Genomic DNA, 57671 nt, shown 5'->3' on the forward strand with positions numbered 1-57671 from the left:
AGGAGATGAAAACTGAGGGTGTCGAATAATAAACAGACAGTAAACAGTAGAAAGTATCAGCTTGTTTCGGATTGAAGGATAGCGAGAGCAACCGAAGAGAACAAAAGAGAAGAAGAGAAAAGACAACGAAGACGAATATCATAACGGAATATTCCGGCGGCGATAGTGCAGTGGGCCCACCTAATCCCATGCCGAACTTAGAAGTGAAACGCTGTAACGCCGATGGTAGTGTGGGGTTTCCCCATGTGAGAGTAGGACACCGCCGGGTTTTAATTAGAGAAGAGACCACTTGCCGAGGGCAGGTGGTTTTTTTGTTTTTGGGGAAAACCGGCAAAAAGCCACCGCACTTTTGCTGTTTCGGCCGGCGGTGAATCAAGTAAAAAAGTCAAAACATAAACTCAACCCAATCCAACTCAACACAACTACCAGACAACAATAAAAAAACAGGTAAAAAAGTCACCGCACTTTTAGGTTAATCAAAGATAACGGGGGTAAAGTGCGGTGGGTTTTGAGAGAATTTTTTTCTAAACAAATCAAAATATAAACCAAACTCAACACAACCAAACCACAAAAAACAGACAAAAAATTACCGCATTTTTGGGTTAACCGAAGATAAAGGGGATAAAGTGCGGTGGGTTTTTGATGAGTTTTTAATCCTGTGATGCAAGTAAACCGAGTATCCTAAATCTTATATTCTAAATCTTATTTTTATAAATTAAATTCAAAATAATTAACTTTTTTTTATATTTTATCTTTTTAAATCGATTTTTATTTAAATTTAATTTTATTAATGTTGACTTGCTTTGAATTTAGATTAAAATTAGCTGCATCGTTTTAGTGATAGGATTTTTAATATGTGTGGATTTGTTTTTTCGTCGGCGCCGTATTCTGAAGATGTTAAACGCGGGTTTGATACGCTGTTTCATCGCGGGCCGGATAATCAATATTTAGCGTCTGAAAGTAACGGCGTCTGGGGATTTCATCGTTTATCTATTATGGATTTGACGGATAATGGCAATCAACCTTTCAAACATGATGGTATTGAGCTGATTTGTAATGGCGAAATTTATAATTATCCGCAGCTGAAACAACTGTTGGAAAACGACTATGATTTCCGTTCCGGCAGCGATTGTGAGGTATTGATTCCGCTTTATCAGCAGGTTGGAATTGACGTGATGATGAAAATGCTGGATGCGGAATTCGCACTGGTTTTAGTCGATACGCAGCGCGGGAAGATTTACGCCGGACGTGATCCTATCGGCATTCGCCCGATGTTTTACGGCTACGATCGACAAACCGGCGGCATTGCGTTTTCTTCTGAAGCGAAAGCGTTGCTGCCGTTTTGTCGCGATATCGCGCCTTTCCCGCCCGGTCATTATTATGACGGCAGTCAATTTGTTTGTTACAACGATATTGCCGATCCGAAAACGATTGTTGAGCAGGATGTCGATAGCATCGCGCAGAATTTGCGTGAGAAACTGGAAGCCGCGGTAATTAAGCGCCTGAGTGCCGATGCACCGCTCGGTTTTTTACTCAGCGGCGGGTTGGATTCATCGTTGGTTTGTGCCATTGCGCAAAAACATTCGGATACGCCGATTAAAACATTTGCCGTCGGTATGGATACCGATCCTATCGATCTGAAGTATGCCAAAGAAGTGGCGGATTTTTTAGGCACCGAGCATACGGAAGTCATCATGACAAAAGATGAGGTGATCGCCTGTCTGGAAAAGGTTATCTGGCATCTGGAAACCTGGGATATTACGACGATTCGCGCCAGTATCGGCATGTATTTGGTATGCCAATATATTCGTGAAAATACCGATTTAAAAGTGTTGCTGACCGGTGAAGTCAGCGACGAGATTTTTGGTTATAAATATACCGATTTTGCCCCGAGTGCGGCCGCTTTTCAGCAGGAAGCGCAGAAACGTATCCGCGAACTTTATATGTATGACGTATTGCGTGCGGATCGCTGCTTGGCGGCGCATTCTCTGGAAGCCCGCGTGCCGTTCAGTGATATCGATTTTGTCAATTATGCAATGAGTATTAATCCGCAGCGTAAGATGAATGTCTATCACAAGGGAAAATATCTCTTGCGCAAAGCGTTTGCCGGTTTAGGCTATTTGCCGGACAGCATTTTATACCGGGAAAAAGCCGCGTTCAGTGATGCCGTGGGACATTCTATGGTCGATCATCTTAAAGCCTTTGCCGAAAATAAATACAGCGATGATGAATTAATGCAGGCGAAAGAAAAATATCCGTATGCCACGCCGTTTACCAAAGAATCATTGCTGTACCGCGATATTTTTGAACGGTTTTACCCGGGACAAGCGCACTGGATTAAAGACTTCTGGATGCCGAATAAAGACTGGGAGGGCTGTAATGTTAATGACCCGAGCGCAAGAGTATTGGGCAATTACGGTGACAGCGGGAAATAAATTATGCGTGCGGTTTATTAATAAAAAAGTGCGGTGTTATTTTAATCTGTTTTCTTTCTGCGCGGAATATCATCCGCTTTTTGAAAGCAGATCTGTTTTTGTGCTTATTTCTGACAATGAAAAGAAAAATCCCAAGTCAACTGACTTGGGATTGAATATGGTGCGACTAGCTGGACTCGAACCAGTGACCCCCACCATGTCAAGGTGGTGCTCTAACCAACTGAGCTATAGTCGCCTTACGAAAGTGCGGTAATAATATAGTCTTTTTTTCATTAAGACAAGGCGTTTTTCCGATTTAGAATTTGTTTGTCATAAAATTAACCAATTGTTCAATTTCTTTACGATTTTTTTATAATTTGTGATCTCGATCTGATTTTGTTTTCAGCGTATAATACCCGCAGTTTTTCGCCGTCGCGGGTATTGTGCGGTCGGTAAAAGAATGTTTTAAATTAATTGTAATAATTGACGGAGTAAATAATGTCTAGAAGACTGAGAAGAACGAAAATCGTATGTACTATGGGGCCTTCAACAGACCGTGGCAATAATCTGGAAAAAATTATTGCGGCCGGTGCAAACGTTGTTCGTATGAATTTCTCACACGGTACGCCGGATGATCACATCGGTCGTGCGCAGCGTGTGCGTGAAATTGCAAAAAAATTAGGCAAAACGGTGGCTATTCTGGGCGACTTGCAAGGGCCTAAAATCCGTGTTTCGACTTTTAAAGATGGTAAAATTTTCTTAAATATTGGTGATAAATTTATTTTAGATGCCGAATTGCCGAAAGGTGAAGGTTCGCAAGAGGCGGTCGGTCTGGATTATAAAACACTACCTCAGGATGTTGTTCCGGGTGATATTCTGTTATTGGATGACGGCCGCGTGCAGTTGAAAGTCTTGTCCACCGAGGGTGCGAAAGTCTTTACCGAAGTGACTGTCGGCGGTCCTTTATCCAATAATAAAGGGATCAACAAGCTAGGCGGCGGTTTATCGGCAGATGCCTTAACCGAAAAAGATAAAGCGGACATTATTACCGCCGCGCGTATCGGCGTGGACTATTTAGCGGTGTCGTTCCCGCGCTCCAGCGCCGATTTGAATTACGCCCGTCAATTGGCCAAAGAAGCCGGACTTAACGCGAAAATTGTCGCCAAAGTCGAACGCGCCGAAGCGGTGGCGACCAGTGAAGCAATGGATGATATTATTCTGGCTTCCGATGTGATTATGGTTGCCCGCGGGGATTTAGGGGTGGAAATCGGCGATCCTGAATTAGTCGGCGTGCAGAAAAAATTAATCCGTCGCTCACGTCAATTAAACCGCGTGGTGATTACGGCAACACAAATGATGGAATCCATGATCAGCAATCCGATGCCGACCCGTGCGGAAGTGATGGACGTTGCGAATGCGGTGCTGGACGGAACCGATGCCGTTATGCTTTCGGCAGAAACTGCGGCGGGTCAATATCCGTCGGAAACGGTCGCCGCCATGGCGAAAGTGTGTTTAGGGGCGGAAAAAATGCCAAGTATCAATGTTTCCCGTCATCGTATGGATGCACAATTTGATACTATTGAAGAGTCCGTTGCCATGTCGGCGATGTTTGCGGCAAACCATATGAAAGGGGTGGCGGCAATTATTACCATGACAAGCAGCGGCCGTACACCGCTATTAATGTCGCGTATCAGCTCCGGTTTACCGATCTTCGCGTTATCCCGTAATGAAGCGACATTAAATTTATGTGCGCTTTATCGTGGAGTTACGCCGATTTTCAGTGAAGAAGTCAGCCGTACCGTTGAAGGGGCGAAAGCAGCGATTCAGTTGTTAAAAAACAAAGGATTCTTAGTGACCGGCGATCTGGTTCTGTTGACGCAAGGTGATGAACTGGCGAGCGGCAGCACCAATACCTGCCGTACATTAGTGGTCGAATAAGCTTTTTGCTCTTAACTAAAAACGGTGAGAAATTTCTCACCGTTTTTTTGTGACGGTTTTATGATAAATAAAGCCGTTTATTATGGAATTGCCGCAAGGTACAGCGATGTCCGATACTCAGTATAATCATCTGAGGCAATCGGTGTCTGATCATGCCGTAGAGTAATTCTTCCGTCGGTTCATCCAGTGCCGAGGTGGTTTCGTCTAAAAACACCACATCCGGTTTGCTTAATAAAATCCGGATAAATGCCACCCGTTGCAGTTCTCCCGGAGACAAAATAACCTGCCAGTCATTTTCAATATCCAACGCGCCGAGATATTTTTCTAACCGGCATTCCCGCATCACCTGTTCCAATTCGGCATGGTGAATGTCAATTGTCGGATAACAAATCGCTTCGCGCAGCGTGCCTTGCGGCATATAAGGCCGTTGCGGCAGAAATAAGGCTTCCGCGCCGCAGGGGCGTTCGGCATGCCCCTCGGTGGCGAAAGGATAAATGCCGGCGATGGCTTTTAGCAAGGTGGTTTTACCGGCACCGGACGGACCTTGAATCAGCAGCGCATCGCCGTTGCTTAACTCAATATTGATGTTATCCAGAATAATGTTATTTTCCTGATCGCGAATGCCGAAATGGCGCAGAGAAACGCGGTTTGTGCATTCTATCGGCTGATGAACTTGGGTATTATCCAACTCATCCAGTTTTTGCATAAAACCGGCAAGACGGTTTAAGCGCGCCTGATACAGGGTAAATTCTTCATAAAACAGGCGAAAAAAGGACAACGCGCGCATCAGGCGATTGAATGACTGCACGGTCTGGTGCATATCGCCCAGTGTGACCTGCCCGGCGAAAAAACGCGGCGCCTGCAGCATTAACGGCAGGATCATGGCAATCTGCGTGACGCCGGTATTAAATCCGTCCAGCCCCAGCATTTTACGCACAATTGCCCAGCGGTTTTGAATGACGGTATTAAATTTCTCGCTTAAATTCGACCGCTCTTTTTGCTCGCCTTCGTAAAATGCGATACTTTCCGCATTATCGCGTACCCGAATCAGAGAATAACGGTAGTTACCGCTAAAATGTTCTTTATTAAAATTCAGTCTGACTAACGGGTAGCCGATCCAGACTGACAGGGCGGTCGCGGCGAGAATAAAACCATAGATAAAAAAGACCACGCCTTTGGGAATCGCCAGCCCGAATAACACCAGCAGACCGGATAATCCCCACAGAATAATGGTAAATTCGATGGTGGAGACCACGGAATTAATCACCCCGCGCACCAGTTCGGTGGTACTTGAAATAAATTCCCGCGCATCCTGTTCAATACGCTGATCAATATTATCGGGAATTTCCTTCACATATTTCAGGCGATAATAATTTTTATTGGCCAGCCAGCGCGCTAGCATGTCCGCGTTGAGTTTTTCCAGCCAACGAATTTCAAATACCTGCAGCATCAGATAATTTACGATGGAGTGAATAATTTTAACCAGCACCAGCATAACGTTGACGGTGGCAAAAAACCAAAACGCCTCGGCCTGTTTATTTTGCAGCGAACTATACAACCCGTTGTAGAAAAACGTATTCAGCACGCTGATACGCACTTCCAGCAAAATTAAGGTAAATAAAATCAGAATCAGCCCGCAGGTTTTCAGCCTATTGCTTTTGGTTAAACAAGGCTTCGTGATTAACCAGAATTTCCGACCGAAATCCGTTTGCCGCAACATCACCGCCGTCAGCGAAAAACACAGCGCCACCCAAAACAGTGCGCTGACAAGCCAGTAAAAACTATTATTCAGTTCCGTTTGCCAGTTCATGATTGATTCCGTAAAAAACGACAAAAGGGCAGTGACACTGCCCTTGGGGAGGATTGGGGTTAGAATGAATATTCAGCATTTAACCAGTATGTACGCGGCAGCCCGACCACAGCGAAACTGCGATCATAGCGACCGCGCTGTACTTGCCAGTAATTCTCATTAAATAGATTTTCGATTGCGCCGCGTAATGTGAGCATTTGTTTCTGGCTCAGATGAATCACATATTTAGCACCGACATCTACTGTAGTATAAGGTGAGAATTTATATTTTTTGCCGTAATCCTGATAAGAGGAACCGTAATATTGAATGGCCGCATTTAAGGTTAAATCTTTAATAAACGGCGTATCCCATTCGATTGCTCCTTTATAAATAATGCGCGGGCTGGCAACCTGCACGCCGCTAACAATCGTTCCCTTATCCGCATAAGCGGTGCCGAAAGTGGTGTAATCAATCAACTCACCTTTGTTATAGGTAATACCGAAGCTTGGGCGCAATGTGCCGTTTAACAGTCTGGCATAAGCGTTAAATTCGATACCGCGATTTCGTTCTTTGCCTTGTTCTTCACCGGTTAACACGTTAATACCCGGCCGGCGGATTTGGTATAAACTTAATGTCGTAGTGAATTGTTCACTCCAGTTTTTGCGCACACCGATTTCAATCTGGCGACTGACGATTGGCTTAGCCATTACGCCGGTATTTTCGTCAATGGCACCCGGTTCTAAATCTTCCAGATAGTTTCCGTAGAACACTAAATTCGAATTAGGCACATAAGCGAGAGTCGCCATCGGGCTGAAACGATTTTCATGGGCTTTGATCCCCGCACTATAGTCATGCTGTTTGATCCATTGATAACGGCCGCCTAAAGTTAGACGAATTCGGTTGTCGGAAAAGCCCAGCGTATCGGCAAATGCTAAGCTGTGTGCCTGTACTTTTTCATCGGTACTTTGTGCCAGATCCGAGTATGTCGGAGAAGCCGGGAACTGCGGATGATAAATATTTAATCCGGCATAGGCTTTTTTTAAGGTGCCGTAATTTACAACCGGCGTCTGATCGAAATCGCGATAACGTGTGACGCTGTCAAAGGCCATGCTCCAGTTGTTTAGTACGGAGGCAATTTCAAATTCCCCCTGTAATTTCAGGTTGCCACTGGTGGTGCGGGTGCGGTAATCCATACCGCGCATGGAACGAATGCTGTAATTGCCGGCAGAATCAACCATTCGTACCTGACCGAAGGAACCGTCATATTTGGATTCAAGATGACCGACACCGCCGGATAACATCATGTTGTATGGCAGATCATATTCAAAGGTGGTCATAACGGTTTGATCTTCTGTCGTTTGTCCGGACCAGCTCGGAATTAAATTGGTTTTACCGTTCGGTGCGGACGGTAAAGCGAAATCCAGCATCTGAATATCCTGTACACGGGCGCGTCCGCCGTCGGTTTTACGCTTACTGTACATATAATCTACGCCGACGCGTAATTTTTCACCCCGATAATCAGCACCGATAGCCAATTCTTTATCACGCTCGCTGTAACCGACGCGGGCGGTATCGCCGTCACGGTATTTTCCGTTAATACGCACGCCCCATTCTTGATGAGTGCCGAAGCGACGTCCGAAGTCAAAACTTTCCTGCAAACGGTTATTACTGAACCAACCGAAACCGATTTTGTTAATTTCTTCGTCGGTGGCTCGTTTGGTTTCGATATTCATTGCGGCGCCGGCCGAACCTTCCGGATCCATGCCGCTTGTCACCGTGGAAGCGCCCTTAATTAATTGCGCGGCGCTGACACCGGCAGTCGGAGAGTTATAGGTGGAGTATAAACCGGCTAAGCCGTTTAGGCTGATTTGGCGTGCGTCTAATTGTAAACCGCGTACATAAACGCCTTGCAGGGTATTGGTTTCGCCGCCGAAATTCATTACGGATGCGTCAGTTTTGGCAATCGCGTCCACCACATTGCGCGGTTGCTGATCTTCAAAGGCTTTTTCATCATAATTTACCACGCTGATCGGCGAGGTAAAGGCAAGCTGGTTACCGAGCAGGCCGAGATTAGCCACTTCTTTTTGTTTACTGCCGGCCGCTTTGGCTTTTTCCACCTCGGTGACAATAGTAATTTGTTCTAAACTTCCATTATTAGGCTGCTGATTTGTTTCAGCCAGTGCGCCGAAAGAAACACCGGCAAAAAGTGCGGTGTAAATTACGCTTAATTTAAACTTCATAAAAATCCCATTATGCTAAAAACGTATTGAAAATCCGCGCGATTATAGCGAAAAGACTTTCTTTTAACAATAGGAATTGTTCTCATTTTAAACCGACGTTCGGTTTAGCAAGAAAAAGGTTTACTTGAGTTTTTCCAGTTTAGCCAGTAATACCTGATCCGGCAGCGCCTGAATTTTGCGCATACGCCGCATAAGCAGTATTGCGGCAACGGTTAAGCTGACGACAAAGCCGATCCAAAATCCTGCCGCCCCGAGGCCGGGGACAATCAGATCGGTGCGCGCCAGCGTATAGCCGAGCGGCATGCCGAGAACCCAGTAACAGAACAGCGTAATATATAAAATCGCCTGCGTATCTTTATAACCACGCAGTGCGCCGCCGGACACCACTTGGATCGTATCGGAGAACTGATATAACGCGGCAAGCAGCAACAGGCTGCCGGCCATGGAAATCACCGTTTGATCATTAACGAAAATCGACGCGATGTCGGTGCGGAAAAATACCGTAATCAGCGCCGTGACCAGCGCGATGGATAATCCTACGCCGAGTGCGGCATAAGAGACCTGTTTGGCATTTTTGGCCGAGCCTTCGCCTAAACGTTGTCCCACCAGAATGGTGGTCGCCATTCCCAAAGACATCGGCAACATAAACACAAAGGAGCTGGTGTTTAAGGCGATTTGATGGCTCGCCACCACATTGGTACCGAGCGGAGAAAGTAATAACGACGCTAAGGCGAATAACGCCACTTCGCAGCATAAGGCCACGGCGATGGGAAAACCCAGACGCAGCAGCTTGGCGAGAGTTTTTAGATCCGGTTTTTCAATCGGCGGTGAAAATATCTGAAGATCGCGCTGATTGGCGGCTCGACGGCTGTAGGTGATCATCATAATACACATTGCCCAGTTGACGATTGCGGTTGCAATCCCGCAGCCTACCGCGCCGAATGCCGGTAGCCCCAGTTTGCCGTAAATAAAAATATAATTTAACGGAATATTCAGCATTAAGCCCAAAAACGTGATCACCATCGCCGGCTTGGTTTTAGCCAGCCCGTCGCTTAAACAGCGGAAGTTGATCATCAACAGATAGCCCGGCAAGCCCCATAACATCGCATGCAGATAACCCATCGTGATGTTCGCCAGTTTTTCCTCCATTTGCATATATTGGATGACAATGTCACTTTTATAGATTAAAAAACATAGCGGAATCGCGCTTGCCAGCAGAATCCATAACCCCTGACGCACCTGATGGGCAATTCTGTGACGTTGTCCCGAGCCGTTCAGATAGGCGATCGTCGGCGGCAGCGCCAGCAGTAAACCGTGCCCGAACAATACCAGCGGCAGCCAGATAGAGGCGCCGACGGAAATGGCGGCCATATCGGCGGCACTGACGCGCCCCGCCATAATGGTATCGACCAAGCCCATGGAATTTTGCGCGATTTGGGCAAATAAAATCGGGACGGCGATAGCGATAAGTTTGCGGGCTTCAAAATGGTATTCTTTAAGATGGCTAAATTTCATAAAAATCCGGGTTTTGTTATATAATAGCGACACTATTTTCAACACAGAGAGAACATCATGTTTACAGGAATCGTACAAGCAACGGCACAAATTCATGCGATTGACGAAAAAGCTAATTTTAGAACACAGACGTTAAAAATGCCACCGGAATTACTGCCGGGACTGGCGGTCGGCGCTTCGGTGGCGAATAACGGCGTTTGCCTGACGGTGACGGGCATCAACGGAGATTTGGTCAGTTTCGATTTGATGATGGAAACGCTGCGCATTACCAATCTGGGCGGGTTGCAGGTCGGCGATTGGGTAAATGTCGAGCGCGCCATGCGCATGGGCGATGAAATCGGCGGGCATGTGTTGTCCGGTCATGTCTATTCCACCGCGAAAGTGGCGCAGCGTATTCCGTCGCCCAATAATCTGCAAATTTGGTTTGAATTGCCGCAGCCGGAACTGATGAAATATATTCTGACCAAAGGATTTATCGCCATTGACGGCATCAGTCTGACCATCAGCGAAGTCAACGGGCAGCAATTCTGCGTGAATTTGATTCCGGAAACTATTCAGCGCACATTAATCGCACAGCGCGCCGTGGGAGAGGCGGTGAATATCGAAATCGACCCGCAGACACAAGCGATTGTGGACACCGTGGAGCGCTATTTGGCCCTAAGAGTTTAGCCGACGAAAGTGCGGTAAAAAACAGCAAATTTTCACCGCACTTTTCGCGTTCACCGAGATAATAATCTATGCAAAACAATGATTTCCTTTCTTCGCTGATATTTTCGGCAAGTGTGACCTGTCCGATTCTGTTTATGCTGATTCTCGGTATGTTGCTGCGTAAGCGCCGCGTGATCGACGACCGCTTCTGTGAACAGGCGAGTAAAATGATTTTTAATCTTACGCTGCCGGTGCTGCTGTTTTTTAATCTCTATAACAACCCGATTGAGCATCTCGAACAACAACTCCGGATTCTGACGGTGTGTATCGTCGGCACGCTGTCTTTGTTTATTCTGGCCGAACTGTTCGCGGCGAAATTTATCGCCGAAAAACGCGAACGCGGCACCTTTGTACAGGGCGTTTACCGCTGCAATGCCGGCATTCTGGGGCTGGCTTTTTGTATCAATGCGTACGGCAACGCCGCTTTAGCGTCGGCCTCCATTTATACCGCGGTTTCGGTGTTTTTATATAATATTCTGGCGGTGATCACGATTAGCCGCTCCCTGTCTGACGGCAAGGTCAGCCCGCGCAAGATGTTGTGGAACGTGCTGAAAAATCCGCTGATTATCGGCATTGCACTGGGTTTATTGGCAAGCGTGCTTAAACTGGAGATTCCCAAGCCTTTGATGACCGCCGGGAATTATCTGGTCAATATCACCTTACCGTTGGCGCTGATCTGCACCGGCGCCAGTATTGAGGTCAGAAATCTGTTCAAAACTTCCGGTATATCCTGGATGGCAACGATCGGACGGGTGATTGTGGCGCCGGTTTTTATGGTATTGCTGGGCAAAGCCCTCGGTTTAAGCGGCATGAATCTGGGCATTGTCTTTTTAATCACCGCCACGCCGCTGGCCGCTGCAACCTATGCCATGGTGCGCGGGATGGGCGGCAATGCGGTGACGGTTGCCAATATTATTGCCTTAACCACTTTCGGATCGATGTTCGGTTCCGCCATCGGCGTGTTGCTGTTAAGCCAGCTCGGTTGGATTTGAATTAATGCGCGAAATATCCCCGCCGCTTCGACGGGTATGGACATTCGATTAAGCCAATTTAATCCGCGTGCGAATCTGTTCGCCTTGCGATAGAGGGTGATTGATGCGCGCGCTTTCGACACAAACCATAGTCTTATAGCCCTGTTCGCTCATGCCGCTTGTGGCTTTGTGCCACGGATTCCACAGTACCACCTCGGTGGCATTATTATGTTCGATCACAATATTACGCTGATAAACCGGATCATGAACGGTTGTTGTAAGTGGGGAAGCGACGGCATAAATACCATCGACGTTGGCGCTAATCCGGCGCGGGGACGGAACCGGTTCGTTCTGTTGCTGCAAGGAGTTAAAACAGGTGGTCGGTAAGCCGGCAACGGATACGGATTCAATATCGCCGATATGGAAATAACTGTGCAATGCCGCCTGTGCCGGCTGTTGCCCGTAGTGAGTAAAAGTCAGTTCACAGTGGTCGCAAAATTGCATGCTGATTTTCGCCTCGATCAGATTTTCGGCGGAAAACAGGCTGAATTTCAACCGCACTTTGTCTTCCGCAATCGCATAATCGCTGAGCTGCCAGAGCGAAATGCGGGCATAGCCGTGAGGCGGCGATTGCACCGAGCCGAACCACGGATAACAGATCGGTACGCCGCCGCGAATGGCATTGCCGGCACTAAAGGGTTCGACTTCGCTTAACCAGAAAACATCCTGCGCTGCGCCTTGCGGTTTCCAGCTGAACAAATGCGCCCCCTGAAGCGCGATTAAGGCGCTGCCGACGCGATGTTGCAGGGCGATGACGGGAATCTCGTTATATTGTTGCAGGCTGAGTTCCGGTGTGATTTGCTTAAGTAGGGTAATTGTGGTCATTTTTCTTTTCCTTTAATCGGGTTTCTTCGGCGGCAAAGTCCGCGGCGTTGCCGATGAAATGCGCAGCAGTCGCTGCCGAAGTCTGATACAATACGCGCCAATAAAAACGGCATAGAAATGATAATGGCGAAGATTGAACAAATAATCAAGATATTTTCCGCAGACGGCGAGCTAAGCCGGAACATTCAAGGCTTCCGCCCGCGTGCGGAACAGCTTGAGATGGCGACGGCGGTGGAAGAGGCCATCGCACATAACACCACGCTGGTGGTGGAGGCGGGAACCGGAACGGGCAAAACCTTTGCTTATCTTGCGCCTGCGTTATTGTCAAACAAGAAAACCATTATTTCCACCGGCTCCAAGAATCTGCAGGATCAATTATTCAACCGCGATTTGCCGGCAATCAAACGGGCGCTCAACTACAGCGGTAAAATCGCGTTGTTAAAAGGGCGTGCGAATTATCTTTGTCTGGAACGTTTAGCGCAGGTGATTGCGCAGGGCGTATTGGGCGATCGCAGCGTGCTGGCGGATCTTGCCAAGGTCAGAGCATGGCATAACGCCACCAAAACCGGCGATCTGACTGAATGTGTGACGCTGGCGGAAGACAGCCCGATTGTGCCGCAACTGACCAGCACCGCGGAAAGCTGTCTGGGCAGCGATTGCCCCAATTATGCGGATTGTTATGTGGCGGCGGCGCGCAAAAAAGCCTTGAATGCGGATTTGGTGGTGGTTAATCATCATCTATTTTTTGCCGACATGGCGGTGAAAGAAAGCGGTTTCGGCGAGCTGATCCCGCAGGCGGAAGTGATTATTTTCGATGAGGCGCATCAGCTGGCGGACATCGCCAGTCAGTATTTCGGCCAGTCGGTGACCGGGCGCCAGCTGTTTGATTTGTGCAAAGATCTGCATATAGTGTATCGCACCGAAGTGAAAGATATGGCGCAGCTGGGAGTGGCGTCGGATAATCTGCTCAAAGTGGCGCAGGATTTCCGCTTATTACTGGGCGAGGGCAGCCGGCGCGGTAACTGGCGCGAGCTGCTGAATCAAAGTGCGGTCAAAAAAGGCTTTGTTTTATTGCAGGAAAAACTGGAGTTTACCTCGCAAGTGGTGAAGCGGGGATTGGGGCGATCGCAAACGCTGGACAGTATTTTCGAACGTCTTGCCACGCTGAAAAATATGCTGGCACGCCTACAGGATACTTCAATTGTCGGCTATTGCTACTGGTATGAAACCATGGGGCGGCAATTCGGTCTGCATATTACTCCGCTGACCGTGGCGGATAAATTCGGCGAACAGATGAAAGCCAAACAGGCCGCATGGATTTTTACTTCCGCCACGCTGGAAGTGGGCGGCAGTTTTACGCACTTTTGCGGACGATTGGGCATTGACGGCGGCGCACAAAAAATTCTGCCCAGCCCGTTTAATTATCCCGAACAGGCGCTGTTCTGCGTGCCGCGCTATTTGCCGGCAAGCAACCAAACCCGCACCGCCGCGAAACTGGGCGAGATGCTGCTGCCGGTGATCGAACACAATCACGGACGCTGTTTCGTGCTGTGCACTTCCTATGCCGTGATGCGTGAGCTGGCGGAGTATTTCCGCGCCAACAGTGAGCTTGCGGTATTGTTACAGGGTGACATGCCGAAAGCCAAATTACTGGAGCAGTTCGTTCAGCAACCGCAAACGGTATTGGTCGCCACCTCAAGCTTCTGGGAAGGGGTGGATGTGCGCGGCGATGCGCTTTCGCTGGTCATTATCGATAAACTGCCGTTTACCGCACCGGATGAACCGCTGCTCAAAGCGCGCATTGAAGACTGCCGTTTACAGGGCGGCGAACCGTTCCGGGATATTCAGATTCCGGAAGCGGTGATCGCGCTGAAACAAGGGGTAGGACGATTAATTCGTGATGTGACGGATCGCGGTGCGGTGATTATCTGCGACAGCCGTTTGGTGATGCGGCCTTACGGTGAAACCTTTTTAAAAAGTTTGCCCGACGCAAGGCGTACCCGGGATTTAAACAACGTGGTACAATTTCTGGCAACGATTCAACAGGAATCATAACAATGACAACATTATTAGCTTTAGACACCTCCACGGAAGCCTGTTCGGTGGCGTTATTTTATCGGGGAGAAACCATTGCCGCGGACGAATTGGCGCAGCGCGCGCATACCAAACGGATTTTACCGATGGTGGACGACATTCTGGCGCAGGCGGGCATTAGATTAAACCAAGTGGACGCATTAGCGTTCGGTCGCGGGCCGGGCAGTTTTACCGGCGTGCGGGTCGGCGCCGGCATTGCGCAAGGGCTGGCGCTGGGCGCGGATTTACCGGTAATTCCGGTGTCCAATCTGACGGCCATGGCGCAGCAGGCCTATGAACAATATGGCGCGACGCAGGTATTATGCGCCATTGACGCCAGAATGAACGAGGTGTATTTCAGCCGGCTGGCAGGTGAAAAAGTGCGGTCGGATTTCGGCGAGTTTATTCAATGGCGGTCGGTTATCGATGAGCAGGTGTGCCGCCCGGAACAGGCGATCGCACAATTATCGGATTTAAACGGACAATGGATGACGGTCGGCACCGGCTGGAACGCCTATGCACAGTTTGCCGCCGCCGGACTGGCAAGCCATTCGGCGGTGGAATTACCGTCGGCGCGTTATATGCTGTCGCTGGCATTGCCGTTATATCAGCGCCAGCAATGGATAAGTGCGGTGGATATTGAGCCGGTTTATTTGCGCAACACGGTCACCTGGAAAAAATTACCCGGACGGGAATAAGGATTTTATTGACAATACATCCTGATTAAGGAGAACAACATGAAAAAATTACTCTTGTTTCCTTTGTTTATCTTTACGCTGAGCGCCTGCGTTTCCGCGCCGAAAGGCTTAGAGCGTGACCGATACGCTATCCGCAGTCTGTCACAGATCCAGACGGAAGATTATGCCTGTCGCTGTAAATCGGTTCGTCTGGGCGGTAAAGTGCTGGCGGTAACGGCGTTAAAACAGCAGACTAAATTAGAAATTCTCAGCCTACCGATCGCCGAATATTCGGCCAAGCCGCTGCTGGACGGCGCGACGAACGGGCGGTTTATCGCTTATATTCAGGGCTTTGTCGATCCGGAAAGTCTGAAGGATCAATATGTGACCGTCGCAGGCCGGCTGACGATGCAGGAACAGGGCAAAATTGACGAAGCGCCGTATCATTATCCGGTGGTCGCGGTGGAAAATTATAAGCGCTGGACGCTGATGCGCGAATATTATTATGATCCTGATGATGATTACTGGGGCGGATTCTGGGGCTTTTCCCGTTCGCGCTGGGGACTGGGCGGCGCGTTTTGGCGGCCGGAACCGAGATTTCGTTACGGTTTGTACTAAGCCCGCCTAACGTGCTAAAATCCGACCGCACTTTTCCGATGACAATAATAAGGATAACAAATGGAAAAACCTTGGTTTAAAAATTATCCGGCGGATTCCGAATTTGAATTGAATACGTCCGAATATGAAAATATCTTGGATATGTTTGACCGGGCGATAAGAGCCCATCCTGATCGCGCGGCGTATATCAATATGGGACAGGTTTTAACTTTCCGTAAACTGGAAGAACGCAGCCGGGCGTTTGCCGCCTATCTGCAAAACGAATTAAAACTGAAAGGCGGCGAACGGGTCGCCTTAATGATGCCGAACCTGCTGCAATATCCTATCGCGTTATTCGGTATTTTGCGCGCCGGGCTGGTGGTGGTGAACGTCAATCCGCTTTATACCCCGCGCGAACTGGAACATCAGCTGCAAGACAGCGGCGCCAAAGCGATTGTGGTGGTGTCTAATTTCGCTTCCACACTGGAAGAAGTGGTATTTAACACCAATGTCAAACATGTGATTTTAACCCGCATGGGCGATCAGCTGTCTTTCGGCAAACGCACGCTGGTCAATTTTGTGGTGAAATATGTCAAAAAATTAGTGCCGAAATATAAACTGCCGCATGCGGTGACTTTTCGTGAAGTCTTGGCCATCGGTAAACACCGCCAGTATGTGCGCCCGCATCTGGAACGCGATACGCTGGCGTTTTTACAATATACCGGCGGCACCACCGGCGTGGCGAAAGGCGCGATGCTGTCGCACGGCAATATTATCACCAATGTTTTTCAGGCCAAATGGATAGCTTACCCCTTTGTCGGGGATCGCAGCCGCGAACGTAAAGCGGTGCTGGCGCTGCCGCTGTATCATGTGTTCGCCTTAACGGTGAATTGCCTGTTGTTTATCGAACTGGGCGTGACCGCACTGTTAATCACCAATCCGCGCGATATCGACGGTTTTGTCAAAGAGCTGAGAAAACACCGTTTCGCCGCCATTACCGGCGTGAATACCTTATTTAATGCCTTGCTGAATAACGAAAATTTCAAAGAAGTGGATTTTTCCGCGCTGAAACTGTCTGTCGGCGGCGGCATGGCGATTCAGCAATCGGTGGCGACCCGCTGGCATGAGACCACCGGTTGCAGCATTATTGAAGGCTACGGCATGACGGAATGTTCGCCGTTAATTGCGGCCTGTCCGATCAATGTGGTGAAACATAACGGCACCATCGGCGTGCCGGTGCCGAATACGGATATCAGAATTATTAAAGAAGACGGTTCGCCAGCCGCCTTGGGCGAGCCGGGCGAGCTTTGGGTGAAAGGCGAGCAGGTGATGCAGGGATACTGGCAGCGTCCGGAAGCCACCGCGGAGGTGCTGAAAGACGGTTGGATGGCCACCGGCGATATTGTGATTATGGATGAAAGCTATAGCCTGCGTATTGTTGATCGCAAAAAAGATATGATCATCGTCTCCGGCTTTAATGTTTATCCGAACGAAATTGAAGATGTGGTGATGCTGAATTATAAAGTCGCCGAAGTGGTGGCAATCGGTGTGCCGCACGAAGTGTCCGGCGAAACCATCAAGATTTTTGTGGTGAAAAAAGACGACAGCCTGACCCGCGATGAATTGCGCCAGCATTGTCGCCGTCATTTAACGCGCTATAAAGTGCCGAAAGAGATCGAATTCCGCGACGAGTTGCCGAAAACCAACGTGGGGAAAATTTTACGCCGAGTGCTGCGAGAAGAAGAAATCGCCAAACGCGCGGCACAGTAATTCAGTATAAGATGGGCTTAACCGCCCATCATTTTTGCCCGTAAAATTAAAAGATTAACGGGCGACTTTGGGTTTACATTATGTCCATATTAATAAAAGAAATCGAAAATGCACCGCACTTTAGGCTGATAACGACCAATCAGGCGCTGGACGAGGTTTGCCGGCAGGCACGGCAACAACGTGCGGTGGCGTTAGATACCGAATTTGTGCGAACCCGCACTTTTTATCCGCGCTTAGGCCTGATTCAGCTGTATGACGGTGAACAGGTCAGTTTAATCGATCCTAATCAGATTGATGATTTTTCGCCTTTCGTGGCATTACTGGCGGATCCGTCGCTGTGCAAAGTGCTGCACGCCAGCAGCGAGGATCTGGAGGTTTTCCAGCATTATTTTCAGCAGCTGCCGCGCCCGATGATGGATACGCAGGTGATGGCGAGTTTTCTGAATCTCGGTCATTCTCTTGGTTTCGCTGCGCTGATTAAACATTATTTTCAGCTGGAGCTTGATAAAGGCGCATCGCGTACCGATTGGCTGGCACGTCCGTTATCGGAAAATCAACTGCGCTATGCAGCGGCGGATGTGTGGTATTTGCTGCCATTGTATCGGCGGATGCAGACGGCTTTAGCGCAGACCCGCTGGCAAAGTGCGGTGCAAAATGACTGCGAATCGCTGCTGAATAAACGGGAAAAAAGCAAAGACAGCGACAAGGCGTATTTGGCTATTGCCAACGCCTGGCGTTTGGATCGGCTTGAGCTGATGCGGTTGAAACTGCTGGCAAAGTGGCGTTATCAGGAAGCGAAGAAACGGGATCTGGCGTTAAATTTTGTGGTCAAAAGCGAGCATTTATGGCTGGCGGCCAAACATCATCCCAAGCATACTTCCACCTTGCTGGAAATGGGATTTTCGTCTTCCGAAGTCCGTATTCACGGCAAAAAAATCCTGCAACTTATTGATCAGGTCAAACGGATCGATGAACAGGCGTATCCGCCGCTGATTGAGCGCCTTGCCGATGATCCGCGTTACCGCAGCACGTTGAAAATGCTACAACGCGAATTAAAAGCCCTGACCCCGCCGGATCTGCCTGCGGAAGTGATTGCCGGCAAAAAAGCGCTGGAAGAACTGATGCGCTGGTGCTGGCAGGCCGAGCGGGATGAGGCTCAACCGCCCGAGTTATTGTGCGGCTGGCGGCGGGAGTTCGGCTTGCCGTTGCTGGCATCTTTACAAAACTTTTAATTTATCGATTGGCAACTTTGCCTGCCACAGAGTAAAATTAAGCGCTCATATATCATCTATGTGAGATTTTCACTAACATATTAAGGACAGTACAATGAATAAAGTATTGAAAATCGGAGCGGCAATCGTGTTCGCTCTGTTCGTAGCGGCATGTAACAAAGCGGATCCAGCGGCGGATTTTAAAAAGCTGACCGATTGGGGGGCGGCGAATCAACAGGCGCAGGCGGCGTTCCAGGCGGAATTTCAGAAAAAAGTCGCCACACAGGATCCGCAGCAAATTGAACAGGCGGTTAATGAGTTAAATACCAAAATCAGCGAAATTGAAAAAAGCCTCAATGCGCTTGATATTCAAAGCCCTGAAATCAAACCGTTGAAAGAAAAAATGAAATCCACCCTGGCATTATCCAGTGATTTAATGAAAGACAGCCTTGCGCTGATGAAAAATCCGACCGACGAGGGCGTGAAAGCGTTACAGGATAAAACCCAGCATGCGGTGCAGGCGACTAATGAATTACAGCAATTACAGTCGCAGCTTGCCGAAAAATACGGTGAGAAAAAATAATTTCACCTCACGCTTTTCGCTTACAGCCATTCGATATCCCGAATGGCTTTTTTGTGGCCACCATAAACTTTTTGCCTTTTAGATTCACTTCCTATACACTCAACACCGTTAGTCGGGGTGCTTCCGTGCGGAGGCTGAGATAACACCCGTGAACCTGATCCAGTTAATACTGACGTAGGAAACTCATTATGCAAAATACTTTTTTCACTTATCCGTTCCGTTCGCTATTTTCCCTTATTCATCTTTTTCCTTTATTTACGCGATGACAGCAAAAATCCGAATGCTGTTTAAATTGAAAAATTGACGCCGATTTATGATCAGGAGTGATGATGTTTGATATAAAAACAATGCTGACGTTATATTTTGTTGCCGGCAGTCAGGATTGCCGGCATTTGGCAGGTGATCGCGCGCAACATTTGCTGCGTATTTTGCAGCAGGCGCTGGAAAGCGGCATTACCTGTTTTCAGTTCCGGGACAAAGGGTTCGGTTCACTGGAACAGGATCGCGCGGCGCAAAAACAGTTGGCGCTGCAATGCCGGGATTTGTGTCGTCATTATCGGGTGCCGTTTATTGTGAATGATGATGTCGAACTGGCGCTGGCGGTTGCGGCGGACGGCATTCATGTGGGGCAGTCGGACATGCAGGCGGCGCAAATCCGCGCCCAAACCGACCGCACGTTGATCGTCGGGTTGTCGGTCAATACGCTGGAGCAGGCACAGCGTGGTGCGGCGTCAGCGGATGTTGACTATTTGGGCGTCGGCCCGATTTTTCCGACCCAATCGAAAGCGGATCAAAAACCGGCGGTGGGAAGCGAATTTATCGCACGTTTAAGAGAGCAGGGCATAACTAAACCGTTAGTGGCTATCGGCGGTATCACCCAAGAAAGCGCCGCGCAGCTGGCCGCGTTCGGGGCGGACGGTATTGCGGTTATTTCGGCCATTACGCGCGCGCAGGATGTGCCGGCTGCGGTTAAAGCCTTACACCGGCAGCTGGGATAAACGCAATAGCCGGCGAGCGAATACGGATAAATCGCGGCGCTAATGCCGGCCGGCATATCCGTCAATGGGCGGCCAGCTTTTCGAGTAACGCCTGATTGATGTCGCGCAGGGAGGTTAATTTGGCATCCGCCAGCGACCAGCGGGGATCGGTTTTTGTGGCATTATCCGGAATGACGACACATTTCATGGAGGCGGCTTTCACTGCGGTCATGCCGATCACCGAATCTTCAATACCGAGGCAGTCACCGGGCGCGGTCTGTAATTGTTCCGCCGCGTGCAGATAAACCTGCGGATGCGGTTTGTTGTAATCCAGTTCGGTGGCGGAGGATAAATAGGCAAAATACTGAGCGATGTCGCAGCGGCGGGTGATTTCCTCCAGCAATTTGCGCGGCGAGGCGGAGGCGACCGCCAGCCGATAACCCAGTGCGGTCAGTTTTTCCAGCGTTTCCGTCACCCCGGGCATCAGAGGTTTTTGCTTTAAAATCATGTCGATGGCGTGCGTATTTAAACGGCTCGCCATTTCGTCGGCCGGCACCGGCGCGTTGTGATATTTTTGGTAGATTTTTTCCACGATAGCCCGCGAAGGCAAACCGGTCAGGGCGACCATGTCCGCCCAAGTCACGGGAAGATCAAAGGCGTTGAAAATCTCAACGCCGGCTTGTTTCCATAAGGGTTCGGAGTCGATCAGCACTCCGTCCATATCAAAAATGATTGCTTTAACAGTCATCTATTCTCCTAACAGTCGATGAATAAATTTGCGCGTCAATTCAATGTAATTGCCGTGAAAACGGTGGCTGAAATTGAGTAAATAATACAGCTGATACAATGCTTTACGTTCCTGATAAGCCGCTTGCAGCGGATAAGTGCGGTCATAATTCTGATAGAATTCCGCGCCAAAGGGCTGGAACAGTTCGCTAAACGCGATGTCGCATTCCCGATCGCCCCAGTAACAGGCGGGATCATACACCACCATATGTTCATTTGCTACGGCGCAGTTTTCAATCCATAGGTTACCGTGTAACAGCGACGGTTTGGGATTGTGTTTAGCCAGCCGGGCGGCGACGGTGCGGACGATAAGCGCGATATCGCCGAAATCCAGCGCTTTTTCTTTACAGATTTGCAACTGCCAGCCGATACGTTGTTCGCTGAAAAATTTCGCCCAATTATCTTTCCATTCGTTCGGCTGATAAACCGGCCCCAGCCAGCTATCGAAATCCAGTCCATAATGTTCGGCATTGCCGGCAAGATGAAGCTGCGCCAGCTGACTGCCGAATTCCGCCATTGTCCGAGCGGTCGGCGGCGTGAGGCGCAGCGCCTCCAGCAGCAGGAAACTGTGTCCCTGAGAACATCCCATACCGTAAACCTGCGGAACGCGGACGGTATTGGTTTTGGCCAACAGAGTCAGCTGATCGGCTTCTGCGCGGAACATGGAACGGTATGATTTGGCATTGACTTTAACAAAAACCGGTTGGATACCGTCATCAATCACCCAGGCTTCGTGCATTTCGCCACTGTGCACTTTCACCTTTTCTTTGATGGAATAGTATGCGCCGAATTGATCGGCCAACACCTGAGATACGGATTTCCACATCGTTTCCTCCTTTGCTCATCACATTGGTTCGTGTTGATAATAAAGGGAATTGTGTGAATATTCTGTGATTGAAGTCAAGTTTTGATAAATATTCCGCCCATTCCTTGCCACATCGCCGGCGATTGCGCTACAGTAAGCACCGAGTTGGACTAAGCGGAGGAAAAGATGCAACTGTACATTTATGATCATTGCCCGTTTTGCGTACGCGCACGCATGATTTTCGGTTTGAAAAATATACCGGTGGAAACGGTGGTGCTGCTAAATGACGATGAAGCCACGCCCACCGGGCTGGTCGGCAAAAAAATGGTGCCGATTCTGGTGAAAGATGACGGCGGCGCGATGCCGGAAAGTCTGGATATTGTGCGTTATATTGACGATAACTACGGCGCCAAACTGCTGTCGGATCAGGTTCGCCCGGCACTGGAGAACTGGATGAAAACGGTCGGTGCGTATTATAACCGGTTATTGTTGCCGCGTTTTGTGCAGCTTGGGCTGGCGGAATATGCCACGGAAAGCGCGCGGCGTTATTTTCTTGCCAAGAAGACCGAAAGTATCGGCGATTTTGCCGAAAATCTGGCCAATACGCCGCAATATATCGCACGCTTAAACGCCGATTTGGCGGAGCTCGCCCCTTTGATTGTGAATGAAAACGCGGTCAATGGCGAATTATCGCTGGAAGATATTCTGCTGTTTCCGATGCTGCGCAATCTCACCTGCGTGAAAGGGCTGGTGTTTCCGGAGCGCGTGCGCGCTTATATTGAGCGCATGTCGGCGTTGAGTCATGTGGCGCTTTATACCGATAATGCGGTGTAAATCAGCGCCTTTTTCGTTGCGCGAAACTGTGCTAAAATGCACCGCACTTTTATTGTACATTGTAGGTATGTATAAAAGTGCGGTGCAAAAACAGCACGATTAACCCGAGGGATTATTATCCCTTATTTTATTTTTAACTACTGCACATGTAACCTTTGGTATGGGTTACCACTGTATAAGGATTTAATATGCCTATTATTACTTTACCTGACGGTTCCCAACGTCAGTTTGATCACCCCGTTTCCGTGTATGACGTCGCGCAGAATATCGGCGCAGGACTTGCCAAAGCCACCATTGCAGGGCGAGTGAACGGCGAGCGGCGCGATGCCTGCGATCTCATTGAGCAAGATGCCACCCTTGAAATCATTACCGCAAAAGATGAAGACGGTCTGGAAATTATCCGTCACTCCTGCGCGCACTTGCTCGGTCATGCGATTAAACAGCTTTTCCCGGATGTCAAAATGGCTATCGGCCCGACGATTGACAACGGCTTTTATTATGATGTGGATTTAGACCGCGCCTTGACCCAAGAGGATTTGGCGGCACTGGAAAAACGCATGCTGGAGCTGGCGAAAACCAATTATGATGTGATCAAAAAACGCGTCAGCTGGCAGGAAGCCTATGACACTTTTAAAGCGCGCAATGAGCCGTATAAAATGGCAATTCTTGACGAAAATATTGCGCAAACCGATCACCCGGCGTTATATCATCACCAGGAATATATCGATATGTGCCGCGGCCCGCATGTGCCGAATATGCGTTTCTGCCACCATTTCAAATTACAAAAAGTGGCGGGCGCATACTGGCGCGGCGACAGCAAAAATAAAATGTTACAGCGTATCTACGGCACCGCTTGGGCGGATAAAAAACAACTGGCCGAGTATTTGCATCGTCTGGAAGAAGCGGCGAAACGCGATCACCGTAAAATCGGCAAAGCGCTCGATCTCTATCATATGCAGGAAGAAGCGCCGGGCATGGTGTTCTGGCATAATGACGGCTGGACGATTTTCCGCGAGCTGGAAACCTTCGTGCGTACCAAACTGAAAGAGTACGATTATCAGGAAGTGAAAGGGCCGTTTATGATGGATCGCGTGTTGTGGGAAAAAACCGGTCACTGGCAGAATTACGGTGATCTGATGTTTACCACACAGTCGGAAAACCGCGAATACGCCATTAAACCGATGAATTGCCCGGGCCATGTGCAGATTTTCAATCAGGGATTAAAATCTTATCGCGATCTGCCGATCCGCATGGCGGAATTCGGTTCCTGCCACCGTAATGAGCCGTCCGGTTCATTGCACGGCTTAATGCGGGTGCGCGGGTTTACTCAGGATGATGCGCATATTTTCTGTACCGAAGCGCAAATCGAAAGCGAAGTAACCAGCTGTATCCGTATGGTGTACGACATTTATAGCACCTTCGGGTTTACCGCCATCGAAGTGAAATTATCCACCCGGCCGGAAAAACGCATTGGCGCCGACGACATGTGGGATCGCGCCGAAGCCGGCCTTGCCAACGCCTTGCGGCATAACGGGCTGGAGTATGAAATTCAGGCCGGCGAAGGCGCATTTTATGGGCCGAAAATCGAATTTGCGCTGCGTGACTGCTTAGACCGTCAATGGCAGTGCGGCACCATTCAGCTGGATTTCGCCTTACCGGGTCGCTTGAACGCCTCTTATGTAGCGGAAGACAACGAGCGCAGAACGCCGGTGATGATTCACCGCGCCATTTTGGGATCTATCGAACGTTTCATCGGCATCATCACCGAAGAATACGCCGGTTTCTTCCCGCCGTGGCTGGCGCCGGTTCAGGCTGTGGTGATGAACATCACCGACAGTCAGGCGGATTATGTGCAACAGGTGGTTAAAACCCTGTCCGATGCCGGTTTGCGCGTGAAATCCGATTTACGCAACGAAAAAATCGGTTTCAAAATCCGCGAACACACCTTGCGTCGTGTGCCTTATATGCTGGTCTGCGGCGATAAAGAAATCGAAGCCGGCAAAGTCGCCGTACGCACCCGTAAAGGTCAGGATTTAGGCACTTTCACTGTGGAAGCATTCTTAGACATGCTGAAAAAACAGGTGCGCGGACGAGACTTGAAATTACTTGGTGAAGCATAGTTTCTGCTGACATTTAGTCGGTTAATAGCATTAAATGAAAGTGCGGTCGAAAATTTAAGTATTTTTGACCGCACTTTTTTGTTTCCGGCTGATTTTTGACGCCGGCTTTTTGTCTGAGATTGTGAACAATGTCACAGATGTGTATTGGCTAAGTTGTTATAATGTAATGCAAATGTTGCTGAATCAGGAGGTAAATTTACTCATAAACCGGTCGTTTCATTTTTCGATAAAGGATTTATACGTCAAAATAATAATTTCCAAAGGAGGAAATCATGATTATCGGTTGTCCAAAAGAAGTCAAAGTACAAGAATATCGGGTGGGCTTAACCCCGGCAAATGTGCAATCTTATACGGAAGCGGGGCATAAGGTGTATGTGGAGCATAGCGCCGGTGCGGAAATCGGGTTCTCCGATGAGGCTTATCAGGCCGCCGGCGCGATACTCACCGATAAAACCACCCTGTTTGCCGAAAGTGAGATGATTATCAAAGTCAAAGAACCCATCGAAAGCGAATATCATTTTTTCCGTGAAAACCAGATCCTTTACACCTATCTTCATTTAGCCGCAGACAAACCGCTCACCGACATGTTACTGGCGCGCAAGATTCAATCCATCGCTTATGAAACTATTAAAACCCCTGCCGGTTTGCCTTGTCTGGCGCCGATGAGCGCCATCGCCGGACGGCTGGCAGCGTTGGAAGCGGCGAAATACAGCCAGAAAACCTTTGGCGGTGCGGGCATATTATTAAGCGGAACGGCAGGCACGCCGAAGGCGAAAGTGGTGATTTTAGGCGCCGGCGTCGTCGGGCTGAATGCGGCACAGATTGCCATGGGCATTGGTGCGGATGTGACGATTCTGGACATTAATGCCGCCCGTCTCAGTTATATTGATCAAATTTTTGCCATGCGGATTAAAACCTTAATCAGCTCGCGCGGCAATGTTCTGGCGTTATTGCCGGAAGCGGATGTGGTTATCGGTGCAGTGTTGATTCCGGGCGCAAAAACACCGCACTTGTTGCGTCGTGAGGATCTCAAATTAATGAAAAAAGGCGCGGTATTGGTGGATGTGGCCATTGATCAGGGCGGGTGCTTCGAAACCTCGAAACCGACCACCCATAATGATCCGATTTATGAGATTGACGGCGTGATCCACTATTGTGTCGCTAACATGCCGGGCTGTGTCGCGCAAACCTCCACATTGGGATTGACCGATTCCACTCTGGAATACGGCTTGAAAATCGCGGCGTTGGGCGTGAAAGAGGCCTGTTTGTCTGATCTCGCGCTATTGCAAGGGCTGAATACCTACAATGGCAAATGTACCTTTAAAGGCGTCACGGAAGCCTTCGGGCTTGTCTATACCGAGCCGAAAGCCGCGTTAAGCGCATAAAACGTCTTACTATCCGTTCAACATTGTTTGCAAAATATCCTCTGGTTTTTATCACGAGGGGATATTTTTGATCCCTGAAAGAGGTGAAATCATGCATCGGAACACAACAAAACATGCGCGTCACGCCTGGTCCAGTCAATTAACCTATATATTAACCGTGGCGGGGGCCACCGTAGGCTTCGGCGCAACTTGGCGTTTTCCTTATTTAGTCGGTGAAAACGGGGGCGGCGCCTATGTATTATTATTCTGTATCGCCATGATCATCATCGGTATTCCGATGATTCTGGTGGAAAATGTTATCGGGCGTCGCATGCAGGTGAATGCTATTGATGCGTTTGGCGGTCAAGCCAACGGGAAAAAAATTCATCCCGGCTGGAAAATACTGGGTTATATGGGCTTGCTGGGGGCATTCGGTATTCTGGCCTATTATATGGTGCTGGGCGGCTGGGTCTTGACCTATATCGGAAGCCTGATTTCCGGTGATTTGGATCTGTCGCAGCATGTAACCATTGAAACCACATCGGCATTTTTTAATGATCATATTCGCGATGCCCCGAAAACAGTGTTAATTTATACCGCACTTTTTGTGGCGATCAATTACGTTATTCTGATCAAAGGCATTAAAGAGGGCATTGAGCGCTCGGTGAAGATGTTAATGCCGTTATTGTTTATTTTTCTCATGATCATGATTGTCCGCAATATCACGTTACCGGGCGCGATGGAAGGGATTAAATTTTATCTGGTGCCGGATTTTTCCAAAATCAGCAACACGCTCTTCGTATTTGTGTTAGGGCAGGTGTTCTTTGCCTTAAGTTTGGGATTCGGCGTATTGATTACCTTATCCAGCTACCTTTCCAAACAGGAAAATCTGGTTAAAACCGCCATGGTAACGGGCGTTATCAACACATTAATTGCGCTGGCGGCGGGATTTATGATTTTCCCCTCCTTATTTACCTTTAACGTTGCGCCGAACTCGGGGCCGACTCTGGTCTTTCAAAGCCTGCCGATTGTATTTTCGCATATGTGGGCAGGCACGCTGTTTGCCGTGATCTTTTTTGCTTTATTGATTACCGCGGCATTAACCACCTCCATTACGATTTATGAGGTGCTGGTGACCGCCCTGCAGGAGAAAACGGCCTTGACCCGCGGACAATCCATCAGTGTGATTCTGTTCGGCGTTTTTGTTTGCGGTAATGTGCCGTCCGTGCTGGGCGATAACCTCTGGCGCCATGTGCATATTATGGGGCTGAGTATTTTTGATGCGTTTGATTATGCCAGCGGCAATATTCTATTTATCCTTACGGCATTGGGCAGTGCAATGTTTGTCGGTTATGTATTAAAAGACGAGGCGAAACGGGAGCTGGGCGCAGGTAAAAAACTGACCGCACTTTGGTTCAATTATGTCCGTTATGTGATCCCGGTTATTATTCTGGTGATTTTTATTCATTCGCTTTAGCACTTGCAGGCAATATGTCGTTATTTTGCCTTTTAAGACGCCTATACAAAGCGCAATCCGCACGTTTTACCTGCGGATTGTTCTATCTGACGGGATTAAATCGCTTACTTTATCCCATAGGCGATGAGCATATATGCCGCAATGCCTAATAAAATAAGGCCGAGTAATTTTCGGGCAATCGCGGGGGATAAAATGCCGCGGATTTTCATGGACAAAAAACTGGTGGCAAAGGAGCTGAGCACAACGATGATTGCGATGGAAAAATTGACATAACCGATTTGCCAGCCGTATTGAATGTGAAACGGGGCAGTTTTGGATAAATAACCGTACAGGCTGCCCAGTCCGCCGATGACCATCATATAATTGGTGTAAGGGGCGATTTGATAGGCCGAAATACTGCGTAATTGCCCGATAAGCGGTGCCATAATGGAACCGCCGCCGATGCCCGTCATACCGGCAATGCTGCCACCGAAGAAACACAAGGCGATGCCTTTGAGATTTTCGCTTGGCGCGGCCGTGTCATGTGAGGCGACCGGTTTACAGAAAAGCGTTCTGAGGGCCAGTGTCGTCAAGGTCATAATAAAAACGCTGATGATAATGGTCTCATGGACATAAAAACTGGCTTCAAAACCGAGTTGCACGCCCGCGATCATCCCCAAAGACCATAACAGCATTGCTTTGTAATTAATCCGAATATTTTGTTTATAGAAATAAAAAAGATTGATGAGCGATGAACCTATCACAATGGTGAGCGAGGTTGCCGCCACCATCTGAAACGGGAACTCCGGAAAAAGCGTGTACAGCATGGGAACCATCAAGACGCCGCCGCCGATACCAAAAATTGCCGACATTAAATTCGTCAACATGCCGCAACAGACTAAAATAACAATAAGTTGTAAAGCCATAATAACAGCCCTCTTAATTTTTTGCGTATTATGGTGCGACATCATGTCGTCGGATTATGATCATGCTCATAATGTTGAAATTTCTTTGCCGAACTGTGATCCGCTTCACACTATCCCTATGACAACTATCATAGTTTTTTAATTTTGCGTGTATTACCCTAACAACGTATCTAAGTATAAAGGGGATAATAATATGTTAGTTACGATCATATCTTTCTTACTTGTCACAGGTCTTGTGGCGTATATTTCCTGGTTGAAAACCAAGAATGATGACCTCAGCACGTCCAACGGTTATTTTTTGGCCGGACGCGGTTTGAGTGGTTTGGTTATCGGTTGTTCTATGGTGTTGACGTCACTTTCTACGGAGCAATTAATCGGCGTCAACGCGGTGTCTTATCAAGGCAACTTTTCCATTATTGCCTGGACGGTGCCGACAGTGATTCCACTTTGTTTTCTGGCCATTTATATGTTGCCGAAGTATTTGCGTAACGGTTACACCACCGTGCCGGAATTCTTTGAAAGCCGTTTTGACCGTCAAACCCGTTTAATTATGTCTGCGCTGTTCTTAGCGTTTTATCTTTTAATCGTTATTCCGACCGCACTTTACACCGGTGCCATCGCGTTCAATAAAATTTTCAATTTGGAAACGGCATTTGGTTTAAGCTACGGCGCGGCGATTACTTATACGGTGATTGCCATCGGCGTGGTGGGCGCGATTTACGCCATCTTCGGCGGTTTAAAAGCAGTGGCGGTTTCTGATACCATCAACGCGATAATTCTTGTTATCGGTGCATTGCTTGTGCCGTTTTTTGCCTTGATGTATTTGGGTGACGGCAGCGTTTCCGCCGGCCTGCATACCATTACAACCACCCACATTGAAAAGTGGAACGCGGTGGGCGGGCCGGACGATGCCACACCATGGCCGACTATTTTCACCGGGATTATGGTGGTGCATTTCTTCTACTGGACGACTAATCAGGCTATCGTACAACGTTGTCTGGGCGCGAAAGATTTAAAATCCGGTCAAAAAGGCATTCTGACTTCCGCGTTATTTTTATTAACGCTGCCCATCATTTTAAATGTGCCGGGGTTATTGAGTTTTCACATTCTGGGTGACGGTGTAAATCCGATTGACGCCTCTTACCCGCTGTTAGTGAATAAAGTGTTGCCGACGTGGTTGCAAGGCTTCTTTATTGCGGCATTGTTCGGGGCGATTTTGAGTACCTTCAACTCGTTTTTAAACTCCGCCGCCACCATTTACTGCAAAGATTTATTGCCTTTCATCAGCAAAAAAGTGCGGTCGGAACAAGAGTTAATCGTGTATGCGAAAAAAGTGTCCACCATTATGGCGATCGTCACCATGATCTTCGCGCCGTTATTGATGTTCGGTACGGACGGGATTTTCCTGATCACCAAACGATTTGCCGGTTTCGTGAATATTCCGATTGTGGCATTATTCGCGGTCGGGATGTTTAATAAAACCGTCTCCGGCAAAGCGGCGCGCATTGCATTGCTCTCCCATGTCATTCTGTATTTCTGCATCGTTTGGGTGTTTGACGTGAAAATTAATTTCGTGTACGTCATGGGCGGGTTATTCGTGTTCGATGTGGCGTTAATGCTCCTCTTAGGTCAATTCTTAAGACGTGAGCCTTATATCGAAAATAAAGAAAACTTAGGCAATGTGGATTTAACCGACTGGAAATATTTAAAAGTCACCAGCGTATCATTAATTTTAGGCTTGTTCGCACTGTATGCTTTCCTTTCTCCGATTGGGATGGCTTCCGAAAACGGCACGCCGTTAATGGTGTTAGGCGTATGGGCGGTATTGCAGCTTATCGTGTTGCTGGTGGTGCGCAATAAAGAGGCAAAACAATGAATATTATCTATATCTTACTGGATCAGGTTCGCAAAGATATGATCGGCGCCTACGGGCATCAGATCGTAAAAACACCGAATTTGGATCGTTTGGCCAAGGAAGGCATTCGTTTTAACAACGCGTTCACCCCGGCGTCGGTGTGCGGCCCAGCGCGTACGTCTTTATTCACCGGTTTAATGCCGTCTTCCCATGGCATTATTCGTAACGGCGAAAAAGGCGGCAGCGGTGAAGTAAGCCGGGATGCACCGCATATCGGGAAACTGGACGCGTATAATACTTATTTATTGGGCAAATGGCACGTCGGCACCAAATCCGTACCGGAAGATTACGGCATTCAAGGACATAACTTCGACGGTTACGGCTATCCGGGCAGCGGGGTGTATAAAAATCTGGTATTTAACCAACCGCCGACTCATTCCAACCGTTACAAAGCATGGCTGGAAGAAAAAGGTTATGCAATTCCCGAGGTGAGCAACGCCTATTTCGGCGATAATCCGCATTTGCGCGTGCAGGAGTTGTGCGGTTTGCTTTCCGGTAGCAAGGCGCAAACCATTCCGTATTTCATCATTGACGAGGCGAAAAAATATATTCGGCAATCCCTCGACGAGGGTAAGCCGTTTTTCGCCTGGATTAACTTCTGGGGCCCGCACACGCCTTGCATTGTGCCGGAACCTTATTATTCTATGTATCGCAAAGAAGATGTGGTGCTGGATGAAAGTTTCTTCAAACCGCTGGAAGGCAAACCGGGACATTATCGCACCATTTCCAAAATGTGGGGCATGTGGGAAGCCAGCGAAGATCACTGGAAAGAAGTGATTACCAAATTTTGGGGCTATATCACCTTAATTGACGATGCTATCGGCGATCTGCTAGCCTTTTTAGAAAAGCAGCAAATTTATGACCGCACTTTTATGGTCGTAACGGCCGATCACGGTGATGCCATGGGCGCCCACCGCATGATTGAAAAAGGCGAGTTCATGTTTGATACCACCTACAATATTCCGCTGATCGTCAAAGACCCGCGTTCCGACCGGGCGAATCAGCAAGATGACAATTTGGTTTATCTGCATGATTTAACCTCGACGGTATATGATTTGGCCAATCAACCGATTCCGCAGGAATTTGAGGGCGAAACCATTTTACCGATCGTGCGGGAAAATAAAGATAACGGACGTCAGGGCGTGTTGGCGCAGCTTGCCGGTCATTTCGTGTATTTCGAACAGCGCATGTGGCGCCGCAAAGACTATAAATTGGTGTTTAATGCCTCCGATTTATGCGAGCTGTATGATGTGCGTAAAGACCCGGGAGAGATGCACAATTTGTTCTATGATCCGGAGTATCGGGCAATTAAAAAGACAATGCTGGAAGAAATGCGGGCGGAAATGCAACGGCTCGGCGATCCGCTGGAAAACTGGGTTTATCGCATTATTGATGAAATTTAGCGATCAATTTTATTAAGAAAGCGACCTGGCTCGCTTTCTTCTCTTATCGCCGGTGACAATAAAAATACCTGAAAAACGCACCGCACTTTTAAGGAAAAAATGAACATGACGGAACACCGACTTATTTTACCTACGGATTTAAAAGACTGCCAATTAACCTATTTACATCAACTTGCCAAAGGCATGACCGTTTACAATCAAGGGGAAAAAGCACAAGAATTTTATTATGTGCAACAAGGCCTGATCGGGCTGTATCATATGCTGGATAACGGCAAGGAAAGTCTGGCGCGCTTGTATAAACAAGGGGATTATTTTGGTTTTCGCACGTTATTCGGTTTGGGCGACAGCCGCTATCACTGCAATGCCAAAGTGTTGATTGAGGCGGAAATTATCCGAATCAAGCCGGAAAATATCGATCGTTTTTTCACCGATAATCTGCAAATGAGTAAAATCTTATTGCAAACCATTGCCAATGAATTAGGCGATGCGGAGCAGCGTTTAGCCAAAAGCGCCTATTTGCACACCCTTGATCGCGTGATTGACAGCCTGTATTTTTTGAACACCAATTTTCCTTATTACAACTGGACATATCGCGAAATCGCCGAATATGCCGGTTGTGAAACGGAAACCGCCATTCGCATTGCAAAAGCGTTAAAGCAAAAAGGGTTGTTGACCGATTTATTGTCTGCTCATAAAGGAAAATAACGCGTAATGGCATTTTTCGCACCACAAGCCCATTTTCATTTAATGGCAAAACCGAGCAGTTTTCATTGTAATATTCAATGCGAATATTGCTTTTATTTGTCAAAGGAAAAAGACTTCGGGGCGCAAGCGCCCTTTATGTCACTGGATACCTTGCGCAATTATGTGAAAAATTACATTGAATCCCATGCCGGCAATCGGGTGGAATTTGCCTGGCAGGGAGGGGAGCCGACATTACTCGGGCTGGATTTCTTCAAAAGTGCGGTCGATTTTCAGCGCGAATTTGCCAACGGCAAAACCATTACCAACGCTTTTCAAACCAACGGTTTGGCGCTCAATCGGCAATGGGCGGAATTTTTTAAACGACATCAATTTCTTATCGGGTTATCCATTGACGGGCTGAGTGCGGTGCATAATCGTTATCGTATTTCAAGCAACGGCAACCCGACCTTTGAGAAAGTGGTCAGCGCGCTGGAATTGCTGAAAGCCTATCAGGTGGATTTTAATACCCTGACCGTGGTAAACGATCAAAATTGGCACAAGGGAAAAGACACTTATTTAGCCCTTAAAGCACTGGGTGCCACTTTTATGCAATTTATCCCCGTCGTGGAACGCAAAGCGCGGCAATCTGCCGAAACCACGGATTTTTCCGTGCCGCCGGAGGGCTTCGGGCGTTTTTTGCTGGATGTGTTTAACATCTGGAAAAAAGACGATGTGGGGCGCATTTTTGTATTGGAGTTTGACAATTTATTGGGGCAATGGCTGGGCTATCCGTCCGGCAGTTGCGTTCATCAGCCCACCTGCGGTAAATCGCTGGTGGTGGAAGCCAATGGCGATGTCTATTCTTGCGATCATTATGTGTATCCGGAATATAAAATCGGCAATTTAAATGAACAATCCCTTGAGCGCTTGGTATTATCGGCCCGGCAGCAACAATTCGGTAGGGAAAAACTCACGCGGCTTACCAGTATTTGTCAACAATGCGAGGTGCGCCGTTTATGCCAGGGCGGTTGTCCGAAACATCGCTTCGTTGCTGTGCCGAACGAGAGCGCTAAACACAATTATTTGTGCGCCTCATACCGCTATTTTTTCCACCAGACCGCCGCCGAGATGCAACGCATGTGCCGACAAATTCGTGGCACCGATTGCGCATAACCGCGAAGAAAGGTCGTTTATCAAAACAGGTTGGATTTTATACGATACAAAAATCCGCTTCAGCGTTTCCGGTTTGACTATGTTCTTATAATAAAAGCGCTTAAAAGCCCTGTTATGCCGTGTTCGGCTATTGCTTAACACGATAAAATTCTGTAAAATGCACCTCGTTTTTTGCGCATTATCAGCGCGCTGAAATGAATTTAACTTCTGTTCTTAATAGATAAAACAGCAGTGTTGTGACTTAATTAATAGAGGAATAATACTATTAAAACCGTAAAAAAAGCACCCGTAGTCAATCGTCCGAATCGTATTAATGATGAAATTCGTGTGAAAGAAGTCCGTTTAATTGATCAAGACGGCGAGCAGGCGGGAATCGTCAGTATTCAGGAGGCTTTGGAAAAAGCCGAAGCATTAGAGCTGGATCTTGTGGAAATCAGTCCTAACGCGGAACCGCCGGTGTGCCGTATTATGAATTACGGTAAATTCCTTTACGAGAAAGGCAAAGCTGCAAAAGAGCAGAAGAAAAAGCAGAAAGTCGTGCAGGTGAAGGAAATTAAATTCCGTCCCGGCACAGACGAAGGCGACTATCAGGTAAAACTACGCAGCCTGATTCGCTTTCTGGAAGACGGGGATAAAGCGAAAATTACCGTTCGTTTCCGCGGACGCGAAATGGCGCATCAAGATATCGGTTTAGACGTGCTGGAACGTGTTAAAAACGATTTGGCCGAGATTGCCGTGGTGGAATCCGCCCCGGGTAAGCTCGAAGGTCGTCAGGCCATTATGGTACTTGCCCCGAAAAAGAAATAGTCAGCGCATTACAAGTAACAAAAGTGCGGTCGAATTTCATGTTGTTTTTTGACCGCACTTTTATTCGCCTGACTATCTGATGTTAAACTTAAACAATGCGGAGTTTATAAAACAATGCCTAAAATTAAAACAGTACGTGGTGCTGCCAAGCGTTTCAAAAAGACGGCTTCCGGCGGTTTCAAACGTAAACAGTCTCACTTACGTCATATTCTGACTAAGAAAACCACTAAACGTAAACGTCATTTACGCCATAAATCCATGGTTGCGCAAGCGGATCAGGTTTTAGTCGTAGCGTGCCTGCCATACGCATAAGCACGGGCGTACGTTCAGTTAAATTTTAGTTCATTAATAGACATAGGAGATTAAATAATGGCTCGTGTAAAACGTGGTGTTATTGCAAGAGCGCGTCATAAGAAAGTTCTTAAGGCGGCTAAAGGTTATTATGGTGCGCGTTCCCGCGTTTATCGCGTTGCGTTCCAAGCGGTGATTAAAGCCGGTCAGTATGCTTATCGTGACCGTCGTCAACGTAAACGTCAGTTCCGTCAGTTATGGATCGCGCGTATTAATGCAGCAGCACGTCAGAATGGTTTATCTTACAGCAAATTCATCAATGGCCTGAAAAAAGCCTCTGTTGAAATCGACCGTAAGATTCTGGCCGACATTGCGGTATTCGACAAAGTGGCTTTCGCTGCGTTAGTTGAAAAAGCAAAATCTGCGCTTTAATTTTATAAAGTACAGAAAATCAGGACGCTTTAGGGCGTCCTTTTTTGTGCCTGACGAAAAAAGCGCCGTAGATAGTTGTTCGGCGGCAGCTATTTGGGAAATAAAAAACCGCTACCCAAAGATTGAGTAGCGGGGAGGTCTTAATATAAGAAAGATTTCTAAAAAGACAACTGCATTTGCAGTGCACTAGCATTAACTAAGACTGGCAAAGTGAGAAAGAGTTCACAAAATTTTTAAAAATATTCGTTTTATGCGAGAAATTCCTTGATTTGCGCAGTGATGCCCGCCGCATCCAGTTTCAGTTCCGCCAGTATTTCCTGTTGCGTGCCCTGCGGGATAAAAAAGTCCGGCAAGCCTAATTGCAGCAAGCGGCAATGATGGCGACCGGTGTTCAGCACTTCCGCCACCGCGCTGCCGGCGCCGCCCTGCACGGCATTTTCTTCCAGCGTGACGATAAGATCATAATCGTCGGCGGTTTGGTGAATGCGCTGTGCGTCGATCGGCTTGACAAAACACATATCGACTACGGTGGCGTTCAGTTCGTCGGCGGCGCGCAACGCGTGCGGCAATAAGGTACCGAAATTTAAAATGGCGATTTTCTCCCCTTGACGTACCAATTTGGATTGACCGAGCGGCAGTGCCTGCAACGGTTCCAGTTTTACGCCGCCGGCGTTGCCGCGCGGATAGCGCACCGCGGCCGGTTTGCCGCAATGATAGCCGGTATAAAGCATTTGGCGGCATTCGTTTTCATCGCTTGGCGTCATAATCACCAGATTCGGAATACAACGCATAAAGCTGATATCGAAGGCGCCCTGATGGGTTTGACCGTCCGCTCCCACCACGCCGGCGCGATCAATGGCAAATAACACCGGCAGATTTTGGATCGCCACATCGTGAATCAGTTGATCATAAGCGCGTTGCAGAAACGTGGAATAAATCGCCACCACCGGTTTATAGCCGCCGATGGCCAATCCCGCCGCAAAGGTGACGGCATGCTGTTCGGCAATCGCCACATCAAAATATTGCTGCGGAAAACGATTGGAAAACTCCACCATGCCGGAACCCTCGCGCATGGCAGGGGTGATGCCGATTAATTTCGGATCCTGCTGCGCCATTTCGCACAGCCAGTTGCCGAAAATCTGCGAATAGGTCGGAGTGGCGGAGGATTTCGGCAATTCGCCGCTGAGGCGGTCGAATTTAGGCACACCGTGAAACCCGATAGGATCGTTTTCCGCCGGCGCATAGCCTTTGCCTTTTTTGGTTTTAACATGTAAAAACTGCGGGCCGCTGAGCGAGCTCATGTTTTTCAGCGTGCTGATCAACTCATCAATATTATGGCCGTCGATCGGGCCGATATAATTGAAACCGAGGGTTTCGAACAGCGTTCCCACCGGCGATACGAAACCTTTCATATGTTCTTCGGTTTTTTTCACGAACTCTTTAATCGGCGGCAGGCCGGACAGAATTTTTTTGCCGCTTTCGCGAATGGTCGAATAGAAGGCGCCGGAAAACAGGCGGGCGAGGTGATTGTTCAGGGCGCCGACATTTTCTGAAATCGACATTTCGTTATCGTTTAAAATCACCAGCATATCGGTATGCAGCGAACCGGCATGATTCAGCGCTTCGAACGCCATGCCGGCGGTAATGGCGCCGTCGCCGATCACACAAACGGTTTTGCGTCCGGCATTTTCTTTTTGGGCGGCAATGGCGATCCCCAAACCGGCGCCGATAGAGGTTGAGGAGTGGCCGACGCTGAGTACGTCAAACTCGCTTTCTTCCCGCCACGGAAACGGATGCAGCCCGTCTTTTTGCCGGATGGTGGACATGCGATCGCGCCGTCCGGTAAGAATTTTGTGCGGATAGGCCTGATGACCCACATCCCAGATAAGCTGGTCAAAGGGCGTTTTAAATACATAATGCAACGCCACCGTCAGCTCCACCGTCCCCAGTCCGGAAGCCAGATGACCGCTGCTTTGACTGACACTTTCCAACAAATAATCGCGCAGTTCGCTGCACAGTTGCGGCAGCTGTTCTTTGCTTAAAAGACGCAAATCATCAGGCGAATTAATTAATGATAAAAGAGGATAATTTTGCATTGTTCATCAATCCCAAAATAGTCTAAATTCGAACCGCACTTTAAATGATCGGGCGTTCCGTTTGTTATGTTTCATTGCGCCGTGTAACGTCAGCTTTGCCGGTTCACGACGAATGCCGCCAGCGCGCGCAAGGCACCGGTGTCGAACGGCACATCATCCAGCGCCTGCAGCGCCTGTCGGTAAAGTTCCTGCGCTTTTTGTTTCGCGCCGTCCAGCCCGAGCAATTTCGGATAGGTGCTTTTGTCGGCGGCTAAATCGGCACCGACGGTTTTGCCGGTGAGGCTGCTTTCGCCTTCAATATCCAGAATATCGTCCTGCACCTGAAAAGCCAGCCCGATGGCCGTGGCATAGCGCGTCAATTGTTGTTCAAGCTGCGAATCGGCGAAATGCGGCGAACAGAGAAAGCCTGCCTTCAGCGCGGCGCACAGCAGCGCACCGGTTTTATTGCGATGGATTTTTTCCAGTTCTGCAAGGTTTACCTGCCGGTGTTCGGCGATTAAATCCAGACTTTGCCCTAAACACATGCCGTTAACGCCGGAGGCCTGCGCCAGATTTGTCACCAGCGCCAGTTTTTGTTGCGCGGCCAAATCCGGGGTTTGGGTGAGGATTTCAAAGGCAAAGGTTTGCAGCGCATCGCCGGCCAGAATTGCCGTCGCTTCGTCAAAGGCGATATGGCAGGTCGGTTGACCTCGGCGTAAATGATCGTTATCCATCGCCGGCAGATCGTCGTGAATCAGTGAATAGGCATGAATGGCTTCAATGCCGGCGGCGGCGTAATCCAGCTGCGCCATTTGTGCGCCCAGCATGCGTCCGGTGGCGTAAGTCAGAAAGGGTCTGACCCGTTTGCCGCCGAGCAGCAGGCCGTATTTCATCGCCTCGGCAAGCGGCGACGGGCGGCTGTCGATGCGGGCGAAACGGTCGGTTAAGAATTGATTGATACGTTGCTGGAGCTGTTGTAAATCCCGGGTAAATTGATACATACGATTCGCTTATTATTCGTCGTTCGGTTGATAATCACTTAATTCCGCACTGTCGTTTTTTTGCAGTAAAATCTGAATGCGTTGCTCGGCCTGCTGCAAACGTTCCTGTCCTTGTCGGGCGAGCGTAATGCCGGTTTCAAAATCTTTTAACGCCTCTTCCAGCGATAAATCGCCGCTTTCCAGACGGGAAACGACCGCTTCCAGCTGGTTGAGCGTCGTTTCAAAATCCGCCGCCGGTTTTTCCACGGGTTTACGAGCCATGTGCAATCCTTGAGTTCAAACTGATTTAAAGTGGATTATTGTACTGTATTTTTGGCGCGTTGTTAAAAAATACTGCGGTTTTTGTGATAGATCTGACAGATTTCGAGAGCTCTTCCTCCGCGTTCAGGCAGGGCGAGGAAAAACGGCTGAAACGCACCGCACTTTACATTGCGCAGGCTAACGTAGCGCGAAAGAGAAGACGGGCGAAAAGGAAATTGGGGATTAAGCCAAGATGTTGTACAATAGCGCCGATTTTTTACAAAACAGAAATAAGCCATTCAACGATGAAATTTATTATTAAACTTTTTCCCGAAATTATGATTAAAAGCGAGAGCGTGCGTAAGCGCTTCGTGAAGATTCTGACCGGCAATATCCGCAATATTTTACATAACTATGACGAAACTATCGCGGTGGTGCGCCATTGGGATTATATTGAAGTGCGGTCGAAAAATGCCGAAAACCGACCGCACTTAATCGAATTATTACAGCGCATTCCCGGCATCCATCATTTTCTCGAAGTCGAGGAAAAACCGTTTACCGATTTGCACGATATTTTTCAGCACACCTTGCAGCAGGTGGCGTCGCAGCTGGAAAACAAAACGTTCTGCGTGCGAGTGAAACGCAAGGGCAAACATACTTTCAGCTCGCTGGAAGCGGAACGCTATGTGGGCGGCGGGCTGAATCAGCACATCGCCAGTGCGAAAGTGAAATTAAGCAAACCCGATGTGACGGTGCGCATTGATATTGAAGATGATCGCATGATGCTGATTAACGCGCGCCATGCCGGCATCGGCGGTTATCCTATCGGCACGCAGGAAGATGTGCTGTCGCTGATTTCCGGCGGTTTTGATTCCGGCGTCTCCAGTTATATGCTGATCCGGCGCGGTTCGCGGGTGCATTATTGCTTTTTTAATCTGGGCGGCGCGGCGCATGAAATCGGGGTAAAACAGATGGCGTATCATCTCTGGCAGCGCTTCGGCAGTTCCCATAAAGTGCGTTTTGTGGCGATTAATTTCGAGCCGGTGGTGGCGGAAATTCTGGAAAAGGTGGACAGCGGGCAAATGGGCGTAGTGCTGAAACGCATGATGGTACGCGCGGCCGGCCGTGTGGCGGAACGTTTCGGCATTCAGGCGATTGTCACCGGCGAGGCGCTCGGGCAGGTTTCCAGCCAAACGCTGACCAATTTACGTTTAATTGACGAGGCGGCGCCGACACTGGTACTGCGCCCGCTGATCAGCCATGATAAAGAACAGATTATCGCAATGGCAAAGCATATCGGTACCGACGATATTGCCAAATCCATGCCGGAATTTTGCGGGGTGATCTCAAAAAATCCGACGGTAAAAGCGGTGAAGGCGAAAATCGAAGCGGAAGAAGCGCATTTTAACTTTGAAGTGCTGGAAAGTGCGGTGCAAAATGCGCAATATTTGGATATTCGCCAGATTGCCGCCCAAACGGAAAAAGACGTGGTGGAAGTGGACACAGTTTCTGTGTTGGCGGACGACGATGTGATTGTGGATATCCGCAGTCCGGAAGAACGCGATGAAAATCCGCTGCAAGCGGCAGGGCGGCAGGTGATTGTGATGCCGTTTTATAAATTATCCGCCCAGTTCGGGAGTTTGGATCAAACGAAACATTATGCGCTGTATTGCGAGCGCGGTGTAATGAGCAAATTGCAGGCGTTGTATCTGAAAGAAAACGGCTTTGACAATGTCAAAGTGTTCAATCGAAAAGCGTAACCTTTTATCAACTAGTGGGATCAGGCGGAGGAAAGTGCGGTGAAAAATCAACCGAAACAATCGGCCCTGCGTGAGGATATTCTGGCCTTTGCGCGGCAACAATACGGCAGCGAAGCGGAATATTTATGGCGCACTTCACCGGATTCGGCCATTTTGCGTCATAGTGATAACCGCAAATGGTATGCGGTGTTTATGACGGTGGAGCGGGAAAAACTCGGCCTCGGCACGGGCGGCAACACGCAGATTATGAATGTAAAATGTGACCCTGTCATTCACGCCGCTTTTCTCACCCAGAAAGGTTTCCTGCCGGGCTATCACATGCATCACGGGCATTGGCTGAGCGTGCTGCTGGACGGTTCGGTAGATAAAGACACGATTGTTTTTCTGCTCAATTCCAGTTTTGATCTGACCGCCAGCCGCCAAACCCATAAGCGGTTCGGCATTGCCCGCTATACGGAATGGCTGGTGCCGGCGAATCCGAAATATTACGATATTGAAAGCCAATTGCATGAAAATGACGTGATTTTCTGGAAACAGAGCAACAATATCGCGGTGGACGATACGGTTTATATTTATGTCACCGCGCCGACCGCCGCGCTGCGTTATAAATGTCAGGTGCTGGAAGTCAATATTCCGCGTAAGTATGAAAAGGGCGATCTGCGTATCAAACGGGTAATGCGGATTAAATGCCTGCAAAAATATGCGCCGCACTTATTCGGACGGGAAAAACTGCGCGAATTCGGCATCTCCGCCGTGTGCGGGCCGCGCCATATGCCGCGTGCGTTGAGCGATGAAATCGCACGTTTAAGTGCAGATAATTAAAAGCCCGGCCGCAACTTACCGCTCAATAGCGCTAAAGTGCGCTGATTTTCAGCTCAGTTTCGGCCATATTCCGGTTAATCAGCGATAATTCAGTTCGCCCAGCAGCTCGTCAATCGCTTGGCATAACAGCGTGCGATCGTGCCGGTAGCTGACATCGTCCGCTCTTAGCCGCCGCGCCATGATTTTGATCGGCGCCGGCTCGTCACAACGGTTCGGATCAAACTGCACCACCACGCCGTCAATAATGTCTTTGCCTACGGTGTGATTGATCCAGTTTATCCGATCCTGTAGGGATAATCCGGCGGCAGGGCTGCGCTCGACACCCAGATTGTCAATAAAGATTTTTTTCGCCGTACTGTGTTTTAACGCATCGGCGATTTCGCTCAGTAACAGCGGCGGAACGATGCTGGTTAAAAAACTGCCCGGGCCGAATAAAATCACTTCCGCCTGATTGAGTGCACGCACCGCTTCCGGTGTCGCCTGAACCAACGGCACCAGAAAAACGGCTTTCGGCAGTTCGGTCAGCTGATCAATACCGACTTCGCCGACGATGCTTGAACCGGAATGCAGCGTTGCCGCCAAATGCACCGGGCTTTCCGACATCGGCACGATAAAGGATTTCACCCGCAGCAAATCACGAATCAGATTCACCCCTTCCGTCGGCCGGATATGCATATTTTCCAGCGCTTTCAGCATCAGATTGCCCAGATTATGCCCGGCAAGTGCGCCGCTGCCGGAAAAACGGTATTCAAACAACGAAGAGGCGGTGCTGGGTTCGGTAATGATCTGGTTCAGGCAGTTACGCAAATCGCCCCAGGCAATACCGCCCTGTTCGGTGCGGATGCGTCCGGTGGAGCCGCCGTTGTCGGTGGTGGTGACAATGCCTGTCAGCCGTTCCTGCATAAAACTCAGCGCCGACATGACGCGACCGAGACCGTGTCCGCCGCCGATCGCGGCAATATGTTTGATCTCATCTAAATTTTCATGGCGGCTGTGGCGTATTAAGTCAGTCATGCTTTTTCCTTTAACGGCATGGCTTGCGGGGTCATGCCGTTTATGCGCAGGTTTTCGTTAAATTATGTCGGTTTTCGGCGGCTAGTATTCCAAACATCGCAGAATAAGTAAAGCCGAGCGCGGCGAACGGTGCGGATTTGTGAAAAATATTCGTTATATAATAAAATATATAATTGATTTTTAACGGATTTTTATTTTGCCGACTGGATCAGGCGTTCACTCTGTATTAGAATAGCCGGACAGTTTACAATTTGAAACAAATTTATCGCATAACTCCGAGCTTGTCAGCCTAAGTTTTCAGTAGCTGGAAATAAGGCGGCAATGCCAGCAGCCGGCAGGTTGCTCAGGGATAATGCTGGAAACGGCTTGTCCTCTCGTATTTTAGAAAGGTGTCCAATGCAACAAACCATTCCGATTAAGCAGGTCGGCGGCGGTCGTTTGGTCGATCCGTTCCGACGTGAATATTATTATTTGCGGCTATCCGTTACGGATGTCTGCAATTTCCGTTGCAATTATTGCCTGCCCGACGGTTATCAGCCCGAACCGACTAAACCCCGTTTCCTCAGTGTGCCGGAAATCCGGCGTATCGTCCGCGCATTCGGCGAATTAGGCATGCGCAAAGTGCGCATTACCGGCGGTGAGCCGACGTTGCGCAAAGATTTTCCGGAAATTGTCGAGGCGATTCGGCAACATCCGGCGATTCAGCATATCGCGCTGACGACCAACGGCTACCGTATGGCAAAAGACGTCGCGCACTGGAAAGCGGCAGGGATTACCTCCATCAACGTCAGCGTGGACAGTCTTGACCCGAAAATGTTTCATGCCATTACCGGCGTCAATAAATTCGCAGCGGTAATGCGCGGTATTGAACAGGCGTTTGAGGCGGGCTATCAGAAAATCAAGGTCAATTCCGTGTTGATGAAAGGCATGAACGCACCGGAATTCAACGCGTTTCTGGCCTGGATTAAAGATAAGCCGATCCAAATGCGTTTTATCGAATTAATGCAGACCGGCGATATGGATAATTTCTTTCATCAGCATCACCTCTCCGGGCAGGTGTTGGCCGAACAATTACGCCGCGACGGCTGGCAATTGCAGCAGAAATCCCTGTTGGACGGCCCCGCCAAGGTGTTTCGTCATCCTGACTATAAGGGCGAAATCGGTCTGATTATGCCTTATGAAAAAAATTTCTGCGCCAGCTGCAACCGGCTGCGCATTTCCGCCAAAGGCAAGCTGCATTTATGCCTGTTCGGCGAGGAAGGCATTGATTTGCGCGATTTACTGCAAGCGGATGAACAACAGACCTTATTGCAGGCAAGAGTTTTTGCCGCTTTACAGGGAAAACGCGAGCATCATTTTTTACATCAGGGCGACAGCGGGGTGAGAAATCATCTGGCCAGTATCGGTGGCTGACAAAAGGAAACACAATGACGCAATTGACACATATTAACCGCAACGGCGAAGCCAATATGGTGGACGTATCGGGCAAACAGGACACGGTGCGGGAAGCGCGCGCAGAAGCGCTGGTGACAATGTCACGGGAAACGCTGCAAATGATTATGGCCGGGCAGCATCATAAAGGTGATGTGTTCGCCACAGCGCGTATCGCCGGGATTCAGGCGGCAAAACGCACTTGGGAGCTTATACCGCTGTGCCATCCGTTGTTGCTGTCCAAAGTGGAAGTGACACTCTGCGCACTACCGGGCAGCAATCAGGTTCGGATTGAAAGTGTCTGCAAGTTAAGCGGAAAAACCGGTGTGGAAATGGAGGCGCTGACCGCCGCCTCCGTCGCGGCGCTGACCATTTACGATATGTGCAAGGCCGTACAGAAAGATATGGTGATCGAGCATATCCGCCTGTTGGAAAAGTGCGGTGGCAAATCGGGACATTTTATTGCAAAGTAAAAAACGGAAACACAAATGTTAAAAGTATTATTTTTTGCCCAGACCAGAGAGCTTGTCGGCGTAGACGAATTGACGCTCGATGCGGAATTTGCCAGCGCAGAGGCATTGCGTTGCGCGCTGGCGGCACGGGGCGAGCGCTGGGCGCTGGCGTTACGGAAAGACAAATTATTGGTGGCGATTAATCAAACCCTGTCGCCGCTGGAAAGTGCGGTGAAATCCGGCGATGAAATCGCTTTTTTCCCGCCGGTTACCGGAGGTTAATATGCACGATGTTCAAATTGCCGTGCAGCCACAGCCGTTTGATCAGAATGCCGTCTATCAATGGCTTGCGGCACCGGATTCGGTGGGTGCGGCGGTGGTGTTTGTGGGCAAAGTGCGTGATCTGAATTTAGGCGATCCGGTATCAACCTTATACCTCGAACATTATCCGGCAATGACGGAAAAGGCGCTGAGGGATATTGTCGCCCGGGCAAAGCGGCGCTGGGCGATTCAACGCGTCTCGGTAATTCACCGCGTAGGCTTGTTGCACACCGGGGATGAAATCGTTCTGGTCGGGGTCAGCGCCGCACATCGCGGTGACGCGTATCACGCCAATGAATTTATTATGGATTATCTGAAAAGCAACGCGCCGTTCTGGAAAAAAGAACGCACGGATAAAGGCGAACGCTGGATTGAACAGCGGAAAAGCGATAATGACGCATTAAAAAAATGGCAGCAAAACTGACCGCACTTTTAGGCGCATTTTACTCATCGTTGCAGGGGAAAAACCGGCGTATTGTCTGCGCCGGTTTGTTTTTGGGGGTTATTCGGCAAGCTGCTCGAATGCCTGCTGTAAATCCGCCAGAATATCTTTTTTATTTTCGATCCCGCAGGACAGGCGAATTAATCCCGGTGAAATATGCGCCGCCGCAAGGGCGTCATCACTGAGCTGGCGATGGGTCGAACTCGCCGGGTGCAGAGCGCAGGTGCGGATATCCGCCACATGCACTTCGCGCGAAATCATCTTCAGCGCGTCCAGCCAGCGGGTCGCCGCTTGTTTCCCGCCTTTGATCTCAAACGAAATGACCCCGCACAAGCCGTTCGGTACATATTTCTGTTGCAGGGCGTAATCCGGCGAACTTTTCAGGGCGGGATAATTCACCGCCTGAACCAGCGGATGAGATTCCAGATAGCCGGCAACGGCCAGCGCATTGTGGTAATGCGCCTGCATACGCAGCGGTAATGTCTCCAGACCGAGATTCAGCAGAAAACTGTTTTGCGGTGCCGGTGCGGCGCCTAAATCCCGCATAAGCTGCACCCGCGCTTTCACGATATAGGCGGCGGCACCGAACGTTTCGGTATAAATCAGGCCGTGATAGGTTTCATCCGGCTGAGTGAATTGCGGATAGCGGCCGTTATGCCAGTCAAAATTACCGCCGTCGATCACCACACCGCCGAGCGCAACGGCATGACCGTCCAGATATTTTGTGGTGCTGTGAACCACAATATTGGCGCCGAATTCAAAAGGGCGGCAGAAATATGGCGTGGCAAAGGTGTTATCAATAATTAACGGTGATTGCGCTTTGTGCGCCAGCCGGGCGAATTTTTCAATATCCAGCACCCGCAGTTCGGGATTGGCGATCGTTTCGCCGAACACCGCTTTGGTATTCGGTCGAATCGCTTTTTCCAGCTCCTCCAGCGACAGATTTTGATCGACAAAGGTGACGGCAATGCCCATTTTCTTCAAACTGTGAGCGAACAGATTATAAGTACCGCCGTAAATTGAGGAAGCGGAAATAAAATGATCGCCGGCTTCCAGCACGTTCAGCAGCGCATAGCAACTTGCCGCCTGTCCCGATGCCGTACACAGCGCCCCGACGCCGCCTTCCAGTGCGGCCAGTTTTTCTTCCGCCGCATTGGTGGTGGGATTGGCAAGGCGGGTATAAAAATAGCCCGCTTTTTTCAAATCGAATAACTCGCCGATATCTTGCGCGCTGTCGTAAGTATAAGTGGTGCTTTGCACAATCGGCGTTACGCGGGGTTCGCCGCTTTTCGGCGTATAACCGGCATGTAAACAACGTGTTTCGAATTCCATAAACGCTCCTTTTCAGACCAGATTAAAGAGAAAAACAGGATGAATTTTAACCGCACTTTTCCGACCTCGGTGCGGTTATGGGGACGGCTATCGGTGATCGTTAAGGTAACATCAGGCTCTCGGATCAGGATTGTCCAATACCGCCGCGGTTTGCTCGGCGCGGAATGCGTTAAGCCGCCGTGCAATATCGTGATCAAACGCGGCAAGTATCTGCGCGGCCAGTAAACCGGCATTGGCGGCGCCTGCCGGGCCGATGGCCAAGGTGCCGACCGGAATGCCTTTCGGCATCTGCACGATCGAATATAAGCTGTCCACACCGCTTAACATAGCACTTTTCACCGGCACGCCCAGCACCGGCACAATGGTTTTCGCCGCGATCATGCCAGGCAAATGCGCCGCTCCGCCCGCGCCGGCGATAATCACTTTATAGCCGTTTTGCGCCGCCGTTTCGGCAAACTGAAATAACTTATCCGGTGTGCGATGCGCCGAGACGATTTCGACATGATAAGGCAGCATTAGTTTATCCAGCATCGCGGCCGCTTCCTGCATGGTCGCCCAATCGCTTTTTGAACCCATTACAATGGCAATTTGTGGTGTTGTCATAGATTTTCCCTGTCACTAAAAAACCGCGCTAGCATAGCATAAAGCGGGATTTAAGCAAACGGTTGCGCCCGCCCTTTGCGCCGGGCGATGAGTTTATTTGGATTAATTATCCGCTTTCGGTTTGAATTTCTATGAAAGGGATCACAAAAATGACATTTCTTATTTTTGTTTCGGCTCGGCTTGAGGGGATAATACGCAGGTTTGATAACAACAATATGAATAAAACGACAGTAGGAGTCTTATATGAAACTGAAAAAATTAGCGTTATTAGCGCTGTGCGGACTGGGGATGTCAAGTGCTTATGCGGCATCTTTGCCGAATATTACCATTCTGGCCACCGGCGGTACCATTGCCGGCAGCGGCAAAAGTGCGGTTGGTTCCGAATATCAGGCCGGGCAGTTGACCGTCGATACCTTAATCGAGGCGGTACCGGAAATTAAAGATATTGCAGAGATCAAAGGGGAGCAGGTGGTGAAAATCGGCTCTCAGGATATGAGCGATGCGGTGTGGTTGAAACTGGTGAAAACCATTAATCGGCAATGTAAAGACACCGACGGTTTTGTAATCACGCACGGCACCGATACCATGGAAGAAACCGCGTATTTTCTGGATATGACGGTTAAATGCGAAAAACCGGTGGTGTTGGTGGGGGCAATGCGCCCGGCCACGGAAAAAAGCGCCGACGGGCCGTTGAATTTATATAATGCCGTTGTGGTGGCGGGAGATAAAAAATCGGCCGGCCGCGGCGTGCTGGTAGCGATGAACGGTGCGGTACTGGGTGCAAGGGATGTCACCAAAACCAGCACCACGGCGGTACAGACCTTTTCCTCACCGAATTTCGGTGCGCTAGGTTATATCCATAACAGCAAAGTGGATTACGAACGTTCGCCGGAAAGCAAACATACCGTCAATACTCCGTTTAATGTGGACAATCTCGACGCGTTACCGAAAGTCGGCATTATTTACGCTTATTCCAATATGCCTACAGAACCGTTGCAATCCTTACTGCAGGCGGGTTATCAAGGCATTGTCGCCGCCGGTGTGGGTAATGGCAATGTCAATGCGGCGAATCTGGAGTTGCTGGCGCAGGCGGCCAAAGACGGCGTTGCCGTCGTGCGTTCTTCCCGCGTACCGACAGGCTACACCACCCGTGATGCGGAAGTGGACGACAGCCGCTACGGCTTCAGCGCCTCCGGCACGCTCAACCCGCAAAAAGCGCGCGTATTACTGCAACTGGCGCTTACGAAAACCAAAGACCCAACGGTAATTCAGCAATATTTCGATGAGTTTTAACGCTTGATCTGCATGGGGAAAGTGCGGTGAAATTTGAGCGGTTTTTTGCCATTACAGGCCAACGCTCGCCGCACTTTCCTTTTTAGATTTAACATGACATAACCGCATTGCCATAAACCCAAAGGGGATTTCCGGTGTTAAGCGGTGTGACAAAACAGTCGAATTTTCCACCGCACTTTTGTTTTTTAAGCAAAAAACGCCAGGAAATACAGGGGCGGACAAACGAAATCTCACTTGCAACTTAGGGCTAAAAATCATATCCTAACGGCAATTTTTCCATTCTATTTCAGGTCGTATTAGGTCGTGATTATGCTCGCTAAAGCTAAATACAGAAAAGATTATAAAACCCCCGATTTTACCGTTACCGATATTTTTCTTGATTTCCAACTTGACCCGCAAAAAACCGTCGTCACCGCGACCAGCCGATACCAACGTTTAAGCCCGAATGCCGAGACATTGCGTTTGGACGGGCATGGTTTTCAGTTTGCGTCGGTTCGCTTAAACGGCAAAACCTTTAAAGATTACCAACAAAACAGCGAAAGTCTGGTGTTGAATTTAAGCGCGATTGACGCGGAAAAATTCGAACTGGAAGTCATCACCAATCTGGTGCCGGCGGAAAACACCTCGCTGCAAGGGCTGTACCAGTCGGGCGAGGCGCTGTGTACCCAATGCGAAGCGGAGGGATTCCGTCAAATCACCTATATGCTGGATCGACCGGATGTATTGGCGCGTTATACCACCAGAATCACCGCCGACAAAAAGCAATATCCTTATCTGCTGTCCAACGGCAACCGGGTGGACGGCGGCGAAACCGAAGACGGGCGGCATTGGGTGGAATGGCATGATCCTTTCCCTAAACCCAGTTACCTGTTCGCACTGGTGGCGGGCGATTTCGATTTATTGCAAGACCGTTTTATCACGAAAAGCGGCCGGGAAGTGGCGCTGGAGCTTTATGTGGATCGCGGTAATCTGAACCGTGCCGGCTGGGCGATGCAGAGCCTGAAAAAGGCGATGAAATGGGACGAGCAGCGCTTTGATCTGGAATATGATTTGGATATTTATATGATCGTGGCGGTGGATTTCTTCAACATGGGCGCAATGGAAAATAAAGGATTGAATATTTTCAATGCCAAATATGTGCTGGCGAATCCGCAAACCGCGACGGATGATGATTATCTGGCGATCGAAAGCGTTATCGCACACGAATATTTCCATAACTGGACGGGAAACCGGGTCACTTGCCGTGACTGGTTTCAGTTAAGCCTGAAAGAAGGGCTGACCGTGTTCCGCGATCAGGAATTTTCTTCCGATACCGGTTCAAGAGCGGTTAACCGGATTAATAACGTGAAATTTTTACGCACTGCACAGTTCGCCGAAGACGCCGGCCCGATGTCCCATCCGATCCGGCCGGAAAAAGTGATCGAAATGAATAATTTCTATACCATGACGGTCTATGAAAAAGGGGCGGAAGTGATTCGGATGATGCATACCTTGCTGGGGGAAAAAGGCTTTCAGGCGGGGATGAAACGGTATATTGCGGAAAATGACGGCAAGGCCGCCACCTGCGAAGATTTCGTCTCAGCCATGGAACGGGCTTCCGGCGTGGATTTAACCCAATTCCGGCGCTGGTACAGCCAGTCCGGCACGCCGGAGCTGACGGTGAGTGACAGTTATGATGAAAAACAGCACATTTATCGTTTGCACGTTTCGCAAATGACACCGCCGACCGCGGATCAAATGGATAAAGTGAATCTGCATATTCCGCTGAAAATCGCATTATATGATGAAACCGGCATTGCCCAGACGCTACAGCACGACGGACAGGTGGTCAGCGATGTGCTGGATGTGGTGCATAAAGATCAGACCTTTGAATTCCACAATATTTATACCCGTCCGGTGCCGGCGTTATTATGCGATTTTTCCGCGCCGGTAAAACTGGATTATGATTATAGTACCAAGCAGCTGATTACCTTGCTGAAATTTGCGAAAAATGATTTTGTGCGCTGGGATGCGGTACAAATGCTGTTCAATGCGGAGTTACGTCGTAACTTATCCTGCTATCAGCAAGGTGAGGCACTGGATTTTTCAGCGGAAATTTTAACCGCACTTTATCAGGTTCTGGCGCAGTATCAGACTAATCCGGCGTTGACCTGTCTGATTTTAACCCTGCCGAAAGAAACGGAATTCGCCGAATTGTTTAAAGTGATCGATCCGGACGGTATCAGCGCGGTACGCGATTTTATGCAGCGTACCATCGCGGATAATCTGAAAGAATTGTTGCTGAGAACCTACAATCAGATTCGGCTGGAAGATTATCGCGTCGAGCAGCAGGATATTGCCTTGCGCGGGCTGCGGAATCTGTGCCTGAATTATCTGGCTTACACTTCGGTGGGCAATAATCTGGTGCATAAACATTATTCGTATGCCGATAATATGACCGATTGCCTCGCAGCGCTGAACGCCGCCACTCAGGCACAGCTGGGCTGTCGGGATAATTTGCTGGCCGATTTTGAGCAAAAATGGCAGCAGGACGGGTTGGTTATGGATAAATGGTTCGCATTACAGGCGACCCGCCCCGACGAACATAACTTATCCCATGTCGTGCAGCTGATGGATCATCCGAGTTTTAATTTTAACAATCCTAACCGGGTACGCGCGCTGATCGGCAGCTTTGTCGCTCAGAATCTGAAAGCGTTTCATGCCACCGACGGTTCGGGTTATCGCTTTTTAACCGATATTCTGATCCGCCTGAATGAAAAAAATCCGCAGGTGGCTTCGCGTCTGGTGGAACCGCTGATTCGTTTCGCGCGCTATGACGCGCAACGGCAGACTCTGATGAAACGGGCATTGGAACGGTTAAGCGAAGTGGAAAATCTGTCTAAAGATTTATATGAGAAAATAGAAAAAGCGCTGCGATAATCCGTCAGCGGCGCTGAGGATATTCTTCCCGAAAAGTGTGCGAAAATCGACCGCACTTTACAATGGCATATTGCGGCGGACGTGATGTTCGCCCTTATTATCCTACGAGAGACAAACAACCATGTATTCATTAATCAGAAAAGCGATTTTTTCCCTGGATGCGGAAAATGCCCATGATTTAACCATTCAGTTGCTGAAAATCGCCGGCAATTCACCGTTAAAACCCTTGCTTAAAGCGGCTTTGGCCTGTCCGAAAGGAAACGAAAAAACGGTGATGGGCGTTCGGTTCAGCAATCCTATCGGTTTAGCCGCGGGCGCCGATAAAAACGCGGAAGCGATCGACGGTTTCGGTGCGATGGGATTCGGGTTTATTGAAGTCGGTACGGTCACGCCGTTGGCACAGGACGGAAACCCGAAGCCGCGCCAGTTTCGTTTGCCTGATGCGGAAGGCATTATCAACCGTAACGGGTTTAATAACAAAGGTATCGATTATGTGGTGGAAAACGTCAAAAGCGCCAAATATCGCGGCGTGATCGGGATCAATATCGGCAAAAATAAAGCGACCCCGATCGAAAACGGCAAAGACGATTATATTTATTGCCTGAATAAAGCCTACAATTACGCCGGATATATTACGGTCAATATTTCCTCGCCGAATACGCCGGATCTGCGCCGCTTGCAATACGGCGACGCCTTTGAGGATTTGCTGCAAAGCCTTAAAGCCCGGCAGAAGATTCTGGCGGAGCAATATAATAAATATGTCCCGATTGCGGTTAAAATCGCACCGGATTTAAACGAAGCGGAATTAGTGCAAATCGCCGACAGTCTACGGCGCCATGCCATCGACGGTGTGATCGCCACCAATACCACCGTTTCCCGTGATACCGTCTCCGGTTTGAAAAATGCCGAACAAAGCGGCGGCCTGAGCGGAAAACCGCTGCAACATAAAAGCACGGCAATCATCGCGCGCTTATATCAGGAACTTAAAGGCGACATCCCGATTATCGGCAGCGGCGGTATTGACGGCGTACAGAACGCACAGGAAAAAATCAACGCCGGCGCAGAATTATTACAAGTCTATTCCGGCCTGATCTACCACGGCCCGGCCCTGATAAAAGAGTTGGTTTTAGCGATCAAATAGAATTGTTGTGCCAAGTGCAAACGCCACTTTTTGATATATCATCATTTAATATCCCCATAAGACCGGATGGTGTTATGGGGGTTTTGTTTTTTAATTCAACAGAGAAAATAAGTCAATTTATAAACGATGACGTGTTTTTTAGCCATGTGATGAAGGCATTAATTTTAGGGCTGTTCATATAAGGCGTGACAATATAGTAACATTGCTGACAGCGCTTTTCTAATTGTGGGAACGGCATGATTAACTGATGAGTGGGAAGATAGGGTTCAATTAAATGTTTTCTTCCCATCGCAATACCCATGTGGTGTATTGCCGCGGTTAAGGCGAGATCAGAGCGATCGAACATCATGCTTGGAATATCAGTCACCTTGAAAGGCAATTGAAAATATTCGAACCAGCTTTGCCATTCTTCAAAGTCCGAATGATTGCTCCATGCTTGCCCGTCGTGCAGTAATGTACATTTTTTCAGACTATCAGTATTTTGATGGAGAGAATACTTTTGAGCATAATCAGGACTGCAAACGGGGATAATGCTTTCAGACATAAGTTTGTAGTGGTGTAATTTTTCATCATAAAGATCGTCGTAATAGATCGCTAAATCGACTTTATAACGCTCAAAATTAATCGTTTCATTACCGGTTAACATATTGAGCGTAATATAAGGGTATTTCTGTGCAAACCCCGCCAATTGAGGGACAAGCCAACTCTGAGCAAGCGAAGGACGGGCATAAATAATTAATTCACCGCTGATTTCTTGATGACGAATATCGAAAATTTCTTTATTTAACATATCAAAGGATTGTTGCAAAGTGTGAAAGAGCTTTTTACCTTCGTAGGTGAGTTCAATTCTGCGGTGATAACGTTTGAACAGTTGAAATCCCAATTCATGTTCAAGCCTGCTTATTTGATGGCTGACGGCACTTGGCGTAATACATAACTCTTCTGCTGCGATAGCAAAGGATAGATGGCGTGCGCAGGTTTCAAAGGTATGTAATTTAGCAAATTGATAGCGATCCAGGCGTCTATTCTTCACTAGATTTCTTTCGATACTATACATATTCCGTCCGTTTGAATTAGTTATTGTTATGCAGTGAGCCAATAATAAGCAAAATTGGGATAAAAATCACACTTTTGAGTTAATTAAATTCACTTAATGCGAAGATATTAATCATTTGTCAGCGGGTTGTCGATAACGTTTAATGTTCATGAAAATTTCATCGGGTTTCCGATAAATTGCGTTGCAACAGGAGGCTATTATGGACACTCAATTTTGGCTCATCGCCGTTCTTATTACGAGTATTGTGCTTATTATTGTGAGTATCGTTAAATTTAAATTACATCCGTTTTTTGCATTATTATTATCCGGTTTTTATGTCGGTGGTTTAATGGGAATGTCGCCCTTAGCTATGGTTGATGCTATTGAAAACGGTACCGGCGGTACGTTAGGGTTTCTTGCCACTATTATTGCTCTGGGGACGGTTTTAGGCAAAATGATTGAAGTGTCGGGCGGAGCAGAAAAAATCGGTATTGCGTTACAAAAAAATCGTTGGTTATCACCCGATGTGATTATGGTATTAGTCGGCTTAATTTGCGGTATTACGCTGTTTGTGGAGGTCGGCGTTGTGCTGCTTATCCCATTAGCGTTTTCTATTGCTAAAAGAACAAAAACATCCTTATTAAATCTTGCGATTCCGTTATGTACCGCACTCATGGCCGTACATTGTATTGTTCCGCCGCATCCGGCTGCACTGTATGTAACGAATGCGTTAGGTGCGGATATGGGAAAAGTGATTGTATATGGTTTGTTAATTGGCTTGTTTGGTGCTTTATTAGGAGGCCCGCTGTTTTTACGTTTATGCAAAAATCGCGTCCCCTTCAAACCTGTACCGAACGAATTTTCTGATTTAAAAATTCGTGATGAACGTGAATTACCTGCTTTATCATCAACCTTATTTACGATTTTATTACCGATAGCCTTAATGTTGATGAAAACCGTGGCGGAATTAAATATGGAAAAAAACACCGCACTTTATAATGCCCTGGAATTTGTTGGGAACCCTATTCCGGCGATGTTTATCAGTGCATTTGTGGCGTACTATATATTAGGCTTACGTCGTCAGGTCAAAATGTCGGAACTGCTTACTCAGACTGAAAGTTGTTTTGCATCGATTGCCAATATTTTATTGATTATTGGTGCCGGAGGTGCGTTTAACGGGATTTTAAAAGCCAGCGGATTGAGTGAAGGTTTGGCGACTATTTTATCAAATTTAGACACACATCCGATTTTATTAGCTTGGTTGGTGGCAATTATTCTTCATGCCGCCGTGGGATCTGCAACCGTAGCGATGATGGGCGCAACGGCGATTGTTTCGCCGTTATTGGTCAGCTATCCGCAAATCAGTCCTGAAATTATTACCTTGGCGATAGGTTCCGGTGCAATTGGCTGTACTATTGTGACAGACTCCTTATTCTGGCTGGTAAAACAATACTGCGGGGCAAGCATGAATGAAATCTTTAAATACTATACCAGTGCAACTTTCATTGCATCGATCTTTGCATTGGGCTGTACATTTTTACTTTCTTACATTATTTAACGCTTTCAGCGACGAGGTGGAATATGAATATTCAACAACTTAAACAACAATATCCGTTAATTGAAAATTTAATTAAGTTAGACCAGGTGACATGGTTTAATCCAAAACGCAGTTCTCTTGCACAAGGTCTGCCTTATGTAGGATTAGGACAAAGCGATGTAACGGAGGCGGCGGCTCGCTTAATGCGTTTTGCACCTTATTTATGTCGGGCATTTCCCGAAACACAAAAAACACAAGGCATTTTAGAGTCTGAATTGGTGGCCATTCCTATAATGAAAAAGGCACTGGAACAACGTTACGGTAAAAAAATCGGTGGGCAATTATTATTGAAAAAAGACAGCCATTTGCCTATTTCAGGCTCAATAAAAGCCCGTGGCGGGATTTATGAGGTGTTGGCTCACGCTGAAAAATTGGCACTTGAAAAGGGTTTATTAAAAGAAACGGATGATTACGGTAAATTGTACAGTCCGGCATTTAAACAATTTTTCAGTCAGTATCGTATTGCGGTTGGTTCAACCGGTAATTTAGGACTGTCTATCGGAATAATGAGTGCGAAGTTAGGCTTTAATGTCAGCGTGCATATGTCGGCAGATGCGCGGGAATGGAAAAAACAAAAATTGCGCTCACAAGGGGTCAATGTGGTGGAATATAAGCAGGATTATGGCATCGCAGTAGCGCAGGGGCGTAAAGCTGCGGAATCGGATCCTAACTGTTTCTTTATTGATGATGAAAACTCAAAAACATTATTTTTAGGTTATGCCGTCGCCGGTGAACGTTTAAAACAGCAATTTAATCAACAGGGTATTGTCGTTGACAAGGAACATCCGCTTTTTGTTTATTTGCCTTGCGGCGTTGGCGGCGGTCCGGGCGGTGTCGCTTTTGGCTTAAAACTGGCATTTGGTGATAACGTTCATTGTATTTTTGCTGAACCGACACATTCGCCTTGCATGTTATTAGGGGTCTATACTGATTTGCACGATGCGATTTCGGTGCAGGATATCGGTATCGACAATATTACTGCGGCAGATGGGTTAGCCGTAGGACGCGCTTCCGGTTTTGTCGGTCGGGCGATGGAGCGGCTTTTAGATGCCTTTTATACGCTTAGTGATCAGGAAATGTATGACTTATTGGCATTATTAAATCAAACTGAGCAGATTCAGCTTGAACCCTCAGCATTGGCGGGTATGGTCGGCGCGATTCGTATCCAGGAAAATGAATATCTGCAGGAATTTTCCGCTTCTCAATTAGCACGGGCGACGCACCTTGTGTGGGCTACCGGGGGCGGTATGGTTCCGCCAGAAGAAATGCAAAAATATTTATCCATGGCAACATGTTAAGTTTTGTGTGAAATTTAGCAGCCGCACTGGTATGTTCGGCTGCTATTAACGATAGTAAAATCCTGCCTAAAGCCATTTGAACCAATTGTTAAAATATTGTATAAAGAATGGCGAGTGAAAAATTATTAGAAATTTGCAATAAACCAACCGCACTTTAATTTTCAGAGAGTATAAATGGCGAGAATTTATGATTTGCATTGTCACAGTAACGCGTCGGACGGGGTGTTGACGCCGAGGCAGGTAGTGTTGCGGGCAGTCGAGCAGGGCGTGGCGGTATTGGCGTTGACGGATCACGATACCACGGCGGGATTGGCGCCGGCGCGTGCGCAGGCGGCTTTATCGGGGCTGGAATTAATCAGTGGGGTTGAGATTTCCACCGTTTGGGAAAACCGGGTGATTCATATTGTCGGGCTGCATTTTGATGAAACCCATGCAAAAATGACCGCACTTTTGGCCGAACAGGCGGAGAAACGCTATCAGCGAGCCGTTGAGATCGGTAATAAACTGGCGAAAGCCGGTGTGGCTGATGCGTTTGCGCAGGCACAAAAACTCACCGACGGGGAGGTAACCCGCGCTCATTATGCCCGTTATCTGGTGCAAATCGGTAAAGTGGCTAATGAGGGACAGGCATTTAAACGTTATCTCGGCCAAGGCAAATCCGCCTATGTGAAGGCGCAATGGGCCAGTATTCCGGAGGCCGTTACGGTGATTCATCAGGCCGGCGGGCTGGCAGTGCTGGCTCATCCGCTGCGTTATACTTTAACGGCCAAATGGATTAAAAAATTAATTGCCGAGTTCAAACAATGGGGCGGCGATGGCATAGAAACGGCGGGATGCGGACAGCGTGACGATCAACGTCAGTTATTGGCTCGTTGGGCAACGGAATATGGCCTGCAAAGTTCCGTCGGCTCGGATTTTCATTATCCCTGTAGCTGGGTGGATCTGGGCAGATCATTACAATTGCCTGCCGAGTGCACGCCGATTTGGCAAAGCTGGGAAAAATAACGCGATCAGGCTTTCGCCTGTGAGGCTGCGAAAGCGGAAAGTGCGGTGGTTTTGACCGCACTTTCGCTGGATTGCGCCGTCGGTTTATTGATCGGCGCAGAGAGGCAATCCGCTGATAAAGTCAATAAACGCTCTGACTTTGGCGGCCAGATGACGGCGGTGCGGATAAACGATATGCAGATCCAACTGTTGCTGGCGGTAGTCGGACAGAATTTCGACCAGCTGGCCGGATTGTAATTCTTGCTCGATAAAAAAACGCGGTGAATTGATAATTCCCAGCCCTGATTTCGCCAGTTCGGCGAGGGTTAATCCGTTATTACAAATCAGTTTGGAGCGCATTTTTATCCGCTGGATGCGGTTTCCGTCGGTAAACTCCCAGTAAATCTGGTTGCCGGTCGCTTTATACAGCAAACAGTCATGGCATTCCAGATCCTGCGGGGTTTGCGGGATACCGTGCTGCGCCAGATAGTCCGGCGAGGCCACAAAGTGCATGGTGGCGGTGGCGATTTTTTTTGCCACCAGCGAACTGTCCTGCAGATAGCCGA

49 protein-coding genes, 1 tRNA gene, 1 rRNA gene and 2 riboswitches (1 of these 53 running past the window's edge) are annotated in these 57671 nt (G+C 48.6%); of the genes, 35 read left to right on the forward strand and 16 right to left on the reverse strand.

What is annotated here, in order from left to right:
* Positions 1–152 precede the first annotated feature (152 nt).
* A 5S ribosomal RNA gene (rrf, locus tag ACESOH_RS04055) occupies positions 153–268 on the forward strand.
* A 586-nt stretch (positions 269–854) separates the two neighbouring features.
* Positions 855–2435 carry an asparagine synthase B gene (gene asnB, locus ACESOH_RS04060; RefSeq protein WP_373099885.1) on the forward strand — a complete coding sequence of 527 codons (1581 nt, stop codon included), beginning with the start codon at positions 855–857 and terminating at the stop codon, positions 2433–2435.
* Between the two features lie 158 nt (positions 2436–2593).
* On the opposite strand, the gene ACESOH_RS04065 is transcribed toward asnB, so the two are convergent.
* A tRNA-Val gene (locus ACESOH_RS04065) sits at positions 2594–2670 on the reverse strand.
* A 242-nt stretch (positions 2671–2912) separates the two neighbouring features.
* Here ACESOH_RS04065 and pyk point away from each other — a divergent pair.
* Entirely contained in the window at positions 2913–4352 is a 1440-nt protein-coding gene (gene pyk, locus ACESOH_RS04070; protein ID WP_084703504.1) for a pyruvate kinase, read from the forward strand.
* Positions 4353–4410: 58 nt separating this feature from the next.
* Here the strand turns inward: pyk and ACESOH_RS04075 are convergent, their stop codons facing one another.
* From ACESOH_RS04075 to ACESOH_RS04085, 3 genes are all read right to left on the reverse strand, one after another.
* Positions 4411–6162, reverse strand: a complete 1752-nt coding sequence (locus tag ACESOH_RS04075) for an ABC transporter ATP-binding protein/permease (RefSeq protein ID WP_373099886.1) — start codon at positions 6160–6162, stop codon at positions 4411–4413.
* 59 nt (positions 6163–6221) lie between these two features.
* Entirely contained in the window at positions 6222–8381 is a 2160-nt protein-coding gene (locus ACESOH_RS04080; RefSeq protein WP_373099888.1) for a TonB-dependent receptor, read from the reverse strand.
* A gap of 120 nt (positions 8382–8501) precedes the next feature.
* Positions 8502–9896 (reverse strand): MATE family efflux transporter, encoded by a 1395-nt coding sequence (locus tag ACESOH_RS04085; RefSeq protein WP_373099890.1) that lies wholly within the window; start codon positions 9894–9896, stop codon positions 8502–8504.
* 57 nt (positions 9897–9953) lie between these two features.
* Between ACESOH_RS04085 and ACESOH_RS04090 the strand changes: the two genes are divergently transcribed.
* On the forward strand, positions 9954–10565 hold the full coding sequence (locus ACESOH_RS04090) for a riboflavin synthase subunit alpha (RefSeq protein WP_373099891.1): 612 nt from the start codon (positions 9954–9956) through the stop codon (positions 10563–10565).
* Between the two features lie 68 nt (positions 10566–10633).
* Positions 10634–11596 (forward strand): AEC family transporter, encoded by a 963-nt coding sequence (locus tag ACESOH_RS04095; RefSeq protein WP_373099892.1) that lies wholly within the window; start codon positions 10634–10636, stop codon positions 11594–11596.
* A gap of 48 nt (positions 11597–11644) precedes the next feature.
* On the opposite strand, the gene ACESOH_RS04100 is transcribed toward ACESOH_RS04095, so the two are convergent.
* Positions 11645–12460, reverse strand: coding sequence for a D-hexose-6-phosphate mutarotase (locus tag ACESOH_RS04100; protein WP_373099894.1), 816 nt, complete (start codon positions 12458–12460; stop codon positions 11645–11647).
* 123 nt (positions 12461–12583) lie between these two features.
* Between ACESOH_RS04100 and yoaA the strand changes: the two genes are divergently transcribed.
* The 7 genes from yoaA to thiE all read left to right on the forward strand — a co-directional run bounded on the left by yoaA (position 12584) and on the right by thiE (position 20369).
* Entirely contained in the window at positions 12584–14515 is a 1932-nt protein-coding gene (gene yoaA / locus ACESOH_RS04105) for a DNA repair helicase YoaA (RefSeq protein ID WP_373099895.1), read from the forward strand.
* A complete protein-coding gene (gene tsaB, locus ACESOH_RS04110) occupies positions 14512–15231 on the forward strand; it encodes a tRNA (adenosine(37)-N6)-threonylcarbamoyltransferase complex dimerization subunit type 1 TsaB (protein WP_373100417.1) in 720 nt (239 codons plus the stop codon). The genes yoaA and tsaB overlap by 4 nt, the downstream gene beginning before the upstream one ends.
* 39 nt (positions 15232–15270) lie before the next feature.
* A complete protein-coding gene (locus ACESOH_RS04115; RefSeq protein WP_373099897.1) occupies positions 15271–15828 on the forward strand; it encodes a Slp family lipoprotein in 558 nt (185 codons plus the stop codon).
* A 60-nt stretch (positions 15829–15888) separates the two neighbouring features.
* Positions 15889–17577, forward strand: coding sequence for a long-chain-fatty-acid--CoA ligase FadD (gene fadD, locus ACESOH_RS04120; protein ID WP_373099899.1), 1689 nt, complete (start codon positions 15889–15891; stop codon positions 17575–17577).
* Positions 17578–17657: 80 nt separating this feature from the next.
* A complete protein-coding gene (gene rnd / locus ACESOH_RS04125) occupies positions 17658–18809 on the forward strand; it encodes a ribonuclease D (protein WP_373099900.1) in 1152 nt (383 codons plus the stop codon).
* Between the two features lie 94 nt (positions 18810–18903).
* Positions 18904–19371, forward strand: a complete 468-nt coding sequence (locus ACESOH_RS04130; RefSeq protein ID WP_373099902.1) for a PM1805 family lipoprotein — start codon at positions 18904–18906, stop codon at positions 19369–19371.
* A gap of 103 nt (positions 19372–19474) precedes the next feature.
* A riboswitch (TPP riboswitch) is annotated at positions 19475–19569 on the forward strand.
* Between the two features lie 131 nt (positions 19570–19700).
* Positions 19701–20369, forward strand: a complete 669-nt coding sequence (gene thiE / locus ACESOH_RS04135) for a thiamine phosphate synthase (RefSeq protein ID WP_373099903.1) — start codon at positions 19701–19703, stop codon at positions 20367–20369.
* 61 nt (positions 20370–20430) lie between these two features.
* On the opposite strand, the gene hxpB is transcribed toward thiE, so the two are convergent.
* Together hxpB and ACESOH_RS04145 are read right to left on the reverse strand one after the other, a co-directional pair.
* Positions 20431–21096 carry a hexitol phosphatase HxpB gene (gene hxpB / locus ACESOH_RS04140; RefSeq protein ID WP_373099905.1) on the reverse strand — a complete coding sequence of 222 codons (666 nt, stop codon included), beginning with the start codon at positions 21094–21096 and terminating at the stop codon, positions 20431–20433.
* Positions 21097–21960, reverse strand: a complete 864-nt coding sequence (locus ACESOH_RS04145) for a fructosamine kinase family protein (RefSeq protein WP_373099907.1) — start codon at positions 21958–21960, stop codon at positions 21097–21099.
* A 165-nt stretch (positions 21961–22125) separates the two neighbouring features.
* Here ACESOH_RS04145 and grxB point away from each other — a divergent pair, with 165 nt between their 5' ends.
* The 4 genes from grxB to ACESOH_RS04165 all read left to right on the forward strand — a co-directional run bounded on the left by grxB (position 22126) and on the right by ACESOH_RS04165 (position 27734).
* On the forward strand, positions 22126–22773 hold the full coding sequence (gene grxB, locus ACESOH_RS04150; protein ID WP_373099909.1) for a glutaredoxin 2: 648 nt from the start codon (positions 22126–22128) through the stop codon (positions 22771–22773).
* Between the two features lie 188 nt (positions 22774–22961).
* Complete coding sequence (thrS, locus tag ACESOH_RS04155) at positions 22962–24893, forward strand: threonine--tRNA ligase (protein WP_373099910.1); 1932 nt, start codon at positions 22962–22964, stop codon at positions 24891–24893.
* 272 nt (positions 24894–25165) lie between these two features.
* Positions 25166–26278 carry an alanine dehydrogenase gene (ald, locus tag ACESOH_RS04160; protein ID WP_373099912.1) on the forward strand — a complete coding sequence of 371 codons (1113 nt, stop codon included), beginning with the start codon at positions 25166–25168 and terminating at the stop codon, positions 26276–26278.
* A 91-nt stretch (positions 26279–26369) separates the two neighbouring features.
* On the forward strand, positions 26370–27734 hold the full coding sequence (locus ACESOH_RS04165) for a sodium-dependent transporter (RefSeq protein ID WP_373099914.1): 1365 nt from the start codon (positions 26370–26372) through the stop codon (positions 27732–27734).
* Between the two features lie 104 nt (positions 27735–27838).
* Here the strand turns inward: ACESOH_RS04165 and ACESOH_RS04170 are convergent, their stop codons facing one another.
* The gene (locus tag ACESOH_RS04170; RefSeq protein WP_032093872.1) at positions 27839–28639 is read right to left on the reverse strand and encodes a sulfite exporter TauE/SafE family protein; all 801 of its coding nucleotides are present in this window, start codon (positions 28637–28639) and stop codon (positions 27839–27841) included.
* Between the two features lie 193 nt (positions 28640–28832).
* On the opposite strand from ACESOH_RS04170, the gene ACESOH_RS04175 reads away from it, so the two are divergent.
* From ACESOH_RS04175 to rplT, 7 genes are all read left to right on the forward strand, one after another.
* A complete protein-coding gene (locus ACESOH_RS04175; RefSeq protein ID WP_373099915.1) occupies positions 28833–30515 on the forward strand; it encodes a solute:sodium symporter family transporter in 1683 nt (560 codons plus the stop codon).
* The gene (locus ACESOH_RS04180; RefSeq protein WP_373099917.1) at positions 30512–31957 is read left to right on the forward strand and encodes a sulfatase family protein; all 1446 of its coding nucleotides are present in this window, start codon (positions 30512–30514) and stop codon (positions 31955–31957) included. The genes ACESOH_RS04175 and ACESOH_RS04180 overlap by 4 nt, the downstream gene beginning before the upstream one ends.
* A gap of 105 nt (positions 31958–32062) precedes the next feature.
* Positions 32063–32662: a Crp/Fnr family transcriptional regulator gene (locus ACESOH_RS04185; RefSeq protein WP_032093869.1), complete on the forward strand. Its 600-nt coding sequence runs from the start codon at positions 32063–32065 to the stop codon at positions 32660–32662.
* Between the two features lie 6 nt (positions 32663–32668).
* Positions 32669–33814, forward strand: coding sequence for an anaerobic sulfatase maturase (locus ACESOH_RS04190; protein ID WP_373099918.1), 1146 nt, complete (start codon positions 32669–32671; stop codon positions 33812–33814).
* A gap of 309 nt (positions 33815–34123) precedes the next feature.
* Complete coding sequence (infC, locus tag ACESOH_RS04195; RefSeq protein WP_444335310.1) at positions 34124–34621, forward strand: translation initiation factor IF-3; 498 nt, start codon at positions 34124–34126, stop codon at positions 34619–34621.
* A 114-nt stretch (positions 34622–34735) separates the two neighbouring features.
* The gene (gene rpmI, locus ACESOH_RS04200) at positions 34736–34933 is read left to right on the forward strand and encodes a 50S ribosomal protein L35 (RefSeq protein WP_032109042.1); all 198 of its coding nucleotides are present in this window, start codon (positions 34736–34738) and stop codon (positions 34931–34933) included.
* 57 nt (positions 34934–34990) lie between these two features.
* Positions 34991–35344, forward strand: a complete 354-nt coding sequence (rplT, locus tag ACESOH_RS04205) for a 50S ribosomal protein L20 (RefSeq protein WP_005596075.1) — start codon at positions 34991–34993, stop codon at positions 35342–35344.
* Positions 35345–35592: 248 nt separating this feature from the next.
* Here rplT and dxs read toward each other — a convergent pair whose 3' ends face one another.
* From dxs to xseB, 3 genes are all read right to left on the reverse strand, one after another.
* On the reverse strand, positions 35593–37440 hold the full coding sequence (dxs, locus tag ACESOH_RS04210; protein WP_373099921.1) for a 1-deoxy-D-xylulose-5-phosphate synthase: 1848 nt from the start codon (positions 37438–37440) through the stop codon (positions 35593–35595).
* 89 nt (positions 37441–37529) lie between these two features.
* Positions 37530–38420: a (2E,6E)-farnesyl diphosphate synthase gene (gene ispA / locus ACESOH_RS04215; protein ID WP_373099923.1), complete on the reverse strand. Its 891-nt coding sequence runs from the start codon at positions 38418–38420 to the stop codon at positions 37530–37532.
* A gap of 12 nt (positions 38421–38432) precedes the next feature.
* Positions 38433–38681 carry an exodeoxyribonuclease VII small subunit gene (gene xseB, locus ACESOH_RS04220; RefSeq protein ID WP_032093864.1) on the reverse strand — a complete coding sequence of 83 codons (249 nt, stop codon included), beginning with the start codon at positions 38679–38681 and terminating at the stop codon, positions 38433–38435.
* A 284-nt stretch (positions 38682–38965) separates the two neighbouring features.
* On the opposite strand from xseB, the gene thiI reads away from it, so the two are divergent.
* Both thiI and ACESOH_RS04230 read left to right on the forward strand, forming a co-directional pair.
* On the forward strand, positions 38966–40420 hold the full coding sequence (gene thiI, locus ACESOH_RS04225) for a tRNA uracil 4-sulfurtransferase ThiI (protein ID WP_373099925.1): 1455 nt from the start codon (positions 38966–38968) through the stop codon (positions 40418–40420).
* 39 nt (positions 40421–40459) lie between these two features.
* Positions 40460–41242 carry an MmcQ/YjbR family DNA-binding protein gene (locus ACESOH_RS04230; protein WP_373099927.1) on the forward strand — a complete coding sequence of 261 codons (783 nt, stop codon included), beginning with the start codon at positions 40460–40462 and terminating at the stop codon, positions 41240–41242.
* Between the two features lie 78 nt (positions 41243–41320).
* Here the strand turns inward: ACESOH_RS04230 and ACESOH_RS04235 are convergent, their stop codons facing one another.
* Positions 41321–42256, reverse strand: coding sequence for a gluconeogenesis factor YvcK family protein (locus tag ACESOH_RS04235; protein WP_373099929.1), 936 nt, complete (start codon positions 42254–42256; stop codon positions 41321–41323).
* A gap of 261 nt (positions 42257–42517) precedes the next feature.
* Positions 42518–42664: riboswitch (molybdenum cofactor riboswitch) on the forward strand.
* Here ACESOH_RS04235 and moaA point away from each other — a divergent pair.
* The 4 genes from moaA to moaE all read left to right on the forward strand — a co-directional run bounded on the left by moaA (position 42653) and on the right by moaE (position 44884).
* Positions 42653–43669, forward strand: coding sequence for a GTP 3',8-cyclase MoaA (gene moaA / locus ACESOH_RS04240; RefSeq protein ID WP_373099931.1), 1017 nt, complete (start codon positions 42653–42655; stop codon positions 43667–43669). It overlaps the preceding riboswitch by 12 nt.
* Positions 43670–43683: 14 nt before the next feature.
* A complete protein-coding gene (gene moaC, locus ACESOH_RS04245) occupies positions 43684–44160 on the forward strand; it encodes a cyclic pyranopterin monophosphate synthase MoaC (protein ID WP_373099933.1) in 477 nt (158 codons plus the stop codon).
* Positions 44161–44175: 15 nt separating this feature from the next.
* On the forward strand, positions 44176–44421 hold the full coding sequence (gene moaD / locus ACESOH_RS04250) for a molybdopterin synthase sulfur carrier subunit (protein WP_032093859.1): 246 nt from the start codon (positions 44176–44178) through the stop codon (positions 44419–44421).
* 1 nt (position 44422) lies between these two features.
* A complete protein-coding gene (moaE, locus tag ACESOH_RS04255) occupies positions 44423–44884 on the forward strand; it encodes a molybdopterin synthase catalytic subunit MoaE (RefSeq protein WP_373099935.1) in 462 nt (153 codons plus the stop codon).
* Positions 44885–44962: 78 nt separating this feature from the next.
* Here the strand turns inward: moaE and ACESOH_RS04260 are convergent, their stop codons facing one another.
* Positions 44963–46234 (reverse strand): O-acetylhomoserine aminocarboxypropyltransferase/cysteine synthase family protein, encoded by a 1272-nt coding sequence (locus ACESOH_RS04260; protein WP_373099937.1) that lies wholly within the window; start codon positions 46232–46234, stop codon positions 44963–44965.
* 111 nt (positions 46235–46345) lie between these two features.
* The gene (purE, locus tag ACESOH_RS04265; protein WP_373099939.1) at positions 46346–46837 is read right to left on the reverse strand and encodes a 5-(carboxyamino)imidazole ribonucleotide mutase; all 492 of its coding nucleotides are present in this window, start codon (positions 46835–46837) and stop codon (positions 46346–46348) included.
* 243 nt (positions 46838–47080) lie between these two features.
* Here purE and ansB point away from each other — a divergent pair, with 243 nt between their 5' ends.
* The 3 genes from ansB (at position 47081) to pyrD (ending at position 52190) form a co-directional block, all read left to right on the forward strand.
* Positions 47081–48130, forward strand: coding sequence for an L-asparaginase 2 (ansB, locus tag ACESOH_RS04270; protein ID WP_032093855.1), 1050 nt, complete (start codon positions 47081–47083; stop codon positions 48128–48130).
* A 309-nt stretch (positions 48131–48439) separates the two neighbouring features.
* Complete coding sequence (gene pepN / locus ACESOH_RS04275; protein ID WP_373100418.1) at positions 48440–51049, forward strand: aminopeptidase N; 2610 nt, start codon at positions 48440–48442, stop codon at positions 51047–51049.
* A 121-nt stretch (positions 51050–51170) separates the two neighbouring features.
* Positions 51171–52190 carry a quinone-dependent dihydroorotate dehydrogenase gene (pyrD, locus tag ACESOH_RS04280; protein WP_032092635.1) on the forward strand — a complete coding sequence of 340 codons (1020 nt, stop codon included), beginning with the start codon at positions 51171–51173 and terminating at the stop codon, positions 52188–52190.
* A gap of 112 nt (positions 52191–52302) precedes the next feature.
* Here pyrD and dsdC read toward each other — a convergent pair whose 3' ends face one another.
* Entirely contained in the window at positions 52303–53247 is a 945-nt protein-coding gene (dsdC, locus tag ACESOH_RS04285) for a DNA-binding transcriptional regulator DsdC (RefSeq protein ID WP_373099941.1), read from the reverse strand.
* A gap of 199 nt (positions 53248–53446) precedes the next feature.
* Here dsdC and dsdX point away from each other — a divergent pair, with 199 nt between their 5' ends.
* From dsdX to rnm, 3 genes are all read left to right on the forward strand, one after another.
* Positions 53447–54784, forward strand: a complete 1338-nt coding sequence (dsdX, locus tag ACESOH_RS04290; protein ID WP_373099943.1) for a D-serine transporter DsdX — start codon at positions 53447–53449, stop codon at positions 54782–54784.
* Between the two features lie 23 nt (positions 54785–54807).
* Positions 54808–56121, forward strand: coding sequence for a D-serine ammonia-lyase (dsdA, locus tag ACESOH_RS04295; protein ID WP_373099945.1), 1314 nt, complete (start codon positions 54808–54810; stop codon positions 56119–56121).
* 174 nt (positions 56122–56295) lie between these two features.
* Entirely contained in the window at positions 56296–57126 is an 831-nt protein-coding gene (gene rnm, locus ACESOH_RS04300) for an RNase RNM (protein WP_373099947.1), read from the forward strand.
* Between the two features lie 84 nt (positions 57127–57210).
* Here the strand turns inward: rnm and ACESOH_RS04305 are convergent, their stop codons facing one another.
* Positions 57211–57671, reverse strand: the 3' portion of a protein-coding gene (locus ACESOH_RS04305; RefSeq protein WP_032092644.1) for a LysR family transcriptional regulator. The gene runs 433 nt beyond the window's last position; 461 of the gene's 894 nt are visible here — the last part of the coding sequence; its start codon lies beyond the right edge, outside the window; it ends in the stop codon at positions 57211–57213.

This window comes from Necropsobacter rosorum, from assembly GCF_964241405.1.
Lineage (GTDB): Bacteria > Pseudomonadota > Gammaproteobacteria > Enterobacterales > Pasteurellaceae > Necropsobacter > Necropsobacter rosorum.

Bases quoted from the DNA above. Each gene is read 5' to 3' on its own strand.
- rnd (WP_373099900.1), top strand. From the start codon at position 17,658: ATGTCCATATTAATAAAAGAAATCGAAAATGCACCGCACTTTAGGCTG.
- ACESOH_RS04145 (WP_373099907.1), bottom strand. From the start codon at position 21,960: ATGTGGAAATCCGTATCTCAGGTGTTGGCCGATCAATTCGGCGCATAC.
- ACESOH_RS04175 (WP_373099915.1), top strand. From the start codon at position 28,833: ATGTTAGTTACGATCATATCTTTCTTACTTGTCACAGGTCTTGTGGCG.
- ansB (WP_032093855.1), top strand. From the start codon at position 47,081: ATGAAACTGAAAAAATTAGCGTTATTAGCGCTGTGCGGACTGGGGATG.
- rplT (WP_005596075.1), top strand. From the start codon at position 34,991: ATGGCTCGTGTAAAACGTGGTGTTATTGCAAGAGCGCGTCATAAGAAA.
- thiI (WP_373099925.1), top strand. From the start codon at position 38,966: ATGAAATTTATTATTAAACTTTTTCCCGAAATTATGATTAAAAGCGAG.
- ACESOH_RS04190 (WP_373099918.1), top strand. From the start codon at position 32,669: ATGGCATTTTTCGCACCACAAGCCCATTTTCATTTAATGGCAAAACCG.
- ACESOH_RS04090 (WP_373099891.1), top strand. From the start codon at position 9,954: ATGTTTACAGGAATCGTACAAGCAACGGCACAAATTCATGCGATTGAC.
- ACESOH_RS04115 (WP_373099897.1), top strand. From the start codon at position 15,271: ATGAAAAAATTACTCTTGTTTCCTTTGTTTATCTTTACGCTGAGCGCC.
- grxB (WP_373099909.1), top strand. From the start codon at position 22,126: ATGCAACTGTACATTTATGATCATTGCCCGTTTTGCGTACGCGCACGC.
- ACESOH_RS04165 (WP_373099914.1), top strand. From the start codon at position 26,370: ATGCATCGGAACACAACAAAACATGCGCGTCACGCCTGGTCCAGTCAA.
- ACESOH_RS04080 (WP_373099888.1), bottom strand. From the start codon at position 8,381: ATGAAGTTTAAATTAAGCGTAATTTACACCGCACTTTTTGCCGGTGTT.
- rnm (WP_373099947.1), top strand. From the start codon at position 56,296: ATGGCGAGAATTTATGATTTGCATTGTCACAGTAACGCGTCGGACGGG.
- asnB (WP_373099885.1), top strand. From the start codon at position 855: ATGTGTGGATTTGTTTTTTCGTCGGCGCCGTATTCTGAAGATGTTAAA.
- moaE (WP_373099935.1), top strand. From the start codon at position 44,423: ATGCACGATGTTCAAATTGCCGTGCAGCCACAGCCGTTTGATCAGAAT.
- ACESOH_RS04100 (WP_373099894.1), bottom strand. From the start codon at position 12,460: ATGACCACAATTACCCTACTTAAGCAAATCACACCGGAACTCAGCCTG.
- rpmI (WP_032109042.1), top strand. From the start codon at position 34,736: ATGCCTAAAATTAAAACAGTACGTGGTGCTGCCAAGCGTTTCAAAAAG.
- moaA (WP_373099931.1), top strand. From the start codon at position 42,653: ATGCAACAAACCATTCCGATTAAGCAGGTCGGCGGCGGTCGTTTGGTC.
- hxpB (WP_373099905.1), bottom strand. From the start codon at position 21,096: ATGACTGTTAAAGCAATCATTTTTGATATGGACGGAGTGCTGATCGAC.
- purE (WP_373099939.1), bottom strand. From the start codon at position 46,837: ATGACAACACCACAAATTGCCATTGTAATGGGTTCAAAAAGCGATTGG.
- dxs (WP_373099921.1), bottom strand. From the start codon at position 37,440: ATGCAAAATTATCCTCTTTTATCATTAATTAATTCGCCTGATGATTTG.
- yoaA (WP_373099895.1), top strand. From the start codon at position 12,584: ATGGCGAAGATTGAACAAATAATCAAGATATTTTCCGCAGACGGCGAG.
- ACESOH_RS04260 (WP_373099937.1), bottom strand. From the start codon at position 46,234: ATGGAATTCGAAACACGTTGTTTACATGCCGGTTATACGCCGAAAAGC.
- dsdA (WP_373099945.1), top strand. From the start codon at position 54,808: ATGAATATTCAACAACTTAAACAACAATATCCGTTAATTGAAAATTTA.
- ACESOH_RS04180 (WP_373099917.1), top strand. From the start codon at position 30,512: ATGAATATTATCTATATCTTACTGGATCAGGTTCGCAAAGATATGATC.
- thrS (WP_373099910.1), top strand. From the start codon at position 22,962: ATGCCTATTATTACTTTACCTGACGGTTCCCAACGTCAGTTTGATCAC.
- dsdC (WP_373099941.1), bottom strand. From the start codon at position 53,247: ATGTATAGTATCGAAAGAAATCTAGTGAAGAATAGACGCCTGGATCGC.
- ACESOH_RS04130 (WP_373099902.1), top strand. From the start codon at position 18,904: ATGAATAAAGTATTGAAAATCGGAGCGGCAATCGTGTTCGCTCTGTTC.
- dsdX (WP_373099943.1), top strand. From the start codon at position 53,447: ATGGACACTCAATTTTGGCTCATCGCCGTTCTTATTACGAGTATTGTG.
- ACESOH_RS04185 (WP_032093869.1), top strand. From the start codon at position 32,063: ATGACGGAACACCGACTTATTTTACCTACGGATTTAAAAGACTGCCAA.
- ACESOH_RS04075 (WP_373099886.1), bottom strand. From the start codon at position 6,162: ATGAACTGGCAAACGGAACTGAATAATAGTTTTTACTGGCTTGTCAGC.
- xseB (WP_032093864.1), bottom strand. From the start codon at position 38,681: ATGGCTCGTAAACCCGTGGAAAAACCGGCGGCGGATTTTGAAACGACG.
- moaC (WP_373099933.1), top strand. From the start codon at position 43,684: ATGACGCAATTGACACATATTAACCGCAACGGCGAAGCCAATATGGTG.
- ACESOH_RS04170 (WP_032093872.1), bottom strand. From the start codon at position 28,639: ATGGCTTTACAACTTATTGTTATTTTAGTCTGTTGCGGCATGTTGACG.
- ald (WP_373099912.1), top strand. From the start codon at position 25,166: ATGATTATCGGTTGTCCAAAAGAAGTCAAAGTACAAGAATATCGGGTG.
- ispA (WP_373099923.1), bottom strand. From the start codon at position 38,420: ATGTATCAATTTACCCGGGATTTACAACAGCTCCAGCAACGTATCAAT.
- thiE (WP_373099903.1), top strand. From the start codon at position 19,701: ATGTTTGATATAAAAACAATGCTGACGTTATATTTTGTTGCCGGCAGT.
- pyk (WP_084703504.1), top strand. From the start codon at position 2,913: ATGTCTAGAAGACTGAGAAGAACGAAAATCGTATGTACTATGGGGCCT.
- pyrD (WP_032092635.1), top strand. From the start codon at position 51,171: ATGTATTCATTAATCAGAAAAGCGATTTTTTCCCTGGATGCGGAAAAT.
- pepN (WP_373100418.1), top strand. From the start codon at position 48,440: ATGCTCGCTAAAGCTAAATACAGAAAAGATTATAAAACCCCCGATTTT.
- ACESOH_RS04235 (WP_373099929.1), bottom strand. From the start codon at position 42,256: ATGACTGACTTAATACGCCACAGCCGCCATGAAAATTTAGATGAGATC.
- fadD (WP_373099899.1), top strand. From the start codon at position 15,889: ATGGAAAAACCTTGGTTTAAAAATTATCCGGCGGATTCCGAATTTGAA.
- moaD (WP_032093859.1), top strand. From the start codon at position 44,176: ATGTTAAAAGTATTATTTTTTGCCCAGACCAGAGAGCTTGTCGGCGTA.
- ACESOH_RS04085 (WP_373099890.1), bottom strand. From the start codon at position 9,896: ATGAAATTTAGCCATCTTAAAGAATACCATTTTGAAGCCCGCAAACTT.
- ACESOH_RS04095 (WP_373099892.1), top strand. From the start codon at position 10,634: ATGCAAAACAATGATTTCCTTTCTTCGCTGATATTTTCGGCAAGTGTG.